General features: G+C 34.0%; 67 protein-coding genes (1 of these 67 running past the window's edge). 57 read left to right on the top strand and 10 right to left on the bottom strand.

All coding sequences use genetic code 11. The annotated features are described in order from the left end of the window. The 9 genes from DBX25_RS15990 to DBX25_RS15950 all read left to right on the top strand — a co-directional run. On the top strand, positions 1-356 hold the 3' portion of the coding sequence (locus DBX25_RS15990) for a hypothetical protein (protein ID WP_108671796.1). Its footprint begins 340 nt before the window's first position; the window shows 356 of its 696 coding nt (coding positions 341-696); the start codon falls outside the window, past its left edge; the stop codon is at positions 354-356. Between the two features lie 11 nt (positions 357-367). Beyond that, entirely contained in the window at positions 368-739 is a 372-nt protein-coding gene (locus DBX25_RS15985; protein ID WP_108671795.1) for a hypothetical protein, read from the top strand. Positions 740-841: 102 nt separating this feature from the next. After that, a complete protein-coding gene (locus tag DBX25_RS15980; RefSeq protein ID WP_108671794.1) occupies positions 842-1,180 on the top strand; it encodes a hypothetical protein in 339 nt (112 codons plus the stop codon). Between the two features lie 71 nt (positions 1,181-1,251). Further along, positions 1,252-1,734: a hypothetical protein gene (locus DBX25_RS21455; RefSeq protein WP_240620360.1), complete on the top strand. Its 483-nt coding sequence runs from the start codon at positions 1,252-1,254 to the stop codon at positions 1,732-1,734. A gap of 25 nt (positions 1,735-1,759) precedes the next feature. Then, positions 1,760-2,143 carry a hypothetical protein gene (locus DBX25_RS15970; RefSeq protein ID WP_108671793.1) on the top strand — a complete coding sequence of 128 codons (384 nt, stop codon included), beginning with the start codon at positions 1,760-1,762 and terminating at the stop codon, positions 2,141-2,143. An 89-nt stretch (positions 2,144-2,232) separates the two neighbouring features. Beyond that, complete coding sequence (locus tag DBX25_RS15965) at positions 2,233-2,871, top strand: hypothetical protein (protein ID WP_108671792.1); 639 nt, start codon at positions 2,233-2,235, stop codon at positions 2,869-2,871. A gap of 45 nt (positions 2,872-2,916) precedes the next feature. Then, positions 2,917-3,348, top strand: coding sequence for a hypothetical protein (locus DBX25_RS15960; RefSeq protein ID WP_108671791.1), 432 nt, complete (start codon positions 2,917-2,919; stop codon positions 3,346-3,348). A gap of 74 nt (positions 3,349-3,422) precedes the next feature. After that, complete coding sequence (locus tag DBX25_RS15955; protein WP_108671826.1) at positions 3,423-3,848, top strand: hypothetical protein; 426 nt, start codon at positions 3,423-3,425, stop codon at positions 3,846-3,848. A gap of 385 nt (positions 3,849-4,233) precedes the next feature. Continuing rightward, the gene (locus DBX25_RS15950) at positions 4,234-4,431 is read left to right on the top strand and encodes a hypothetical protein (protein ID WP_108671790.1); all 198 of its coding nucleotides are present in this window, start codon (positions 4,234-4,236) and stop codon (positions 4,429-4,431) included. A gap of 81 nt (positions 4,432-4,512) precedes the next feature. On the opposite strand, the gene DBX25_RS15945 is transcribed toward DBX25_RS15950, so the two are convergent. Next, on the bottom strand, positions 4,513-5,034 hold the full coding sequence (locus tag DBX25_RS15945; RefSeq protein ID WP_108671789.1) for a hypothetical protein: 522 nt from the start codon (positions 5,032-5,034) through the stop codon (positions 4,513-4,515). A 574-nt stretch (positions 5,035-5,608) separates the two neighbouring features. Between DBX25_RS15945 and DBX25_RS15940 the strand changes: the two genes are divergently transcribed. Further along, positions 5,609-6,061 (top strand): helix-turn-helix domain-containing protein, encoded by a 453-nt coding sequence (locus DBX25_RS15940; RefSeq protein ID WP_157950995.1) that lies wholly within the window; start codon positions 5,609-5,611, stop codon positions 6,059-6,061. A gap of 59 nt (positions 6,062-6,120) precedes the next feature. After that, complete coding sequence (locus DBX25_RS15935; protein WP_108671787.1) at positions 6,121-7,104, top strand: hypothetical protein; 984 nt, start codon at positions 6,121-6,123, stop codon at positions 7,102-7,104. A 75-nt stretch (positions 7,105-7,179) separates the two neighbouring features. Here DBX25_RS15935 and DBX25_RS20705 read toward each other — a convergent pair whose 3' ends face one another. After that, entirely contained in the window at positions 7,180-7,410 is a 231-nt protein-coding gene (locus DBX25_RS20705) for a hypothetical protein (RefSeq protein ID WP_157950994.1), read from the bottom strand. Between the two features lie 755 nt (positions 7,411-8,165). On the opposite strand from DBX25_RS20705, the gene DBX25_RS15925 reads away from it, so the two are divergent. The 3 genes from DBX25_RS15925 (at position 8,166) to DBX25_RS15915 (ending at position 9,580) form a co-directional block, all read left to right on the top strand. Further along, positions 8,166-8,717 carry a hypothetical protein gene (locus tag DBX25_RS15925; RefSeq protein ID WP_108671785.1) on the top strand — a complete coding sequence of 184 codons (552 nt, stop codon included), beginning with the start codon at positions 8,166-8,168 and terminating at the stop codon, positions 8,715-8,717. A gap of 117 nt (positions 8,718-8,834) precedes the next feature. Beyond that, a complete protein-coding gene (locus tag DBX25_RS15920) occupies positions 8,835-9,167 on the top strand; it encodes a hypothetical protein (RefSeq protein WP_108671784.1) in 333 nt (110 codons plus the stop codon). Beyond that, positions 9,164-9,580, top strand: a complete 417-nt coding sequence (locus tag DBX25_RS15915) for a hypothetical protein (RefSeq protein WP_108671783.1) — start codon at positions 9,164-9,166, stop codon at positions 9,578-9,580. Before DBX25_RS15920 ends, DBX25_RS15915 begins: the two co-directional genes overlap by 4 nt. Positions 9,581-9,733: 153 nt before the next feature. On the opposite strand, the gene DBX25_RS15910 is transcribed toward DBX25_RS15915, so the two are convergent. The 3 genes from DBX25_RS15910 to DBX25_RS21720 form a co-directional block, all read right to left on the bottom strand. Beyond that, positions 9,734-10,222, bottom strand: coding sequence for a hypothetical protein (locus DBX25_RS15910; protein WP_108671782.1), 489 nt, complete (start codon positions 10,220-10,222; stop codon positions 9,734-9,736). Between the two features lie 118 nt (positions 10,223-10,340). Next, the gene (locus tag DBX25_RS15905; protein WP_108671781.1) at positions 10,341-11,267 is read right to left on the bottom strand and encodes a hypothetical protein; all 927 of its coding nucleotides are present in this window, start codon (positions 11,265-11,267) and stop codon (positions 10,341-10,343) included. Positions 11,268-11,282: 15 nt separating this feature from the next. Next, entirely contained in the window at positions 11,283-12,107 is an 825-nt protein-coding gene (locus tag DBX25_RS21720) for a hypothetical protein (protein WP_338066687.1), read from the bottom strand. Between the two features lie 168 nt (positions 12,108-12,275). Between DBX25_RS21720 and hsdR the strand changes: the two genes are divergently transcribed. The 8 genes from hsdR to DBX25_RS15860 all read left to right on the top strand — a co-directional run bounded on the left by hsdR (position 12,276) and on the right by DBX25_RS15860 (position 23,568). Continuing rightward, positions 12,276-14,624: an EcoAI/FtnUII family type I restriction enzme subunit R gene (gene hsdR / locus DBX25_RS15895; protein WP_108671780.1), complete on the top strand. Its 2,349-nt coding sequence runs from the start codon at positions 12,276-12,278 to the stop codon at positions 14,622-14,624. A 21-nt stretch (positions 14,625-14,645) separates the two neighbouring features. Beyond that, the gene (locus DBX25_RS15890) at positions 14,646-16,058 is read left to right on the top strand and encodes a type I restriction-modification system subunit M (protein WP_108671779.1); all 1,413 of its coding nucleotides are present in this window, start codon (positions 14,646-14,648) and stop codon (positions 16,056-16,058) included. Between the two features lie 8 nt (positions 16,059-16,066). Continuing rightward, a complete protein-coding gene (locus DBX25_RS15885; protein WP_170110137.1) occupies positions 16,067-17,563 on the top strand; it encodes a restriction endonuclease subunit S in 1,497 nt (498 codons plus the stop codon). Between the two features lie 333 nt (positions 17,564-17,896). After that, positions 17,897-19,777, top strand: a complete 1,881-nt coding sequence (locus tag DBX25_RS15880) for a KAP family P-loop NTPase fold protein (protein ID WP_108671777.1) — start codon at positions 17,897-17,899, stop codon at positions 19,775-19,777. Between the two features lie 6 nt (positions 19,778-19,783). Continuing rightward, positions 19,784-20,497, top strand: coding sequence for a hypothetical protein (locus DBX25_RS15875; RefSeq protein WP_108671776.1), 714 nt, complete (start codon positions 19,784-19,786; stop codon positions 20,495-20,497). Continuing rightward, a complete protein-coding gene (gene qatC / locus DBX25_RS15870; RefSeq protein ID WP_108671775.1) occupies positions 20,490-21,944 on the top strand; it encodes a Qat anti-phage system QueC-like protein QatC in 1,455 nt (484 codons plus the stop codon). The genes DBX25_RS15875 and qatC overlap by 8 nt, the downstream gene beginning before the upstream one ends. Further along, positions 21,928-22,668, top strand: a complete 741-nt coding sequence (locus DBX25_RS15865) for a TatD family hydrolase (RefSeq protein ID WP_108671774.1) — start codon at positions 21,928-21,930, stop codon at positions 22,666-22,668. Before qatC ends, DBX25_RS15865 begins: the two co-directional genes overlap by 17 nt. A 72-nt stretch (positions 22,669-22,740) precedes the next feature. Continuing rightward, positions 22,741-23,568 carry a hypothetical protein gene (locus DBX25_RS15860; protein ID WP_108671773.1) on the top strand — a complete coding sequence of 276 codons (828 nt, stop codon included), beginning with the start codon at positions 22,741-22,743 and terminating at the stop codon, positions 23,566-23,568. Positions 23,569-23,632: 64 nt separating this feature from the next. On the opposite strand, the gene DBX25_RS15855 is transcribed toward DBX25_RS15860, so the two are convergent. Next, a complete protein-coding gene (locus tag DBX25_RS15855; RefSeq protein WP_108671772.1) occupies positions 23,633-23,869 on the bottom strand; it encodes a hypothetical protein in 237 nt (78 codons plus the stop codon). 848 nt (positions 23,870-24,717) lie between these two features. On the opposite strand from DBX25_RS15855, the gene DBX25_RS15850 reads away from it, so the two are divergent. The 11 genes from DBX25_RS15850 to DBX25_RS15815 all read left to right on the top strand — a co-directional run bounded on the left by DBX25_RS15850 (position 24,718) and on the right by DBX25_RS15815 (position 32,451). Beyond that, positions 24,718-26,412, top strand: a complete 1,695-nt coding sequence (locus tag DBX25_RS15850; protein ID WP_108671771.1) for a hypothetical protein — start codon at positions 24,718-24,720, stop codon at positions 26,410-26,412. 1,127 nt (positions 26,413-27,539) lie between these two features. Continuing rightward, positions 27,540-27,677 (top strand): hypothetical protein, encoded by a 138-nt coding sequence (locus DBX25_RS20700; protein WP_157950993.1) that lies wholly within the window; start codon positions 27,540-27,542, stop codon positions 27,675-27,677. Between the two features lie 179 nt (positions 27,678-27,856). Next, positions 27,857-28,258 (top strand): four helix bundle protein, encoded by a 402-nt coding sequence (locus DBX25_RS15845; RefSeq protein ID WP_108671770.1) that lies wholly within the window; start codon positions 27,857-27,859, stop codon positions 28,256-28,258. A 631-nt stretch (positions 28,259-28,889) separates the two neighbouring features. After that, complete coding sequence (locus tag DBX25_RS20695) at positions 28,890-29,027, top strand: hypothetical protein (RefSeq protein ID WP_157950992.1); 138 nt, start codon at positions 28,890-28,892, stop codon at positions 29,025-29,027. 120 nt (positions 29,028-29,147) lie between these two features. Beyond that, entirely contained in the window at positions 29,148-29,879 is a 732-nt protein-coding gene (locus DBX25_RS15840) for a hypothetical protein (RefSeq protein ID WP_108671769.1), read from the top strand. A gap of 93 nt (positions 29,880-29,972) precedes the next feature. Beyond that, complete coding sequence (locus DBX25_RS15835) at positions 29,973-30,473, top strand: hypothetical protein (protein WP_108671768.1); 501 nt, start codon at positions 29,973-29,975, stop codon at positions 30,471-30,473. Positions 30,474-30,552: 79 nt separating this feature from the next. Further along, the gene (locus tag DBX25_RS15830; protein ID WP_108671767.1) at positions 30,553-30,849 is read left to right on the top strand and encodes a hypothetical protein; all 297 of its coding nucleotides are present in this window, start codon (positions 30,553-30,555) and stop codon (positions 30,847-30,849) included. A 361-nt stretch (positions 30,850-31,210) separates the two neighbouring features. Further along, positions 31,211-31,384, top strand: coding sequence for a hypothetical protein (locus DBX25_RS20690; RefSeq protein WP_157950991.1), 174 nt, complete (start codon positions 31,211-31,213; stop codon positions 31,382-31,384). Further along, positions 31,381-31,656, top strand: a complete 276-nt coding sequence (locus DBX25_RS15825; protein WP_108671766.1) for a DUF2442 domain-containing protein — start codon at positions 31,381-31,383, stop codon at positions 31,654-31,656. The genes DBX25_RS20690 and DBX25_RS15825 overlap by 4 nt, the downstream gene beginning before the upstream one ends. 2 nt (positions 31,657-31,658) lie before the next feature. Further along, on the top strand, positions 31,659-32,201 hold the full coding sequence (locus DBX25_RS15820; RefSeq protein ID WP_108671765.1) for a hypothetical protein: 543 nt from the start codon (positions 31,659-31,661) through the stop codon (positions 32,199-32,201). 46 nt (positions 32,202-32,247) lie between these two features. Next, on the top strand, positions 32,248-32,451 hold the full coding sequence (locus tag DBX25_RS15815) for a hypothetical protein (protein ID WP_108671764.1): 204 nt from the start codon (positions 32,248-32,250) through the stop codon (positions 32,449-32,451). Positions 32,452-32,654: 203 nt separating this feature from the next. On the opposite strand, the gene DBX25_RS15810 is transcribed toward DBX25_RS15815, so the two are convergent. After that, positions 32,655-33,503, bottom strand: a complete 849-nt coding sequence (locus DBX25_RS15810) for a nuclease-related domain-containing protein (RefSeq protein WP_108671763.1) — start codon at positions 33,501-33,503, stop codon at positions 32,655-32,657. A gap of 269 nt (positions 33,504-33,772) precedes the next feature. Here DBX25_RS15810 and DBX25_RS15805 point away from each other — a divergent pair, with 269 nt between their 5' ends. From DBX25_RS15805 to DBX25_RS15765, 8 genes are all read left to right on the top strand, one after another. Next, entirely contained in the window at positions 33,773-34,336 is a 564-nt protein-coding gene (locus DBX25_RS15805) for a site-specific integrase (protein WP_108671762.1), read from the top strand. Positions 34,337-34,640: 304 nt separating this feature from the next. Beyond that, positions 34,641-35,432 carry a TnsA endonuclease N-terminal domain-containing protein gene (locus tag DBX25_RS15800; protein WP_108671761.1) on the top strand — a complete coding sequence of 264 codons (792 nt, stop codon included), beginning with the start codon at positions 34,641-34,643 and terminating at the stop codon, positions 35,430-35,432. A 17-nt stretch (positions 35,433-35,449) separates the two neighbouring features. Beyond that, positions 35,450-37,579 carry a Mu transposase C-terminal domain-containing protein gene (locus tag DBX25_RS15795; RefSeq protein WP_108671760.1) on the top strand — a complete coding sequence of 710 codons (2,130 nt, stop codon included), beginning with the start codon at positions 35,450-35,452 and terminating at the stop codon, positions 37,577-37,579. Next, positions 37,566-39,068: an ATP-binding protein gene (locus tag DBX25_RS15790; protein WP_108671759.1), complete on the top strand. Its 1,503-nt coding sequence runs from the start codon at positions 37,566-37,568 to the stop codon at positions 39,066-39,068. Before DBX25_RS15795 ends, DBX25_RS15790 begins: the two co-directional genes overlap by 14 nt. Further along, the gene (locus DBX25_RS15785) at positions 39,062-40,579 is read left to right on the top strand and encodes a TnsD family Tn7-like transposition protein (RefSeq protein ID WP_108671758.1); all 1,518 of its coding nucleotides are present in this window, start codon (positions 39,062-39,064) and stop codon (positions 40,577-40,579) included. Before DBX25_RS15790 ends, DBX25_RS15785 begins: the two co-directional genes overlap by 7 nt. A gap of 24 nt (positions 40,580-40,603) precedes the next feature. Then, positions 40,604-41,089: a hypothetical protein gene (locus tag DBX25_RS15780; protein ID WP_157950990.1), complete on the top strand. Its 486-nt coding sequence runs from the start codon at positions 40,604-40,606 to the stop codon at positions 41,087-41,089. 76 nt (positions 41,090-41,165) lie between these two features. After that, positions 41,166-41,465, top strand: a complete 300-nt coding sequence (locus tag DBX25_RS15775; protein WP_108671756.1) for a hypothetical protein — start codon at positions 41,166-41,168, stop codon at positions 41,463-41,465. Positions 41,466-41,827: 362 nt separating this feature from the next. Then, complete coding sequence (locus tag DBX25_RS15765) at positions 41,828-42,715, top strand: helix-turn-helix transcriptional regulator (protein ID WP_108671754.1); 888 nt, start codon at positions 41,828-41,830, stop codon at positions 42,713-42,715. A 237-nt stretch (positions 42,716-42,952) separates the two neighbouring features. On the opposite strand, the gene DBX25_RS15760 is transcribed toward DBX25_RS15765, so the two are convergent. Continuing rightward, the gene (locus tag DBX25_RS15760; RefSeq protein WP_108671753.1) at positions 42,953-43,711 is read right to left on the bottom strand and encodes an AAA family ATPase; all 759 of its coding nucleotides are present in this window, start codon (positions 43,709-43,711) and stop codon (positions 42,953-42,955) included. 179 nt (positions 43,712-43,890) lie between these two features. On the opposite strand from DBX25_RS15760, the gene DBX25_RS15755 reads away from it, so the two are divergent. From DBX25_RS15755 to DBX25_RS15740, 4 genes are all read left to right on the top strand, one after another. Beyond that, a complete protein-coding gene (locus tag DBX25_RS15755) occupies positions 43,891-44,943 on the top strand; it encodes a DUF1835 domain-containing protein (protein WP_108671752.1) in 1,053 nt (350 codons plus the stop codon). 82 nt (positions 44,944-45,025) lie between these two features. Continuing rightward, complete coding sequence (locus DBX25_RS15750) at positions 45,026-45,502, top strand: DMP19 family protein (protein ID WP_108671751.1); 477 nt, start codon at positions 45,026-45,028, stop codon at positions 45,500-45,502. A gap of 77 nt (positions 45,503-45,579) precedes the next feature. Further along, positions 45,580-45,969 (top strand): DUF5071 domain-containing protein, encoded by a 390-nt coding sequence (locus tag DBX25_RS15745; protein ID WP_108671750.1) that lies wholly within the window; start codon positions 45,580-45,582, stop codon positions 45,967-45,969. Positions 45,970-45,987: 18 nt separating this feature from the next. Continuing rightward, positions 45,988-46,419: a DUF4279 domain-containing protein gene (locus tag DBX25_RS15740; RefSeq protein WP_108671749.1), complete on the top strand. Its 432-nt coding sequence runs from the start codon at positions 45,988-45,990 to the stop codon at positions 46,417-46,419. Between the two features lie 65 nt (positions 46,420-46,484). Here the strand turns inward: DBX25_RS15740 and DBX25_RS15735 are convergent, their stop codons facing one another. Both DBX25_RS15735 and DBX25_RS15730 read right to left on the bottom strand, forming a co-directional pair. Continuing rightward, positions 46,485-46,745: a hypothetical protein gene (locus DBX25_RS15735; protein WP_240620356.1), complete on the bottom strand. Its 261-nt coding sequence runs from the start codon at positions 46,743-46,745 to the stop codon at positions 46,485-46,487. A 157-nt stretch (positions 46,746-46,902) separates the two neighbouring features. Continuing rightward, positions 46,903-47,574 carry a DUF3885 domain-containing protein gene (locus tag DBX25_RS15730; protein ID WP_108671748.1) on the bottom strand — a complete coding sequence of 224 codons (672 nt, stop codon included), beginning with the start codon at positions 47,572-47,574 and terminating at the stop codon, positions 46,903-46,905. A gap of 88 nt (positions 47,575-47,662) precedes the next feature. On the opposite strand from DBX25_RS15730, the gene DBX25_RS15725 reads away from it, so the two are divergent. The 12 genes from DBX25_RS15725 (at position 47,663) to DBX25_RS15670 (ending at position 57,567) form a co-directional block, all read left to right on the top strand. Next, positions 47,663-48,358: a hypothetical protein gene (locus DBX25_RS15725; RefSeq protein WP_108671747.1), complete on the top strand. Its 696-nt coding sequence runs from the start codon at positions 47,663-47,665 to the stop codon at positions 48,356-48,358. A gap of 33 nt (positions 48,359-48,391) precedes the next feature. Beyond that, on the top strand, positions 48,392-48,769 hold the full coding sequence (locus DBX25_RS15720) for a CPCC family cysteine-rich protein (protein ID WP_205685255.1): 378 nt from the start codon (positions 48,392-48,394) through the stop codon (positions 48,767-48,769). Positions 48,770-48,812: 43 nt separating this feature from the next. After that, positions 48,813-49,253 carry a DUF4275 family protein gene (locus DBX25_RS15715; RefSeq protein WP_115509731.1) on the top strand — a complete coding sequence of 147 codons (441 nt, stop codon included), beginning with the start codon at positions 48,813-48,815 and terminating at the stop codon, positions 49,251-49,253. Positions 49,254-49,283: 30 nt separating this feature from the next. After that, positions 49,284-49,526 carry a hypothetical protein gene (locus tag DBX25_RS15710; RefSeq protein ID WP_108671745.1) on the top strand — a complete coding sequence of 81 codons (243 nt, stop codon included), beginning with the start codon at positions 49,284-49,286 and terminating at the stop codon, positions 49,524-49,526. 44 nt (positions 49,527-49,570) lie between these two features. Next, positions 49,571-50,005, top strand: coding sequence for a YhfM domain-containing protein (locus DBX25_RS15705; protein ID WP_108671744.1), 435 nt, complete (start codon positions 49,571-49,573; stop codon positions 50,003-50,005). A gap of 43 nt (positions 50,006-50,048) precedes the next feature. After that, the gene (locus DBX25_RS15700; RefSeq protein WP_016202198.1) at positions 50,049-50,435 is read left to right on the top strand and encodes a YxiJ family protein; all 387 of its coding nucleotides are present in this window, start codon (positions 50,049-50,051) and stop codon (positions 50,433-50,435) included. Positions 50,436-51,118: 683 nt separating this feature from the next. Beyond that, the gene (locus DBX25_RS15695) at positions 51,119-52,444 is read left to right on the top strand and encodes an L-dopachrome tautomerase-related protein (RefSeq protein ID WP_420812960.1); all 1,326 of its coding nucleotides are present in this window, start codon (positions 51,119-51,121) and stop codon (positions 52,442-52,444) included. 407 nt (positions 52,445-52,851) lie between these two features. Continuing rightward, the gene (locus DBX25_RS15690; protein WP_240620354.1) at positions 52,852-53,784 is read left to right on the top strand and encodes a heme-dependent oxidative N-demethylase family protein; all 933 of its coding nucleotides are present in this window, start codon (positions 52,852-52,854) and stop codon (positions 53,782-53,784) included. Beyond that, entirely contained in the window at positions 53,781-54,251 is a 471-nt protein-coding gene (locus tag DBX25_RS15685) for a dimethylamine monooxygenase subunit DmmA family protein (RefSeq protein WP_157950989.1), read from the top strand. Before DBX25_RS15690 ends, DBX25_RS15685 begins: the two co-directional genes overlap by 4 nt. Before the next feature lie 17 nt (positions 54,252-54,268). Continuing rightward, positions 54,269-55,222, top strand: coding sequence for a PDR/VanB family oxidoreductase (locus DBX25_RS15680; protein WP_108671740.1), 954 nt, complete (start codon positions 54,269-54,271; stop codon positions 55,220-55,222). A 111-nt stretch (positions 55,223-55,333) separates the two neighbouring features. Further along, positions 55,334-56,515: a hypothetical protein gene (locus DBX25_RS15675; RefSeq protein ID WP_108671739.1), complete on the top strand. Its 1,182-nt coding sequence runs from the start codon at positions 55,334-55,336 to the stop codon at positions 56,513-56,515. Positions 56,516-56,529: 14 nt separating this feature from the next. Further along, the gene (locus DBX25_RS15670) at positions 56,530-57,567 is read left to right on the top strand and encodes a S66 family peptidase (RefSeq protein ID WP_108671738.1); all 1,038 of its coding nucleotides are present in this window, start codon (positions 56,530-56,532) and stop codon (positions 57,565-57,567) included. Positions 57,568-57,671 lie beyond the last annotated feature (104 nt).

The following is a 57,671-nucleotide window of genomic DNA, read 5'->3' as shown; positions in this document are numbered from 1 at the left end:
AACAACTAAACAAAGCATATAACAATCATTTTTATGAGGAAGGTGAACCTATGCCTATGTGCCATTTTTTTGGACAGCAAATGTGGCATGATAACGCATATCTTATTGCCAATCGTATAGCTTTAATCGAATTAAAAGAGGCAATTGACATTGCCTTAAAACATGGAGAATCAAGATTGGGATTATCTCCTTCTGATGGTGAAGGTTATTATTTATATATTAATTGTGTAGAAGATGATTTTGAGTGGGAAGCGTTGGAAATGCCATATCATGATAAGGAAATTTATGAACCAGATAAATCGGTCGAGATACCTACATCTAAATTGTTTAAAAAATATAAGCGATTTTTTAGTTGAGGTGATTTGCTTTGGAGTCTTTTCCTAATGAACTCGATTTTATATCGTTATTTTGCACTGAACCGACAAAGTTAGACCAAGAATCTCCTTTCTTTTATACTGAATCTACCTTTATATTTGAGAATCATACGGAGTTTTTTACTGTAAAAGTTTCGCCAAGTTACAATGAGTTTGCTTTAGAAGTGAAAAGTAAAATGAATGGGGAACTCATTGCTTACAATTCGTATAAGACTGTAGGGAAAATAGAAATATTGAATGATAAAAAAGATTCAGCTAAGGTACTTCTTATTCTTGATTATGATAGAGACCGTTACATTACTACAGTAGAAATTACGTTCCAACCGAAGTTTTCTTTTATAATAAAAGAACAATATGCTGAATGAGTCTGGACATAGTTATTCAAAGTGTGAAAGCGATACTTCAAAAATAGGAGTGTCGCTTTATTGCTTTTTTAAGTAAAATAAGCAGTTTATAGTTGGTTCTGATTGAAAAAATTTTTGTTTGGAAAGTATAAAAAAGAATCTATTAAAGAGGAACTGAGGAAAATGGATGCTTTAGGTGTTGGATTGTTGTTTCTTATTTTTGGACTAACTTTCTTTTTATTAGTCTTGTTTAAATATACGGAAGAGGAGCATCAGAAGGAATTAAAGAAGTATCAATGGGTGCGAAATGATAAATTTCTTTCCTGGGCAGAATGGGATTTGGTCCTTTTCCATAAAATTGCGAGTAAATCATACATTATAGCGAAAGTGATTATTTTGTTCTTTGCGTTTATACCAATTGCAATTGGCATTTTTGCTTTATGGGCGTTTTTTAGTGAGTAAAAGGGATTTTTTGTTGCAAATGAATGCGGTAAAATAGGCTTCTGAAAAATAAGAAAGTGAATGTGAGAAAAATGGAAATATACAAGATTTCTTGGTATCCAATACTGGTTTTTATGTTTTCTGGAATGGTTATTTTATTTATCCTATTTTGGGATGTGCAAGGCATCCCAGAACATCCATTTGTTTTTATAATTGGATTAATCCTTTCATTTGTAATTTTAGGATATTCTTTTTATCTATGGAGAAAAAGGAAACAAGGTAAGGGATTTTCTTGGGATGATAAGGGAATAGTGATTGACTTAAAAGGAAATAAGGTTTATTGGGAGGAAATCGAAGACATCAAGTTTTACAAAAGTAGTGTTACCAATATGAAGTCTACAGTCATTTATCCACATTATACAAATCACGAAAAAATAAGACTCCGCAATAAGAAATTAATGCCAACACCAGCCCACTCAATTGAGTGGTATCTAATTGAAAAGCCAAAAGAAATGCACAATCATTTAATGAATACTTGGGAAGAAATAAAGCCATTAGGTAAAAACAGAAACTAATCAGAGAATTTTATGGCGGTGAAGAATGAAAAGAAATATTTCAGAATATATCATATATACGTTTTTTGCAGTTGGAACAATTATCGTATTATTTATCGTAAACATTAACATTGATAATACTTTTTCTTTTTATTTTATAATTGCCTATGTCATTTTTCTTCTTTTATCGTTGCTTTATTTCATATTTGCAATCGTTATCAATATCAGGAAATTAAAGTGGTCTGATATAAGAAAAAGAATATATAGATTCATTACTCTATTTATTTTAATAAGTGCTACAACATATAGTTTGAAATATATTTTTCGCCCTTCAGAAATTGATGTTTTTGATTTTGGTACTCCTTTAGGTTTAGCATTTGGCATGAGCTTTTTTGATTTAATATTTTTCAAAGAGAAAAACGAACGTTGAGCTGTTAAATCAGCATTTTTTGGGTATTCGCAGTAGTTTAATAATTCTTCAAAACAAATTTAATACTTCATTGGAAGAAGGTGATTAAAGTGGCTAATGTTTATATATCTACCATAAACAGTAACTGTAACTATAGTCATGATAATAGAGGATATGATGATAGATATGAAATTATAGGTGAACCAAAATATATTTATCATATTGAAGTAAAAAAAATAGAAAAGCTGTTAATTGACTATTTATGTGGGATGAATAAGTTTCCAAATTATTTAATAATTACTACCTATAACGATTATGAGGAATTTGAAACATTGTTAAAAAGGTTATGCCAAGAGTATAAAGTAAATTCATTAGCTGATGTAGTCCTTGCTTCAACAGAAGATGGTGGAATGCTTAAATATAACGTTCCTATATTTAAAGTACAAATAACGGATGTAGTCGCTCTTGAATCCATCATTCGTAACTCTTTCTGGATGGCAGAATCGAATTGTACATATATCCTTTCTTTTTCTGATAATGTAAGTTTTAAAAATGAGATGGGGAAAAACTGGGAAGGTAAAGAGACCGAATACTCTAAGTTTTTGATAGATATGAGTCAAGAAACAATGACGTTAGGGATTACATATGATGCACATGGTTTGTTACTGTTTTCAAATTTAGAAGAACATAGGTCGGTTGATATAATTGCAAATCAACTTCCAAATTATACGATTTTAAAAGGGAATTGAGTGTTTAGGAATAGAAAATACTCTCTTTTTTAAACGGAGGTCAATATGCCAGAACCAAGTATAAGATTAAAGAAGATTTGGGAAGACCTTAACTTTTTTGAAGTAAGTCTTGAAGTTAAAGGAATCTCATGTACTGTAACACTTAATATATATACGTCTAATGATGACTTGGGCGATTTAAGGCAGGGATTGAAGATGTTTCTTAATCTCCAGCAAACTGAGTTCACTTGGATATCGGGCATAGATAATGGTAACACAACTCACTTCTTGTCCCTTAGATTTTTCTTACATAATAAAACGGGAACAGTGGGCATGGAGATAATTGCTGATAATAAAGCAGAAAAACCTTACTGGATGCGGTCAAATTTTTTTATTCTTACTGAACTTGGTCAAATAGATGATTTTGAAGAAAAGATTGAACAGCTAATTCAAGAAGAGATAGATGAATTTGAGAGTGTTATCCCAATAACTTATTAGATAATTGGAGTGATTTAGTTTTTTGTAGGTGTAATCATTGCAAAGGGAATCCTATGCAGAATGGGGAACTGAAAGTGTTAAGTATTAATGAAGCCGAAAGTTATCTAAAAAATAAAATCAGTAAAAATATGACAGATATTATGAAGGTTTGGGAAGTATTCAAAGCATTTGGCAAAGAACAAGTAGAAGGTGAAGATGAAATTGCCTTGCTCTTTCAATGTGGAGTGTATGACTTTACTGGTGAAGAACAATTTTATTTCGACTTAGTTCGGCACTTTACCATTTATGAAGGTGAAGAATATTCGCATATGGAGCAACTTCATTGTGAATTTGTGTTTGAACCAACAGAGGAATTGCATAAATTGGAGACATCGCTAATGTATTTTGATTACGAAGGTGACGTAGAGGATTTTTATTCAGAAGTAGAAAGTCTTGAAGAGTTCAGAATTCCTTTAAGATATAGACCTTTACGATTAGACGTATATCAAAAAAATGTATAGTTGTACGCCATAGTAAATTGAAGATGTTTTCCCTTATCCCTAAAGTCCTAAGAACTGACCTTCTATGTTATCGCAAATCAATAACGGTAAATAGCAAAATAAACTGTAATGGTCAAACATAAATGTACACCAGAGCACGAAAGAGAACTGGACTTATCCTCCAGTTTTCCTCGTGTTTTTTATTTCTAATGGCAGGAAAAACGTACCGTTGGTATGTTTAGTCAGATGTAATCAAACATTTGATTAAAAGCCTGAAAAGCCCGTTAAAAATAGGATTTAAGGAAGGGAAAAGAGAAAGAAAGCAGAAAAATCTACTCCCTAACATCCAAATTCCTGTCAAATAGTTACGGGAAGATTGGTATAATGGTAAAAAGGCGGTGGGAGTATGTTAGATGATAAAAAAATGATTGAAGAAATGATTAAATTTGACGATGCATTCCCAGACGAAGTTTTTGCTGTAGGTCGTAAGCCAGGAGAAGCAAGAGTAAAAGTTAGAGCCTTGTGGAATTACTGTCAGGAAAAAGGCGGAATAGAACCGAAAGATTTAACAGTCGAAGAAATGGAACAATTCTTTGAATACTAAATAAGAGTGGGGTAAGTACAACCCACTCTCAAAATATAGAAGTAGTTCATTCTTAAAATAAAACGATAAGGTCAATTTTTACTAAAATTCAATTTGAACAAAATCATAGTCATTTTCCCCATAATCTTCATCTTTTACATAGTAGTCTTCTGGAACATCCTTAAATGGAATATGAGTAAGCGTTAATTTTGTGTCAATTTCTAATTCTTTATAAAGTTGAGTTAGTTCACTTAGCAGTTTATCAAGTTGTTTGGATTCAATTTCACTAAGTTTTTTTCTGTCGGAATCAGCAACATCTGCATGTACTTGTAACTCAACATCTTTATAACCATCGGTTTCGGAAATAATAACATCTGAATATGGGGCAATATCAATATCCTTTTCTTTTACAAATGGGAAATTCTGATGTATCAAATCAGCTAACATATCAAGTAAAGTGTTAAGATATTCACTAAAGATTTCTGAACGTAATGTGTCATCCAAATCATTACGTTTAATATCGAAAAGTTCCCCATCCCAATTAGCTACAATTTGACTGTATTCTTGGTCCAATTCTTCTTGTATCTCATCTAATAATACTTCATCAATTTTATCAATAAACATAAAATCACCTTTCTTTAATCATATTGTAATGATTTTCTTAATCTACTGTTACAGGAATAAGTATAAAGTAGTAGTTTTTTAACTTCAATAACGCAGAAAAATAGTTTGCTATATGAAATTTTCATTTCTACTTATCTTGCTACAAAGGATTACCAAAAATCATCGAGTTCAATGATTTCAGGAAAATAAGGATTCTTTCCAGTGAATAAGTCAATATTCCACTTCTGCCCCATGTCCATGGCACTAATCTTCCTCAACTTTTGCATTAAGTCTAAATTTCACCCTTCCATCTGCCACTTTATACAAGTGCCACCACCAAAATTTATTTATATCCTCTTTAGAACATTAACCCATACGTTTCAATCATTTTCTAAATTCTATCATCTTCTTTTTACGCCTCAATAAACTTGTTTACCCCTGCTTTATCCCTGTTCTATCATCGAATATTTTTTTAAGCAAAATCTATAATATATCATTCTTAATAAAAACAAGGAATTCTATTAAGAAGAGTTACAACAGGATGTTCTAATCTATGAAAAGGATTAGGCAGATTAAACAGGAGGAAATAGAGCATATGAGCAAAAATGGTGATGACCGTACAGTAAGTAATAACTTTGGAGCTACCCTGAAGTGGTGGCGTGAAAAACGTCAAATGAGTCTGCAGGAACTCTTTGAGAAGACTGGCGTATCGAATGGCTACATCTCTCGTTTAGAGAGAGGAGAACGCAAAGCTCCAAGCGTTCCTATATCCGCTAAACTCGCTGATGCACTTGGAATTCCACTTTCGTTGCTATTGGACATCTCTACGTCTGATACCCCGATTGATGAAGCTCCTTTAGTAGCGGAACTGGTTTTGTATAATGATTGTAAAAGGGATGCCGATAATCTGTTTAGTAAAGACGAGAAGGAATCTTTTATCCAAATTATCGAGTTTATCCTTGAAATGAGTTGGGATGAAGACAACCGAATTAAACAATTATTCGACCTTTCTGAACTGATTGATGACTTTAAAGAGGTAAGTAAATAAATTTGGAAATTAGGGGACTCTTTTAGGGTCTCCTATTTTTAACAGGAGGAAGAAGGATTATGAGCTTTAATGGGTCAGAGAAAGAATTCCTAATGACATTGTTTTTAGGTCAGGAACGAATAATTGAAAAGGAACTTGGTTTGGAATTAGAAAGTGTCCAGTTTGAAAAACATTATCAAGGTCTTAAAATTGATATGTATGCTATAAGCAGTTTAGGGGTAGAAGTATTTGTGGAAAACCTATTGCTTAAGAGTAATAAGACACATCAAGACAAGATATTAAAAATTATTGAGATGATTGAAAGTGGCATTATCGTTTACATTGCTTCTGCTTTCCATGAGGAACACGTAAAAGAGTTACAAAATGCAGTCAGGAAGTCTGGTAAACCGATTACTCTTTACTTTGCAGAGTTAAATCCCGATATAACTGCACCTCTACAAAGATTGAACCATATGCACAAGCTAAAAGTTTACGAAAATCTAAACTTGTTAAATATAGAAAGTCCTATTCGGCTTTTAAGAAAGGAGAGTATTATTCAACCGATTGTTGCTAAAATAGTGGAACAACAGCAACAGGAGAACCTTAGTGACCTGGAAGCAATGAGAAAAAAAGAAAATGAATTTCTGTTAAAGTCACTGAGAAGTCGTATCAAATACTTCTTGCCTTTTCATCGAGAGAAGGCACACATACAGAAATTACGTATTATCAGTTTTGGAGCAGGTCGTAGTGATTGCAATTATTATGTATCGTTGAGTGATAGAAGAAACGTTGCTTTTGTAGAGTTGAGATTTAGCGATTATAATAGAAAAATATACGAATCTATCAAGGGAAAAGAAAGGATTATTCAAAAAAGGTTCGATGGAGCAGTTCGATTCAAAGATAACTGTATTTCAGTGACGATTAAGCCATCAGAAAGTATTGAGGATACCGTTGGAAAATTGGTGGATATTTTTGAGAAAATGATTATCGCTTTCTCGAATTATACTTATTATTTCTATGGGGACAAAAAGGAAATGTGGCAATATCACGAGCAAGGGATATAAAGAAATTTGTTAAGGCATTGGATATCCAGTGCCTTTATTTTTTTTATATGTATGGTCTTGTTTAGCCATATTTATTTACCTATCGTTCATTCTATCAATATAGTCCATATAATATGAGCTACCATCGCTTGATAATTCATCTCCACAAAAACTACATTCAGCATATACTGATGTAGTAGCAATTCCTGCACCACATGTTGGGCAACTGCGAATACCGTTATTCGATTGCTTACTAAATATTAAATGTTGGTGTTTATTATAAATGACGCTTTGTTTCAGTTCATCTGAATAAACGCCTTTTTCCAATTGTCTACTGCCACACTTGGAGCATACCTTAGAAGAATTGCTCACTAAAGTTTTACAATCCGTACACCATTTCATTTAAACCTTCATGCTAATCACCCTTATATTTAAAAAATAATCCTTTACGGTTTATAAAAAATCAAACCCATCCCTAAAGAATCTCCCTATACCTCTAAGTAACCAAAAAATTAATCTGAAAGGCAAGAAAATTAATTCTGGTATCCAGAATAGCACATCAAAAATGAAATCTAAAAATGTATAATCATCATTACTCTTCTTATTTTTTCTCGTCTTACTTTTCTTTCTATTCCACCATTTGTTCATATGGTTCAACCCTCTATTGAATAATAGTCATTGACTTCCTATAACTTTTCTTAATTGAATTTACGTTTAAGGATTTATTTGGTTTCATTTGTTTGCTGGAATAGAACGCTCGAATGGTGTTTGTTACATAAATATATCTCAATAGTTAATAAAGAAGTATGGAAAAATTCTGTAACAATTCTTACTTCGTCACACTTGTTTCGCAATTGTTCGGAGAAGTTACTTGAAAAGTATGAAATTGTTCATACCTTTTCTAATCTTAAGGAGCTTTTTATTATGGAAACTATCAACTTAGTAGTTTGTTGTGTCATTAACTTCAGGAATTTACAATTCAACAAACTCGTCTGTTATTGAACCAAGGTTTTGTGAATATATCCGTTTCAGAAATCTATAATATAGCACCAGAAAATAATTGAAAGAGAGGGGATTCTTAGATGGATATAAAATTAAAGGATAGGAATATTTTGATTGAAGGCTTAATTCTTCCAAAGCCTTTGCAAATTAGCTTAGAAAAAAGAGGAAAGACGGTTGTGAATCATCGGTATGACGAGTATGCAAAGGAAATGCAAGTATTTTGCTCTTCTTGTAATCGTTGGCATTCTGTTTATAAGCTGGAGAACGGAGAATGGGTCGATATTAACCAAACTTATAAGCTCTGCAATAAAGGGAAGCCTAACGAGTATTTTGACACCTACTGTAGCCAATGTTATGAAATTAAGAAAAATAAGATTGGTACAAATGCAGTAGGGAAAGAGGCAGGGGAGAAAGCTATGGCAGTAGGGAATGATAAGGTTAATAAATCAGGTGAAGTGGGGCAGTACGTACCTTGGAGCGAGAAGGCAGGAGGGATTCAGCAAACGATTTTTCTTGAGCCTGGTCTGGATATTTATTTGAAGCTATACGGTGTCTATCACAATAAGAAAAAGAATCAATTAATCAATGAAATTATCGCTGAATTTAAAGCCAAGAACCCTATCAACCTTTAAAACTGTCATTAAAATACTTTTCCAACTTTTGTTTAAAGAACAACAACCTAATCGTTTCTATATCAAATTTCATATCAAAACCCTATCATATTCAAAAGAAGGAAGGGGGAGAGAACGTTGAAACGAAAAGATGGGGAGCTGTACTACAAGGTTCAAGAAGTTGCGTATCTAATTAATCTTTCTCCTGCCACCTTGTTCAACCTTATCAAGATTAACCACCAAATGAAAGAGAACGGTGAAGAGGGGTTCCTACCCAATGTAACAAAGATAAACAATGTCCAGCATTTTAAGCAATCAGAAGTGAAAGAGATTCGGGCTTGTATTGCAAAACTAAAAAGGGGAGATTTAAAGCAATACCGAACACAAGAAACGACCTATCAAAAAATGAAGCAGGAAAACGAGGAATTAAAGAAAAAACTTGCGGAATTAGAAGGAGGAACGAAAAAATGAGAATCATTGATGGACAAAACTTCCTAACAACGGGTGATTTAGGGGCGTATGTAAAACGTAGCCCAGCTACAATTGCTCAATGGTGTAAGTACAGCGATAGACTGGCTGAGAATGGTAAGGAAAGATTAATTCCAGAACCACTTGTAATAAATGGTCAGCGATTATTTACATCAGAACAGGCATTAGTGGTCAAGGAGTTTGCAGAATCTAAAAAATACGGAAAGATGGCTAAATTTAATCGAAAACGACTGGGTAAACGTGGGGAAGATATCGAGATACGGATGAAAGCAAGGGACAAGGAGCAGGAACAAATGCAGGAGGAAAAGAAAGAGAAGGAATTGGAAGTGGCTTTGGCTAAGGTAAACAGAGCTGTGGATTTTAAAGACCGATTTAAAAGATTGAAGAAGAAATGAAGGGATAATTAACTATTAGTTTTTTTCTTCTTCAGTTAAGTGGCACAATAATGAACAAAGGACAGAGGAATACCTCTGCCTTTATATGGGCTAAAAAATTGTAGTGAGTTATACAAATTTATTATAAATCTGTGAGAATCTACTACCTCTAATCTAATTTTTTATTTTACTAATATCCATAAAATGAACGTATCCATCCTTGCCGATATAATTACCCTCTAAAACTTTAACGTAATATAAACGGTAATCCTCTGTTGCCCCATATTCAACTTTTGTGCCTTCTTTTATTGTTATACCATTTTCTCTTGCATGTTGCATTCCTGCCTCATTACCGTTGTCAACTGCAAGACCGTAGAATTCAGCATCATCTTTATTTTGTACAAGTATTGTGTCCCTATCTATGACACCTAAATCAAGATGAGTTTCTGAATCAACAGAAATATTCTCTTTTTCTTTAAAAGAGGTTATCGCTATGTAACTAACAAAGGAGATAATAATTATTGAAACACTTAGTAATAACCGCATTCTCCTTCTCTTTTCTTCAGTTGCTTTCCTTTTATTTCTTTCTCTTACCATTCTTACATGTTCCCTATATTCTTTTCTTTCTTCTTCATTTAGTTCAGAATGTCTTTTGTATGTCAATTTTTTCACCTATCTAAAAATAATATTCATTTCTTTATATCGGGCATAATCTCTATTAATTTATTTTTATTGGAAAAGGATTTTCTAATCCTAATGACCAGCCATAAAAAATCTATAATTATTGTTCGTTTCCCTTTAAATACAATGAAATTCTTTCTTTCACCATCTTTTCGTTTAAATCATCTTTGTAGTCAAAATAAACTATTCCGAGTTTATAGTAATCACATAATTCAGCTTTTTCTTTATCCCTTATTTTTGTATTTTCTAATGCTTTGTCTCCGCCCATAAAAGCAATTGGTCTATAGTGCTGTTCTCCTTGATATTCAATTACAAGGTTCAATTCTTCAATGAAAATATCAGCTTTTAAATGGTCGAGAGGGTACTGGTGGATAACTTTATAATTCGGGTATAGTTTCTTTATGATTTCAAGAAGTTTTACTTCCGTTGTCCACCTTTTACCTATAGCAAAGTAACCCATCCGAATACGGATGACATCTTCACAATACCTTAAGAAATCTGTTATAGATTGGTCATCAAGCCTATTATCATCAAATGAATGGGTAATAAGATATGGAACTATATTAGAGGGCAAAAGTTCTGGTGCATAAATTCTGCCTCGTGAACCAACTCCATATCCAAAAGCTATACCATTTATATAATGCCCATAGATAGATTGGAACTTTGTTCCGTTTAACGTTTTTCCGAATCCGTATTTTGGGCATACTTTATTGCAAACGTGGCATAAATTATTTTTGAATTGGAGTGTATTAATAAACGCCTCTCCCAAATAAAAACGCAATGATTTAGGAATATCCCCAAACTGATTAAATTCTTCGTTCAAAAGGTATATTTCTAATCCTTTTTGTTGGCATTTGCAATAACATACAGGTGAGTTTTCATTTTCTTGAAAGCCAAAAAACGAACCAAATCTCGAAGGATAATGAACAAAAGGATATGGTAACTCCTCTTCATAAGTAATGCATCCATCTAATTCTAAAGTCGGCACAACTTCTTTCGGTACAATCTTTGAACGGTTGTTATTCACTCCTCATTTCCTCTCCTATCTATTAGGCACAAAATCAATTCCAGCCTTTTCATAGCGATAAAAAGGATTTATTTCATCCCAATCGTCATCCATTTTAATTGATGGCAATCGGTCGTCTTCCTCTTTTGTAACTGTGCAAACAAAGTAATACTTACTTAAAAGGTCATAGATAAATGCCTCTGTTAGTTCTCCAGCTAAAGTAACTTCCGAAATCTGCTTTATATAAAGATTTTTTGGTATCATATGTTCATAAATCAGATTCTTTGAAACCTTTCCTTCTTCAATTGCTATTTTAGCGTTGGGAGTAATGAAGTCTGACATGCTATGTTTTCCACTGAATAGCCCAATTTGTCTAAAATAACTTTCCGTAAGAAAATAAAGGTCATCTCCAATCCCTTTTGAACTAAGATGATATTTTCGTAAAAAATCATCAGTGATTTCTTTTTTTAGCATTAATACGTTAAACAAGTTCTTGCTTAGATGATGAATGTATTCTTCTCTGTTAATGGCAGAGGAAGAAGTCCCTTTATTTAGAACAGGAACGTTAATTTTAGCTTTAACCATTGGAACAGTAGTGTAATTGTTGAATGATGAATCCTCTCGTTTTTGATATTGATAAACTCCTCTTTTCATAACCCAATTACCACTCCGTTTAATTGCATACCATATTGCTTTATTAATGGCTGTAGGGATATACGTATCGAATTCTTTATGATGAAAGGTAGATTGTTTGAACTTTTCTACTAAATCAGCATTTGTAAAAACAGTTCCACGAGCCACACTTTTTTCAAAATGTAAAATGAATTTTAATGTCTCTTCGTTTAGTGAATATTTCTCCATTTGTATTCAATCCAGTCTTTTTATGTTAAATATACCATCTGTCATATAATGCTGTATATTTGCTTGGTTTTCATCGCCTTTAGTCAAAATAACTCAGCAGTCCTTGCCTGGATTTGGTAAAATAAAGGTATAAATAGGCAGGATGTCAATAGGTAAGGGGGAGGAAAAGTGAAAAAGAAGTTAAGCGAACGGGATATTTGTACAAAATTTATTACCCCTGCTATTCAACAAGCAGGATGGGATTTACATAAACAAATTCGAGAAGAAGTAACCTTTACTGCTGGGAGAATTATTGTTAAAGGAAAAGTACATTCCCGAAAGAAATCTAAAAGGGCTGACTACATTATTTATTATAAGCCCAATATTCCAATAGCAATAATTGAAGCTAAAGATGGGGAGCATTCAGTTGGAAACGGGATGCAACAGGGCTTAGAATACGCAGAAATGCTTGATATTCCGTTTGTGTTTAGCTCTAATGGTCAAGCCTTTCTGATGCATGACCGCACTGGACAATCGGAAAAAATAGAGCAAGAGATTTCGTTAGATATGTTTCCAACACCAGAAGAGCTTTGGAGCAGATATAAGAATTGGAAAGGCATTGTTTCGGAGGAGCAAGAAAAAATTGTAACACAGGATTATTTTACGGATGCCAGTGGGAAAACGCCAAGATATTATCAGCGTATTGCGGTGAATCGTGCAGTGGAAGCTATTGCACAGGGAAAAGACCGTATTCTACTTGTATTAGCGACAGGAACAGGGAAAACCATGATTGCGTTTCAATTAATTTGGCGATTATGGAAGTCAAAAACCAAGAAACGAATTCTTTTCCTTGCAGACCGAAACATTTTAGTTGACCAAACTATGAGCAATGATTTTAAACATTTTGGCGACAAAATGACTAAGATAAAGAACAGAACAGTTGATAAATCCTATGAAATTTTCCTTGCTTTATATCAAGGGGTATCAGGTGCAGAGGATTGGAAAAATATTTATAAAGAGTTCTCTCAGGACTTCTTTGACCTGATAATAATAGACGAGTGCCATCGTGGGAGTGCGAAAGAGGACTCAGCTTGGAGAGAAATCCTTGAGTATTTTTCTTCTGCTACACAAGTTGGTTTAACTGCCACTCCAAAGGAAACTAAAGATGTCAATAATATTGATTATTTTGGTGAGCCACTGTACACATATAGCTTAAAACAGGGGATAAGCGATGGATTTCTTGCTCCCTATCGAGTGATTCGTTACATCTTAGATAAAGATACTGGATGGAGACCAACAAAAGGGCAAACGGATAAATTTGGGGAAGTTATTGAAGACCGTATCTATAATGTAAAAGATTTTGACCGTAACTTAATTTTAGAACAAAGAACTTTAGCAGTTGCTAAAAAAGTAACAGAGTATATGAAACGAACAGACCGTTATCAAAAAACAATTATTTTCTGTACCAATATTAATCACGCTGAACGTATGAGACAGGCAATTGCCAATGAAAATAGTGATTTAGTAGCAAAAAATCATAAATACGTTATGAGAATTACAGGGGATAATGATGAAGGGAAAGCAGAACTTGATAACTTTATTCATCCTGGAAGTACCTATCCAGTTATTGCGGTGACTTCAAAGCTAATGACAACTGGTGTCGATGCTCAAACGTGTAAATTAATTGTTCTGGATTCTAATATCAATTCCATGACAGAATTCAAACAAATCATTGGGCGTGGAACTCGTGTGAATGAAGAGCATAATAAATATTCCTTTACTATTATGGACTTCCGAAATGTAACCAATCTTTTTGCAGACCCAGATTTTGACGGAGACCCTGTTCAAATTTATGAACCGAAAGAGGGAGAGCCACCAACGCCACCAGATGAAGGGGAAGATAAAGAAGATATCCCAACTGGCATAGATGGTGGTTCAGGTTATGATGAAGACGGTGATACGGAACTATCGAAAGCAAAGACGTATTATGTTCATAATGTAAAGGTGCAAGTCATTAATGAACGTGTGCAATATTATGCTGAAAATGGACAATTGATAACTGAATCACTAAAGGATTATACAAAGAACACAGTACAGAAGGAATATTCCTCCTTAGATGTATTTTTGCAAAAGTGGAATTCTGCTGAAAGAAAAGATGCTATTATAGAAAAGTTGATTGAGCAAGGGATACTATTGGATGAACTGCAAGAAGAAGTGGGCAGGGAATATGACCCTTTCGATTTAATCTGTCATGTAGCGTTTGATAGAAAGCCATTAACACGCAAGGAACGAGCTATGAATGTAAAAAAGCAGGACTACTTTGCCAAGTACGGTGATAAAGCCAGAACAGTTCTGGAAGCATTACTGGATAAGTACTCTGACGAAGGAATCGAAAACATTGAGAGTATGGAAGTGCTAAAGCTCAATCCATTTGACGAATTTGGCTCTGTGTTAGAAATTATGAAGAGCTTTGGCGGGAAGAAACAGTATTTAATAGCCTTACAGGAGCTTCAACAGCAACTTTATACAACAGCGTAGAGGAAGCAGAGGAGGAACAAAATGTCCATTGCAAATATAATCAAATCTATTCAGGATATTATGCGACAAGATGTTGGAGTAGATGGTGATGCCCAACGTATCGCCCAAATAGTATGGATGATTTTTCTAAAGATATTTGATGATAAAGAAATAGAATTAGAAATTATGGAAGACGATTATCAGTCACCACTTCCAGAAGCCTACCGTTGGAGAAATTGGGCTTCTGATGATGAAGGAATGACAGGTGATGATTTATTAAACTTCGTAAATAACGAGCTTTTTCCTGCTTTAAAAGACCTTCCAGACGTTGAGGAAAACACAAGAGGGTTTATTGTAAAAGAAGTGTTTTCCGATAGTTATAACTACATGAAATCGGGAACATTAATGCGTCAGGTGATTAACAAGATAAATGAAATGGACTTCAATAGCTCCGATGACCGCCATCTATTTAATGATTTTTATGAAACTTTCCTAAAGGATTTACAAAGTGCAGGAAATAGTGGCGAGTATTATACACCGAGAGCAGTCACTCAATTAATGGTCGATATGATAAATCCGCAGTTAGGTGAAACCGTATTAGACCCTGCCTGTGGAACAGGGGGCTTCTTAACCAGCACATTAGAGCACTTAAAAAAACAAGCAAAAACTGTAGAAGACCGAAAAATAATTCAAAAATCCGTTTTAGGAATTGAAAAGAAGCCATTACCACACTTATTAGCAGTAACGAATCTGATTTTACACGATGTAGAAGTGCCTAAAATTCATCGGGATAACTCACTGGCAAGACCATTAAGGGATTATAGTTCCAAGGATAAAGTGTCAGCAGTGCTATCAAATCCTCCCTTTGGTGGAGTGGAAGAAGATGGAATTCAAGCGAATTTTCCATTAAGTTACCGTACTAAGGAAACTGCTGATTTATTTTTGGTCCTCATATTAGAAAGATTAAAAGAAAATGGGAGAGCGGCCGTAGTTCTTCCTGATGGATTCTTATTTGGTGAAGGGGTTAAAACACGTATCAAGGAAAAGTTGTTAGAAGAGTGCAATCTCCATACGATTGTGCGACTTCCTAATGGGGTGTTTGCTCCTTATACATCAATTTCAACTAACCTATTGTTTTTTGAAAAAGGAGAGCCAACCAAAGAAGTATGGTACTTTGAGCATCCATATCCAGATGGTCAAAAATCTTATTCAAAAACTAAACCCATCCGAATTGAAGAGTTTGATTTAGAAAAACAATGGTGGGAAAACCGAGAAGAGAATGAGTATGCCTGGAAGGTTACAATTGAAGATATAAAAGCAAAGGGATATAACCTTGACAGTAAGAATCCAAATCAGGTGAATGATACGTTAGAGATGGATTCGGAGACTATATTAGAAAAGATGATTGAAAATCAAAAGGCTATTCTTGAAATGATGGAGTTGCTGAGAAAATGATAGACCAAATGATTCAGTATATTCCACTTACATTTATTTCTTCGTTGGATGACCTTAAGGTTCAAATTAAAAACACAATAATAATGAAACATGTATTGCAGAAATATCAGGATGTTAGGACATTAGGAGAACTATTAGATAGTACACAATATGGTTACACAGCATCTGCCTCTGAAAATGGGACACATAAATTTTTAAGGATTACAGATATTCAAGGTGGAAAAGTAGATTGGAATACTGTTCCGTATTGTGACTGTGAACGTGAAGAAAAGTACCTGGTTAAAAGAGGAGATATTCTTATTGCCCGAACAGGGGGAACGACAGGGAAAAGTTTTATCATTAATGAAGAAGCCCCTTCAAATGCTGTTTTTGCAAGTTACCTTATTAAACTAAGAACAAATGAAAATACGTTGTTGCCTGAGTACCTAAACCTATTTTTAAACAGTTATCTATACTGGTCACAAATTGCGGAAATGAAGTCGGGTTCTGCACAACCAAATGTAAATGCAAATAAATTAAAAACATTAAAGATACCTATTTGTAACATTGAAATTCAGAAGGCACTCATTGATTTTTTTGTCTATGAAAAACAACAAAGGATTAATATAGAGCCGATTGAAAAAGATGCAACCGATACGTTAGAAAAAGTCGGAAATATATATAAGGTTAAGGAATTATTAGGTAATCAACTAATTCATTGTGAAAATTATAAAATAGCACTATTGAGAGAGGTAATTAAAGGTCAATTAGTTGAACAAGACCCAAATGATGAACCCGCTTCAGAGCTGTTAAAAAAATTGCAATTTGAAAAAGAAAGACAAATACGTGAAAAGATTATCAAAAAGGAAAAAAAGTTTTATCCAATTTCAGAAATACCATATGAACTGCCAAAGGGATGGGAATGGGTAAGAATCAATCAGATTGGTGAGTTGTCACGAGGTAAATCTAAACATAGACCAAGAAATGATGAAATGCTTTATAAAGATGGCATCTATCCCTTTGTTCAAACAGGTGATGTTGCAAGAAGCAATGGCCTTATCAATACGTATAGTAATATGTATAATGATGAAGGATTGCAACAAAGTAGGTTATGGCCTAAAGGTACGTTATGTATTACAATTGCGGCCAATATTGCTGATACTGGTATTTTAAATTTTGATGCCTGTTTTCCTGATAGTGTGGTCGGATTTATACCATTTAAACCAATCCAATCTGGAGAGTATCTCCAGTACTTTTTCATGGTTGCTAAGGGTGATTTAATTGAATATGCTCCATCAACCGCACAAAAAAATATTAATCTTGAGATACTAAATAACTTGATTATACCTTTACCACCTTTAAATGAAATGTTAAGAATTGTAAGTAGGGTTAAGAGTCTTATGGAAATGTGTGAGAACTTAAAGGGTGACATCGAAAGAAATATAAAGAATTGTGAACTACTTTTGCAAAGAAAATTACAAGAAGTCTTTCAACTTGATGAACATAAAGATGGGACTTCAGTCTAACAAATAAAAGAGCCGATGAGGCTCTTTTATTGTATTTTTAGCTGTTTGTAATAAAAATTTTTGTAATAGACCTACTAATCGCTGTCCAACAGTATTTAATCAATTCAATCCAATTCCTATCTCTCCTGCATATTCAATGTTTTCATTGGCAAGTCCAACGCAAATAACCTTACTTGTATCCCTTTTTCCACCTTAAATATTGTTTGGAAAGCAAATATATTTAGTATAAAATTATAGGAACAAACGTTTTGTATCTGTAATACGCATTTAGCCATTTTAAGAAAATATGGTGTAAAATACTAAATAGTCAATAACTAATAGGGGGAAAGGATTATGTGGGCTGATGACGCTTCAAAGATAGACATGTTAGCTTATGAACCTTATGCTAACTTGATTTGTGAAATTGCTACCAGTGAACGTATGAATCCTTTAACAATCGGATTGTTCGGCAACTGGGGAAGTGGCAAATCTACTTTGCTTCATCTGATTGAACAAAATACCATGAATCAGACTGAAAAAAAGATTGCAGTTGTTACTGTAAATGCCTGGATGTTTGAGGGGTATGATGATGCAAAAACAGCCTTAATGGAGGCAATTTTGCAAAGTCTTCAAGAAAACCAAACATTTTTCAAGGAATCAAAAGATAAGATTAAAAACCTAATTAAACGAGTTGATTGGATAAGAGTTGGTAGTACAGCTTTAAAAAAGGGCATTCCTTTATCTTTGAGTTTATTAGCGGGAAATCCTTTTCCTATGCTCCTCGGAGGTTTCAAACCCGAAAATTTTGATTCAGAAAAAGAGATAGGTCAGCATTTGGAAAATGCATCTCAAATAAAAAAGGATTACATTAACCCTTCACAACAGGAAAATATCATTGAAAATGTGCGAAAATTCAGAGAGGACTTCGTAAACATAATTCGTACATCCAATATAGACAATTTAATCATTATGATAGATGACTTAGATAGGTGTAATCCCGATAGAATAATAGAAACACTTGAAGCAATTAAGCTGTTTCTTGCTGTAGAAAAGACCACTTTTGTAATTGCAATGGATGAAAACATCATCACTTATTCAATCAAAAGGAAATATCCTCAATTGGATGATGTAGATATAGATGTCTCAAATGATTACATCGAAAAAATAGTTCAGCTTCCTATCAGAATAGCTGAGTTAGCTGAGACCGATATAAAAAATTATATGCTTCTTTTGATAAGCGAAATGTACTTAAGTGAAGATGTATTAAACCGATTAATCAATAAGCTAAGGGATAAGGGTATTTTTGTTAAAGGGGAAATTATAAGCGGGAAAGAGATAGTAGAAATAATCAATGGTGTAACAAGTGCGAATGGAAACAAGTATAAACAGGGCTACAGCCAATCGGATTTTGAAGAACAAATTCAAATATTCAATAGTATTGGAAGTGTAATTGCGGCCACTCTTAAAGGTAATCCACGTCAAACAAAACGATTTTTAAATACATTCTATATGAGAAAACGTCTTGCTGAGATACAAAGGATAGAACTGAATTTATCAGTTTTAGCAAAGTTAATGGTTCTTGAATATACCGATAGGGATTTATTTAGAGAATTGTATCAGTGGCAGTTTGAAAATGATGGAATTCCAAAACCGTTATCAGATATTGAAAATCAGGTATTAAATGAAAGTTTAAATGATGAAGAAAAGCCCCAGACAAGTCAAGAATTAAAAAATAATGCTTGGTTTGGAGACAAAATGAAAAGATGGATTGGTGTTGAACCAACTAATCTATCTGAAGTGGATTTGTCGCAATATTTCTATTTAGCAAGAGATTCCGTTTCAGACAAGAAACTGTTTTCTATAAACTTGAATCAAGAAGAACGGAAGTTTATTAATCAAATCTGTAACGCTACTACTGCTGAAATTGTAAGAAAGAAAAAAATTGAAGAACTAAAAGTAATGGATGAAGTAACTCGAAGCGAAATCGTTAAAGGAGTCATCTCAAAATATAATCAGGACCAAAATTATCATTTATGGGTGCTAATTGAACTATATAAAATGTTCCCTCAATATCAGTCAAAAATCTATGAGGAACTCAAAAAGATTAAGAAAGGCTTAATTACTCCGACTGAAATATTCTTATTCAAACAATTGGACAGTGAAACGTATGAAAAATTAAAAGAGTATTATGTGGAAGAGAAGAAATCGTCTAAAAAGCTATGGGAAATAGGGTGATAAGGAATGGGAACGTCAAAAGGTTATTTACCTCCCACGGGATATTTATGGCCAGAAGCTAAAAGAGATGTAACAGGTATGATTAAAAACGGATTTAGCCCTTCTTCAATAGGTAAAGCAGTGTCAAGTTTTTCAAAGGCAATGAGAGGAGGGGGCAATTCCCACTCTGGGTCTATTGCAAGGGTAGGGTCGAAAGCAGTAAATTTTATTGAAGCTGTAAAGAATTACGGATTTATAGGTGCTTTAGAGAAAGTTGGATTGGCACATTTACGTGGCAAGTCTTCAGAAGGGCTTCGTGCAGGTCTCTTAGAATATTTTGATGATAGTGAAAACGACTTTTACGGTAGTGTTGCTCAACAGAGTATGAGTGAACTTATGCGTGAACTTTTAAAAAGTGCAGAAGATGAAGAGGATTATAATAATATAATTGGTTCAATTGATACTGGTGAATTTATTAGGGAGTTCATCGTAAAATTTATTCAAAACTGTTTTTTTGCTAATTTCGCAGAAAAAATTCTTACGATGTTTGACAAATTGGATAAATATGATAGTGCAGAAAAAAGTGTAAAGACATATATTCGGACATCCTTAGAGTCTGAGTTTACAATAAAGGACATTCAAAAAGTTGACTGGAACGCACAGCAAGGCAATCAAATTATTACCGACAAATGTAACAAAGCATTTGAAATATTATCCGTTTGGAGTGAGACCCTTGTTTAATATATGGATTAACAAGCAAGATGATGATTTAGCAAATAGCGGAAACAGTGCTGAAAATCTTTTAGTGTTTAATCTTTTTGATAAAAACAATAAATCAAATGTAAAGACTGATGCGGAACAACTATGGAGAAGGTTTGGATGTCAATCTTTATCGGACATTAGTGAGGACTTGTTGATAATAGCCATAAGTGTTTTTTGTGCAGATAAAAGAATGCCTCGAAAAAAGTCAACTGATAATTGGACAAGACGTATTAAACTTCACTTGCCTGTTCTTGAAGTAGAAAAATGGGCTATAGTAAAAGATGAACTGGAAAGAACTCTTGGATTTTTAAGTGGCGATAACTGGACATTTGAATTCAGAAAATCAACAAGTAAGCTTAGAGCTAATAAAAAAAATACTAAGTTCAAACTTATCGACAAGGAAAAATTTGATTCTGTAAGTTTGTTTTCGGGAGGTTTAGACTCGTTTTGCGGAGCTATAACCTTATCTGAAAATCAACAAAGCACTTGTTTTGTTGGTTTCAGGGAATACAATCTTTTGACAAGTAGACAGTATGAGCTTTTTAATGAGATTGATAAGGCATACCCTACGTTAAATAAAGAGCTAATTTTGTTTAATGCCAATCCTTTAGCCCCAATTCAATGGAATGGGGAAAAAGCCAGATTGGGTGCTGAAAGTTCAAGTAGAAGCAGGTCATTTTTATTTTTAGCTGGAGCAGTTGCAATTGCATCGATATTAGGGGAAGGAACGCCTGTGTATATACCAGAGAACGGATTTATTGGTATAAATGTTCCTCTAACTGATAGCAGAAATGGAAGTTGCAGTACAAGAACAACCCACCCTATCTTTTTGAAATCACTAAATCAAATCCTAAAAATAGTTGGCTTAGAACATACAATCTCGAATTTTTATTGGGACAAGTCAAAAGGGGAGATTTTAGCTGAGCATAATGAGAAACTTGTTTTCCAGGATAACGCACATAGAACTCTTTCGTGTTCCCATCCTTGTTTATCAAGATACGACAGAAAATATGACAAAAGTATTGAAATTCCTTGTAATTGTGGATATTGCTACCCTTGCCTTATTAGGAGAGCTTCATTCTTAGCGATTGGTAAGGATAATACTGTTTATAATTCAGTATATAAATTAAATAGTGATTTTCTAATTCAATATAGCAATTTGCAAGGTAGAGCAAGTGATTTAAAAGCTGTACTCTTTAGTTTAAGAAGATATTTCAAACATAGAGATGATAGGGAATATATCAGAACACTTTTAATTCGGCAATGTCCATTATCTCTTGATGAAATTAATGCCTATGAGCGGTTATATCACCAATCTATGAATGAATTATTAGAAATGATTAGATATGAAGATGCCCAAAATGAAGGCGGTTTAATGGAATATTTGGGTTTAAAGGATTTAATTGAAGATGTCAAACTTAGTTGATTTTCATATTCATATAGATTATTACAAGAATTATAGGGAAATGTATGATTATTTTATTCAGAACAAAACGTATGCTTTGTTTGTTACAAATATGCCTGAAATATTTGAGAGATGTAAGAAGGAGTTTCCTGAAAACAAGTATGTGAAGATAGGTTTAGGTTACAACCCACAATTATCAAACACGCATCAATTCAACATGAAGCTGTTTGATAAATGGCTTCCGCATACTAAATATATTGGTGAGGTTGGTTTGGATTATTCTAAAGAATTTATTGAAACTAAAGTGGAACAGCGAAGGGTCTTTCAGTATATTTGTAAACGAGCTGGAGAAACAAATAAGATAATGTCGATACATTCGAGAATGGCTGAGAAAGAAACCTTAGAAATTTTAGTTGAAAACGAGGTTAGATTTGTGGTGTTTCACTGGTATTCTGGCAATAAAACACATTTAAAAGAAATAATCGAAAATGGCTACTATCTATCCGTAAATTATTCAATGCTTACATCTGTAAAGGGTTTAAATATAATAAGAGCAATTCCTTTGGATAGGTTGCTTATTGAAACCGATGCTCCTTTTGGAAAATCTGATATAAAAGGAAAGTCATACAACTTACCTGTAATTTATAAGGAATTTGAAGAAAAGCTCCAGATTAAAAACTTTAGTTCCATTATATTTAATAACTTGAAAAGGCTGTTAATTGAGCAACAGCAGTATGTCAAATAGCAAGTTATATCCCTATCATTAATGGATTAAGTAATAATTCCAAACGAGGATATTTGAAAGTGGTGAATAGTAATGGATGATGCATTTGAGCATATACGTAAATGGCAGAAGATGATGAATCAATTAAACCGACACCAAGAAATGATTAGCAAAATGGCGAGAGCCAGTGAATTGGCAAATAAGATGGCAAAAAGTAGTGTAGTATCAAGTTATATGGAACATGCAAGTGCTGTTGGAAAGGTTAGTACACTGGCAAGTGAAGTAGCAAAGAGCGGTATATTAGCGAATGAAGTTGTTAAAAGCGGTTTAATAGCAAGTGAATTATCTAAAAGTAGTCTAATAAACAGTTTTTATAAAGAGCCACTGTGGACAAAAGTAGGCATGATTAACATTCCACGTCATGACTTTTCTCAAATGGCAAGTGCTGTGGCAAGTTTGAGTAAACAAGGTTTAGCTTTTTCAAGTGCATACCAATTTGCTCCCTTTTTTAATCAAATATCTTCTGCAATCAATAGTTCCTTTGTGGAAAATCTAAGTGAATATATTCATGATACAGAGGATGACGTAGAAGAAATAGAGGAACTGTATGAAGAAGATATTCAAGTAGAAATTAAACGGCCACACTTTTTCGACCTGGCTCTTAAAATCAATATTATTCTCGATATAACAGATGCAGAAGTTCAGGAAGGTAAATTGAATGAAGAAGAAGTGAGCACTTGGAAAAAGGTCTTAACCCCAGTTCTTACGATTCTTGGTCAACTTTTTCTTGCTTGGGCAATGAGCGACACCTCTTTGCATGAAACAAATGTCTATAAGAGTGTTCAGAGTATTATTCATTACGTTGAAACAATGGATATAGATTTTGACTACGAAGAACAGCCTGATTCGGAAGCTCAATAATCAAAAGTAATAGTATTGGGGCTTTAATTGTCTATTTTAAATTGAGAATGAGACGGATGAAGCCCTAAGCCTCTCCTTGAACCAGTTTATACACCTGCAACGGAGGAAGCATAATCACTCCACCTTTTTTCGTTTTGAAGTCTATAAAATCGACCATGACCTCTTTATCTCCCTCCGAATAAAATACGTCTTCTTTGATTTCCATGAGTTTTTTTACCTTTTTCTTCCTGGCATTATAGGAAGCCATCATTTCCAATTCGATTATCATTCCAGCCTTCAGGTCCTTTGCTTTTACGAGCATCAGTAGTTCCCCCTCCTAAGCCTTTTGCTGACCTCCTTAACAAAACTTATTGTACCAAGTCCTACTCACCGATACTACGTTTTCAATGTTTGATACCGTCTAACTAAGAAGTGGGATAATTAAAAAGGGTTTAAAATGCAACGCTATTTGAGAAAAAGAAGGGGGGAAGGCAAGAATAAAAATTATGGATTTTTTCTGCTTTAAAACGTCTCAGTCCCTTGTGGCTGTAAGGAGGGATAGGCTTTGCAACTTTCGGAAAACATAAACCTATATAGTCCTCAATAAAATCTAAAATTGATTTGAACATTGCAGGGAAAAGTTATTACGAAATGTCAAAAGACTCTTTCAAAAACCTCGACTATTTTAAAAATCTAAAGTGTAATTGCAAAAAAAATAACTTTTATCAACAGCCAAGCTGTAAAGGGAAAAATTAAATCTATCATTCTTATAAAACAAGGGGTGGAAAAAGTCATTCATCTTACAAAACGTCAAAAGCCTTTTGGGAATACAACATCTATTGAAGTTGTCGTCACTACAATGTAAAGGATAACTTTTACATTTGAATCGCCAGTATGCGATTAAATTAGTACAAATCTAAGTTCACTGAAAACCAAGAACAGTTTAACGAAATATCTATCTATACGAAAAAACCAGTTGAAGCCGAAAATTGCTAAATACCCAAAATTTCAATTTAAAGTTAAACATCTCATAAAGAAGTAATGAAATAGCTGTTACTTGTAAAATATTAGGTAAGACGTTGTTCGACACAAATGCTATATTTTCAATTGACTTTCCGAATTATACTTTTTTCAACAAGCAACATTAGTCAACGAAGGAGGAAGTATAAATTGGAAAATGTAGTAGCAACAAATATATTTGACGATTTAAAAAATCAAATTTTCGATAGAAACAAATGGAATAGCAAAGTGTTTTCAGTTTATGGGTACGAGGCTGGAGCTGGAAAGAGCAGGAGAACACAACAGTATTTAGCGGAAACAGAAGACAGAGCGTTATACGTGCAAAGATTTTCAAAGGATGGGGAACTGGATGCTACTGCAGAGCGTATTAATTCACTGGCTGGGAATGAAATTGCAGTGGCATTTACAGGTGAAGATACGAAAAAGAAAAGGGCAAGAAAAAGAGCAATCGAGGCAAGGACTCTTTGCATTACCCATAAAATGTATTCTAATATCTGCAGAGGAGACCATCAGGATTTAATAGCAGATAGAAGGATTTTAGTAATAGACGAATACCCAGATTTGTTGGAACAGATTTCTGTAACAAACAAAGAGATAGGGCAGTTATGGACTGAAATATTCCAATATGGTTTTGCTGAAACAGATGACCTTGCCAGTCTATTAAGAGAAATGGCGAATAAATACTCGAATGATTCAGAGGTTCTAAAAAATAGGGAAATTGTATTCGTAAGTTTCCAATCAGACAAATATGACAAATACAAAGAGGTCATCGAGCAATTGCTAAAAAAGGTTGGGCAGACAAAGAGGAATGAGCAAAAGGAATTGTTGTTCAAGTTCCATCAGATTTTGAATAACGGTTGTTATTTCTATGAAGGGGCATTTCACACTTTTGATTCGACACCTAAATTTGCAATGTTAGATTGTAACATCATTTTGGATGCCAATTGGTTCGATTATCGATATTCCCTTTCGACCAAATTCAACGTTATCAAACAGTCAAAAATATTCGATTATTCACAGGCAGAATTTTATCATTACGATTTAAATACCAGCAAGAAGGCGTTAAAGAACTATATAAATCTTACAGAAAAGTCATTAGAACGAATAGATTTGAAGGATAGTAGTGGGGTACTGTTCATTACGGAACAAGGGCAAATGGAACAAGTTGAGAAAGGAATCGAGACCTATTTCAATGACACCTTGAATGGGATACAAGAAACATTGGGAGTCCCCATATCTACAGATTACTTCGGCAATTTAATTGGAAAAAATAATTACCGCAATTTTAATACAGTTATTGTACAGAAAACCCCGAATTTTAACTATGGGACATATGCCCTCACCAACTTTTTCTATAAGTATCATGAAAACCTTCCAACTGATAATATTTCTATTTTCCAGGATGAAGATGTTGAAAAAATTAGATTATCAACGATTTCAGGGGAGATATATCAAGCAATCAGACGAATTGCTCGTGATAATCCTGCTGATGCCAAGATTCATTTATTTAATAGTAATCAAGAAGTGATAGATATGGTGCTGGAGCAATTGCCAAACATCCAATATCATAAATGCCAAATTGATATAAATAGAATAGGGAAAGTTAAGGGAGCAAAAGAGGAAAGGAAAAAGGAGCCAACTCAGTTTGATGAAAAGGTGGAAGAGGTTAAAGGCATTCTTACAAACCTTCAGCAATCAGGTAAATCCTATATCAGAAAGAAAGAAGTTCGGATTCAAGTAGGAATAAAGGATGGTGCGAATTTTTCAAAAGTATTGGATGTGTTACGGCCATTTCTACAAATCAATCAAATTAAAAGCGAGGGGCAAAAGCTCATTTTCAGCTAATATCGAAATTTTAAAGGGTGTCTTTATGGACATCCTTTCTCTGTTAAATGAGAAATAATTGTATTGCATGTTCGTTTGGTTACAGGGGCAGGTAAAAGTGTCATCGGTAACAGTTGAACTGCAGTCGTCTCTAAAAAATGATAACAATACCTGCTATAGATATTTCAAATCCAACTGTAATAGTAAAGCAATCCTTTATTAGTAAATCACTGGTTGGTTTAAAATGAAAACCCCGACTTTTACATAAGCCAAATGGATAAAGAAAAAACAACATCTAAACGAAAAGTCAGTGGTGCTATTATCCATTTGCTTTGTTTTATACAGTTCCTTTTTATAAGCATATGGTATTGATGTTACAGCAATATATTGAATGTTAATAGGTATTTTATTTGTGCTATGGCATTTTGACAGACAGGTTTGATTCTTTTGGTAACAAAAGAGCCTTTTTCAATAGAACAATGATTTTTTTATAGATGTAGTTGCCAATATATTTGTTAAGTCCCAGTGGCGTTTACAATGTACTATAGCTTTGGGATATCAGCCTTTTATTATATTTGTTTTTTCTATGAAGGTATTTGACATTGCGTCAGATGGTTTGGATTTGATGCAGTTCTATTGCAACAAAAGGGCTTTTGCGACATTTCAATAGATAAGCGAAGGCTGTATGTAAAAGTTTTCTGTTTTATTGAAGACCTTAGATTTTTTGGAAGAATAGAATCTTATTTGTGTGCTATTGGCACATTGTAAAGTGATTCTACAGGATGTTGTTTCATTCATTATGTGGAAGTGCTCAAAAAGTTGTATGAAAATCAATCACTCCATTATACAAGAATAAAAATAATACAACTTTTCGATAAATATTTTGACTTAATTCAACACAATTTCTTTCTCATACGAACGTGCAGAACAACATTTCAACGAATTAGTCTAATAAAATTAGTGGGTGTAAAAATTACAACAGAATAGTATTTGAAACATATTTTTATAGAGTTGAAGTGATAGGAAGGAAAGTTGTCATGCGAGGTTGAAGGTACTCGAACACTATTCGACCACTTTTCAAATTCAGACGACTGTTAAATTGCTACTATTAGGTTATAAGGAAATAACCAATGAAAGGAGCTGATAAAATGTCCATAGGACATATTAAAACAGACATCGACCAATTGGAAAGAACGCTGTTCATTCATTTACTTCAACCACTGGCGATAGAAGAGTTGGAGCAAATGCAGGAGAAAGTAAAAGAGTTAAAAGAAGCATTTTTATAAACTTGCTTTGAAGGCATTAGCGTTGAGGAACTGGAAGAAATGCGATTTAAGTTAGCGGAAATTAGTTGCAACATAATTATCGCTTTAAAAGAACGGTTGCATCTGAATATAGTAGACGATATTAGAAATCTCGAAAACTTATATAAAACAGCTTAATGAAAAGAAGGGGGAAGAAATAGGTGAAAAAAGATATGAACGGACAGAACCTTTTTGCAAGAGATTTTAAACAATTAGAGGTTTGGAAAAAGGCGGTGTCATTAACAGAAAAAGTTTATAAATTAGCGAAAGGATTTCCGAAACATGAACAGTACGGTCTAAGGTCGCAAATCGAGCGTAGCTCCAGTTCGATTTCATGCAATTTGGCGGAAGGACAAGGATATGCAGGTATCTTTCCTAATCAAGAAATCCACTTCTACGCAATTGCGAACGGTTCTGCATACGAGGTAAGAGCACAGATAGAGCTAATTTATCGGGTCGGCTATGTGAATTTAGAAACCTATGAGGAGTTAGAGAATGAAGTTTGCCAGATTATCAAAATGCTTATTTCTTTAATTAAGAAGGTGAAAAGGGAGATTGCTTAAGTGCTATAAAATATGCTTCCCATGCCATCGCTAATTCACTTCAACTATCTATAGTAAATTGGATTATTAATATTTTTTTAGAAAAAGTATTGACGAATAACTATAATCTATGTATAGTATGTCCATAGGCAATGGAAATAGAGTTGTTGCCTAAAAAAGATTTTTTGAAACTAATTCATACATTTTTAAAAATGTATTATTATCTGATTTCGGTAAGAGGCCGAATCTATCTATTGTAACTTCATATAGGTTTTGAATATATCCTAAAGGATTTTTCTTTAAGGTTATTTATTCCTATGTGTTATTTACAATAAATAGATTCGGTCTTTTTGTCGTTCCTTGAAAAATTGATAATGGAAACTCTTTTATTGTATTGACCGCTATTGGTCAGGATTCAACAAGGAACAGGTCTTTATTCAATAACAACGTATAGAAACTACGGGAATTTTAAAATTGGAGGAATAAAAAATGGGATATCAAGAATCATTTATTAAATTCAAAGATGAAAAAACTTTGGTACAAGAATGAGAAGATATGAGAAATATGAAAAGGATAGCGACCTTGTTCGCATTGTATGCGTAGATAGGGTTAAGAAACAAGTTTTCCCCTTTAATGAAGGTGATTGGTAGCAGTGGTTGGAGGAGATAGAGGTCAACAAAGAGATAAGAAAAGATTACAAAAAGAATTAGGCATTAGAAATATTGTGGATATAGTATTTTTTGTTGATAATCCGATTTATTGGGAAATGGCGGAGGATAAGGGCGTTTGATTTACAGATTTTTTGAAGGAGCACTTTATACAACTGTCAAAGGGTGAATATGAAGAATTCTTAAAATAATCTATGGGATTCAATAATAAAGAATTTTACTAATATGAGGAGGAAATAATTATGCAAAACCAAGTAATCACAAGAGGAAATGATTTTCAAACTTATTCAATTGGTGGGGGATTAGAATTCGATGAAAAACAGATTTCGTTTTTCATCGGTAATCAATACGAAGCGGCCAAGTTAGAATTACAAGGTCTTTTTACTACTAATGAGGTTTGGATTATTGTAGATAGTCTTAATGGAATGCCATATTCTTCAGAACAGTCGGCAAAATTCATTGTAAATGAGTTTGTTGAAGACTATATCCAACATGGTATTGCCGAAGGATTATTAGATTTTAAAGATAGCTTGTTACTAAATAAGTTGCAAAGATTAACGGAATTTCAGGCATTTAGCATTTTAAAAATGGTCTCTGAATTCCTTGAGACGGATTTGGATGAAGAATTAGACCAAGACAGTGAGGAACTATTAAACGGAATCTTCCAGATATCTGATAGTGAAATGATTATTGATGATGAAGAAGAGTGTTGCGATAGTGAGTTGGATAATTTTGAACTTAGCTGGGAATTAGGGTTTCAAAAACTCCGTCATATTGGTACGATATTCGCACTTAAATTCGGAATATTCATTGCTGTTAGATTTGATGAAGGAGAATTCACTTTATACGAAGACTGTGAGAATTGTGGAGAACTTCACTTCTTAGAATCGTATTCAATCCATGAATTAATAGAATTAGATGTGATGGAAGAAGCCAAGTATTTGATTGAAGAAAATTTTACAGATGAAGATTAATAGCAAGAACAAAGAGTTTGGGATTAACTATCCCCGTCTTATAACTGAAACTTTAGTCATAAGTCGAAATGAATTTTAAGGAGGAATAAATTTATGCAAAATGTAGTAATTGAACACGAATTTACAGTTGATTTTCTTGATTTTGAACCTGAGTGGAAGGGATTTAATCAATTTCCTATGGAAACAGAGCTTGATGATTATTCTTTCAAAGCTAAACAGATGGTGTATATGCTGAATGAAGTTTATCAAGGAACAAAAAGAGAACTAAAAGGATTTTTCAATTTGAATGAGGCAATGCTTATAGTCAATGCGTTTAATGGATATTTATATTCTTCTGAATTACTCAATAAAACAGTGTTAGTTGCTAATGTAGAAGACGATATTCAAATTAATTTGGCTGATGCATTATTTGGTGTTGATGCCGATAAGCTATTGAAGAAATTGACTCAACTAACAGAGTTCCAGGCTTTTACGGTAATAAGAATGGCTTATGAATATTTGTATTCACGAGAAAGAAAAGCGATTGATACGGAAAATCAGAACGAAAAGCTATTAAGTGCAATTTTTAATGTTGAAGAAGATGGGGACCTTTAATGGTCTCCAATGATTGAACTTCAATTAGAAAAAAAGATTGATAAAATATTAAATTTAGATTGAAAAGGAGAATTTTCATATGAATAAAGTAAATAAGAAGGAAAACAACATGGGACTTGGGCAAATGAGACAACGATTAGCGTTAGAAAGAATAAATCATCTTTCAGCATTATTATGTTACAAATATGGTTTAGATACTGTAGTCTGCCAACATGTAAATAAAAAAGACTTTGCTATTTTTGTTATCTGTGAGTGTTGCGGTGAAATGGAGCATTTTGTTACGTATTCTTTGGAACAGCTTATAAAAATTAATGTACAAAGTGAAGTTATGAATCTAATAGAGAACTCTAATAAGGTAAAATTAGCTGTAGAATAAATCACTTGCAAAATAAAGTAACTAAATGGTTTTGTTTATAAATTTTCTGTTGAACATTTGTAGTGATATTAAAGACATTGAAAGTTATAATTTTATTGCAAATCCTTTGAACCAGCTATAATCTATAGTTAATAAGAGTTCTACATGTTATAAATTTCCAAACCCTTATAGGCATCTTGTTTTATAGGTATTTTCCACTTTTAAAAAAAAGAGGGAAAATATCATATAAACAAGATGCCTATTGTTTTTGCCTATAAACAAGAAGGAACAGCATTAAGAGGGTGCTGTATGCTATGTATTTGTATTAGGGAAGCAAAGTTATTGTGTACACCAATAAGCCAATAATAAGGGAGAGAAGCTAATGGCATTCGAGAGAAATAAAAAGAGCAGTAATCCGAATTTTGGGAGAAAGATGTCTGTTGCTGATATGGGACATCCAATTCAAAAGGAAAACAAAATAGCCCTGGATTTATTAGATGAAATGGATAAAACGAAGTTTGGTTTTTTTAGAATTAAAGGAGAGAAGAGGATTTGAGAATAACCTCGTTATTTGCAACAACCACATTTAAACTGCTACTTGAATTTGACAGTAGTGAGTATCGGCTCTTGGATATCAAGCAATTCCTTCAAAGTGATTTAGGGAAACTTAGAGAAATTAGAGAGGACATTAATGTATTCTGCTCAATAGAAATAGATAAGGACTCTGGGACAGTATTGTTTTGTAATGGCGTAGATTTTGATACGGAAATATTATATACGTCCTCAGTCAGCCTTGAACATATTTTTGGAAATAAAGGAGGAAGATGATAATGGGAAAATATCTTCAGATGGGAATTTGTTATAGAGTGGAAGTTGATAAAAATAGATTGGACAAGTTAGGAGTTACTCTTGAAAAATTGGCGATTGAGTTAAATAAACATTTTGACTTATCTCTTTATGATTTAAACGAGACACAAGAAGAAATCATTTTTGAAATTAAAGAATCTGTAGTATTAGAAGAATTGCAGGAATCTCTGCGATATCAATATTCGATGTATCCCCAAGAACAGCCATATACTGATTGCTTTGAATCAACTGTAGAAACAATCGGAGGATTATCGTCATTTCAGGAAATAATACAACTTGCAGAAGAGGGAAATTTCCCTTGCTTTCAATCCAATGTTATTACCGATGAAATTAAGATTTTGGCTTGGAATTGGTTGGAGATTGAAATATCTATGTTCGTATTCTTTGTTGAAGGAAAGATATTTATGGAAGGATATGATTCCTTCTTGAGATATATTGAAAATAATGTAAGAGAATCGAGCGGAAAATGGGGAATTGCTGGAGCATTTAAATGTTTCATAAATTAATGTTCTGATTAATAATAGAAGAAACTCGAAAAAAGGGTGAATATAAATGGAAAAGCGATGGGCAGTTGAGTGTTGGGGAAATCTCGGTATTACAGAAGTATTTTACACAAGGAGAGAGGCAGAAGCCTACTTTCTTAGCATTAGGAAGAAACTGGATAGTAGTAAATATATCATTACCAGAGATTCTATTGTAGATGTAAAAGATAGTAGTAATGCTGTTTATTTAACTAACCTCGATGAACTTGAGTGAATAGTAGACCAATCATCTAACATGTTTACTACTACGGAAAAAGATTTTGTTGTGCTCAAGACGAACGGGAGTGGCAATGATGGTGACAAGTGCTTCAGAATTCCAGTGATAATTGAGATATGAAATGAAACGGAATTTTCGGAAAGGAAAAAGCTATTTAAATCCAACACTTATTTAAGGAAGATGTAACCCATCTTCCTTTTTTACAAGTCTTTTTGGTGTTCATAACAATAAATTTTTCCTTGGAATTTCTTATTAGATAAACAGAATGATTTAACTTTATCAGACACAGCTTTCTGACATACTGCACACTTGTTTTCATCAGTTGTCTTATCAAAATTGTTCTTCTTTAATTGTATGCTTTCAATATGTTGTTTTCTAATTGATTCGTCTAAAATATTGGAATTATAGAGAGAGTTGTATATCAGTTCAATATCATCTTTCATTAAAATAGGATTTTTGTATTGTAATTTAAGCACAGCGACTTTTCTATTAATAAATTCAGTCAATTCCACATCATAAATTACTAATTGATTAGAATGTATCTTTCGTAATTCTTCTTCAATTTTAAAAGTACATCTCTTTGTAAAGGAAACCATGGAAACAAAGTATTGATGGTAGTTCCCATCGATAAAATTTTTAAGTGCTTGAATGTGACCATAATTCTGCAATAATGGATTCAAAATTTTGAACTTACCATTAATCAACCAGGTTTTTCTATCTTTTCCTCCATAAATAGTTCCCTGATAATTCTTTGTCTCGATTACAAATAATCCATACGGAGTAATGATAACGTGGTCAATTTGAGAGAATCCTGTTGATGATTTAGGATTTCTAATTAGCAAGTCACTTAAATACAAATACTCTTTGGGAAGTTGGGATAGCTGGATGTCGATTTTGTATTCTCCCAGTTCACCTTTTCTAACTGCAGTCCGTTCATTCTTTATTTTTGTTGCCTCATTGTTTGTCCTTGTTACAGTGCTTGAAATTTTTTCCTTATCATTACTTGTGTTGTTGTTCTTTTTATTTTTAAATAGAAAATCTAAAAACATGATTTGCCTCATTCCTATTGGAAATAAACTTCTATATTTTTATATCGGCATAAACAGAGCCATTTGTACAACCTTTATAAGAAACGTTATGCAAATTTTAAAATTCAATATTATTGGATTAAGAACGAATATTACTCCATGACATTATGTAAAGTCATGAATGTTGATATATTAAGGTTTCTTCATTTTACCAAATTTCTCTTGAGTTTAAATATGACATAATATATACTACAGATGCATTAAGTAATATTAATATAGAGGTGACTCGTATGAACGTAGTTAGCCCGATTAGAGATAAAAAACAATTAGAACTCATGAAAATGTATCTAAGAGAGAAAAGCAAAAGGGACTATTTAATGTTTATGGTTGGCATTTCAAGTGCTCTTCGTATCTCAGATATTTTGAAATTGAAAGTCGAAGATATTTGGGATGGGAAAAAGCCAAAAGAGTTTATTAAGCTCCATGAAGAAAAAACAGGAAAGTATAAGAGATTTCCCATTACAGAAAATTTGCAAAAGGCAATAAAGGAATATATAAAAGAATATAATCCAGAACAAGAAGCCTTTTTGTTTTTTAGTCGAAAAGGAGACAGGCCAATTACCAGACAACAGGCTTCCTTAATCCTTTCAAAAGCAGGAGACTTCATTGGGATTAAAGAACCTATATCAACCCATTCGTGTCGTAAAACCTGGGGGTACTGGGCTTACAAAAGTGGAGTATCACTTGCCCTTATAATGGAAGCATTAAATCATTCGAGCATTGCAAATACAAAAAAATACCTGGGAATCACTCAAGAAGATTTAGATGATGTTTATATGAATCTCAATCTGTAAAGTCAGATACATATAAAATAGAAGAAACTCGTTAAATATGGTGAGGGTATCATGATAATCTTGGTAGTTATATTGTCCTGCTATTTACGAATTATGATGCTATTTATTGAATAACATGATTAGCATTGATAAAATAGAGTCGTAGTAATCTTAAAATAATATTTTGGATTTAAAAAAGATAAAATAACCATATAGGGAAAGAAGCATTTTGTATTTAGGTGTTTAATTGGTAAAAAAAACCGATTAGATTGCCGATAATACGAAATGCTTCTTTTTTTGCCTATAGTAGTTTTTTAGGGGGAATATGATGGAAGCGTTCAATCAATCAAAAAGAATAAAAAAATTATTAAAAGAAGGAAGGGGGCAAGGGGCTGGAAAAGATTATAAACCTTGGACTACAATCTCGGATTTCTCCAGTAGGGGAAGAGCCTCAAGGGCTTTCGGCATTAAGACAAAGCGAATCCATCATTTGCAATCGGATAATCAATTGCGTTTTTTTCTCATATGCGAGTGGAACAGTAATGTGCTGGATATACGTGAATCATATCCACTGCTCGATGTCATGGAAGTCATTGATAATAAGGAAAATCTCCGTTTCGATAAATTTTGTGATAAGGAAACTGGTGAACAATTAGTCATCTGTACAAATTTTCTTTTAACAGTCAAAGAGCCAGATGGTAATGAGAAATTGATTGCAAGAACTGTTAAGAATACTTCCGAATTAAATAAGAAGATTACTTTAGAAAAACTTGAAATAGAACGGAGATATTGGATGCAAAAGGGTGTTGAGTGGAAGCTAATTACTGAAAAACAGTTGCCAAGACAGGTTTGCAAAAATATCGAGTGGATTAGAGAAACTCTATTGGAAGGCGGAGTGGCAGATAAAGAATCAATGACCCATGTTCTGCTTACTTATCTATTAAATAATATGGAAACTCCTATAAAGGAGTTGCTGAAAGAGTTTGATAAATCAGAAGGGGTTGCCGATGGAATGGGACTATACCTCTTTCGTTACTTGATTGCAAAAAAAGACATAAAAGTGAATATGACAGAAAAGATTAATCTTTCTCAAAAAGCAAGAGATATTCTTTTGTAGGGACAGGAGGGAGTATTGTGAAACTGGCAGAAAATATGCTGTTTAAATACGGAAGTGGAAAAGTAATTAGGGTTCTTTATATTAATCCGTTTACTTCTATTATATACGTCATTGATATGGACAGTAACAGATGGTCTTATCCGATACCAAAAGATGACTTTCTTACAGCTTACCAAAATAAAGAAATGATTGAAGAAAATGATGATATTTATTGCCGAGCTGTTCCAGAGGAAGAATTGAATGAACTTGAGAAGCAAAAAAGAGACCAGGCTTGGGAGATAGTAACTTTTTTCAAAAGTAAGTTATCCGATGATGAACACATGTTTATTAGTAAGTATCGTCAAAAAGCGATGAAGGAGACTATGGTTGTTTTCAGTATTAGTTACAACGGATTGAAGAATATCCTAATAAAGTATTTTAAGGGCAGTCAAACCAAATGCAGTTTGTTACCAAGCTACTTCAGAAGCGGAGCAAGGGGGAAGGAACGAAAAGCAGGAAATAAAAAGCGTGGTCGTCCTCGGAAAAATGGAGAAAATGCAGGAGTCAATATTGATGAAAATATTAAGAAGGTCTTTAAAATTGGATTGAACCGATATTACTATAATACTCGGAAAAACAGCCTGAAAACTACTTATGAGCTAATTTTGAAAGACTTTTTTGTAAAAGAAGTAATTGATGAAAATGGAGTTAAGATACCTGTTCTAAATAATGTGAAGGATTTACCAACCTATGAACAGTTCCTTTACTGGTTTAGAAAGTCACTAAATGATGGTAAACGAGAAATTATTAAAAGAGAAGGAACACGAGTGTACCAACAAAATTATAGAGCAATTATCGGGAGTTCAACACAAGATGCTGAATTAGGGCCAGGAACACTTTTCCAAATTGATTCTACAATTTTCGACTGTCACCTCGTATCATCATTTAATAGAGACATAATTGTGTCACGCCCAATTCTCTTTTTAATTATGGATGTGTATTCACGCCTTATCGTTGGGTTCAATATAACTTTTGAATCACTTAACTCATATTCTGGAGCAATGGTAGCTCTTGCAAATAGCATGACATCCAAAAAAGAACTTTGCAAAAAGTATGGCATCGAAATTGAAGATAATGAGTTTCCATTCTGTGTCCCCAATAGGATTCTTTCGGACAGGGGAGAGCTTGTTAATGGATACATCAACGGTTCTATCCAAAACTTAGGGATTATTATACAGCAGACTCCAGCCTATCACGCAGATTATAAAGGCATCATTGAACAGGCGTTCAACCAAACTAATATCAAGATATTACCCTTTGTTGATGGTGCTGTTATTGGAGGGAATAGTAAAAGGGAGCGTGGTGAAGGATTGGATTATAGGTTGAAATCATCGATGACGATTGAAGATTTCACTAAGGTTATTATCAAAAGTATTTTGTTTCATAATAACCACCATGTACTATCAGATTATATTTTAGAAGAATCAATGATTGAGAATAATGTTGAAAAAATTCCTATCAGATTATGGGAGCATGGACTTAAATACAAAAAAGGTCAGTTGAGAATATTGCCAGAAGAGGTTATTAAAACAAGTCTACTTCCCTCACAGTCGGGACTAATAACTCCAAAAGGGTTGTCTTTCAAGAAAATGCTCTACGCTTCAAAGTACGCTTTGGAAAACAATTGGTTTCAAATGGCAAGAATTAAAGGGAACTGGAAAGTAAAGGTTTGTTACAATCCTACAGATTTGACTGATGTTCTTGTGTTTGACGAGTATGGAGATGGACCGTTTAAATTTAGTCTTTTAGAGCATTTATCCATGTATTCAGGTAAAGGTGAATCCGAGATTGAGCAGATAAAAAATTTTGAGAGAGAACTTGAAAGAACGGGAAAGGAAAGGGAACTGCAAGAAAAAATGAAACTTTTCACGGAGATAGAAGACATCGTAAAAGAGGCAAGAGAAAAAACGGAGGCAGAAAAAGACTATAGCAAAAGCAATTCCCAAAGGCTTAAAGGAATTAAGGAAAATCAAAAAAATGAGCGATTGCTACATCGTGAAAAGGCAAAAAAGGAAAGAGAAATGGAAGTAATCCTTGATGAATCTATAGAGGAAGAAGACGAGTTTGCTATGTTCAGAGATTGGGAGGAGAGTAATGATGATGAATAAAATTTATTTGGATAATGGAATGGAGGCTGTTGAGGCTTCTTATAATGAATTTCCACTTGAAGAATATAACAATAATCCGTTCATTCAAACACTTCCACCACTGATGGATAAGCAAACGATTATTAAGAAATTAATGTTGCCCATACCTTTCAAGGAAGAAGAAAGAAATTTGGATAGTTCATATAGACTACATATGGTTTATAGGCTTTATAAATTGTTCCAGACGCTACCAATTCATATTGACATCTGGAATATGGTATTTTCATTGATTTATCAGGGGTATGTGGCTCGAAATCCTTTTGATGCCGATTATAGGAGATATGTAAATCAAACAGGTAAACAAATTATTAACCGTACCTTTGATATCAATACGAGAACGAATTTTAGAACTACAGCAAGTTGTGCCACATTAATAGGTTACAGTGGTATGGGTAAGTCTTCCAGTACCAACCGTATTCTTAGCCAGATACCACAGGTAATTGTTCATAACCGATATAATGGTCAGCATTTTAATCAGATTCAGTTAACTCATTTAACTTTACAAACTCCACATAACTCCAGCTTGAAGTCTTTAACCTTGCAATTTTTTATGAAAGTGGATGAATTACTTGGAACTAATACATTCCAGAAGCATGTATCTCGTAACCTATCAACTGATGCTATGCTACCTTTAATGGGGCAAGTTGCTCAGAATTTGGGAATTGGGTTGTTATGCCTCGATGAAATTCAGCATATCCAACCAAGAGGATTACAGCAAATGATGAATTACTTTGTTACATTAATGAATTCTTTTGGTGTTCCTATTCTTTTCATCGGTACTCCAGCTTCTTACGCAATATTCCAGCAGGAGTTTCGCATATCAAGACGAGTATCGGGCAACGGCCAAATTTTGTGGAATAATATGGGCGATAATAAGGAGTTTCGCTTCTTTTTGGAATCAATATGGAAATATCAGTGGAATCGTAAAGTTATTCCTTTAACAGAGGAGATGGTAAAGGTGTTCTATGAAGAGACACAAGGGATTTCCGATTTAATTTTAAAATTATTTATTAACGTGCAAAAAGAATGTATCACCAATGGTAAAGAAGAGTTCACAGTAGGTATGATTAAGAAGGTGGCAAAAGAGCAATTTAAATTAATGAAACCCATGATTGAAGCAATAAAATCTAAAAATCCTTATAAAATTGCACAATTTGAGGATTTAAGAAGACTTGAACTTACCGATACTTCTGTATTAAGAAAAGAGATATCAACGTCAACAATAGAGAAAGTCAGTAAGGTTCAACAAGACACAAAAGAGATTCCGAAAGCAACCATAGCCTCAATAGAACCAAAAGTAAAACAAGTTTTAGATTATACAGAAGATGATATAAGGGGATTGTGGAAAGTAGCGAGTAAAAGTGAGAAAAGTATTTATCAACTATTAGTGGATAATGAATATGTGGATGACATGAGTTTCTGGCAAGAAGAAGGTAGTATAAAATGTTGAATTTCATGCCCGTATTGTTTCAAGATGAATTATTAGTTTCAATTTTTTCCCGTTATAAAAATATGTGTGGGATGATAAGCAAACAGGCATTTGAAAAGGATTTATTTAATGGGTTAGAGGGAAGAAAGTCAGTTTGGTTGCCACAAAATCTAAGTGCATTTGTAACTAATCTTCCTCCAAATTCAAAGATAACGGTTGAGGAACTGATACAGAATCATACAATGTATCCATATTACACTGCTTTTATATCAAATGAAAAATCTAATTCAATATTTAATTGTATGACGAGAAAAAGCGGAAAAGCAATCGAAAGTATGGTTGGATTAGGTGGGAGCAAAGTAAAGCCGAGCAATGTATTGAGATACTGTCCCTTATGTTTTCAAATTGATATGGAACGATATGGTGAAAGTTGTTGGCGTAGACTTCCACAAATTCCAGGTGCTATATATTGTCCAATCCATGAAGTTCTTTATAAAGATAGCAATGTTTTAATAACAGAAAGTAGAAATGCCTATATATGTGCGGATGAAGATGTATGTAATTCTGAATTGGCGGAAGATGTGTACACAACTGATTTCAAAGAACTTAATTTAAGGTACATGGAAAATGCCTCTTATTTGTTATTTCATAATCAGAACAGGCTTGATTTGTCCTTTATTATCCAGTTTTATATTGATAGGTTGAGAGAGAAACAAATAGCTTCAAATATTGGTAGTCTCTACATAGATAGGTTGTTAGAGGCTTTTATGCAATACTATCCTTCAGATTATTTAGAGCTTATGCAAAGTGAAGTGAATTTGGAACAGAAAGCCAATTGGTTAAGGTTATTTGTCAGAAGCAATAACAAAAATAGAAGTCCACTGCGACACCTTCTTTTCCTGCAGTTTCTAAACGTTGATGTTCAAACACTATTTAATACTGATAATGTGATTGGTAAGCGTTCCATAACAATAAATCGTAGCCCTTTATTTTCTATTGAAGAAAGGCGTAAATCGTGGTTGAAGCTCATTGAAGAGAATCCAGGTGCGAACAGGAGTCAATTAAAGGAAATTAGCAAGGGGCTTCACACTTGGATTTGTGCTCACGATTGGAACTGGTATGACGAAGTAACTCCTAAAGTTACAAAAAGAAAGAGCAGGATTGGAATGGTGGATTGGGAGAAAAGAGATGAAGAATATCTACAACTGGCTCGACAAGCGGTGCAAACGATTCTAAAGGCAGAGGGCAAACCAATAAGAATTACTCCAAGGAGTATCAGATATGCAGTTGGTATTAAGCGAAGTTTCCATCACCCAAAACTCGTTAAAACTGGACAATATCTAAAGGAAGTAACCGAAGATATACAGAGTTATCGGATTAGAAAGATAAAATGGGCGATAAATGAAATGATAAAGAATGGACAAAGGTTGACTGTATATAAAATTCAATTATATGCAGGATTTGGAGAGGGAAATAAGGAAATAAAAAGGGAGATAGAAAGATTATTAGAAAAGGAAGGAAGATTATTATAACCTTATTTTGGGGAAAATGATATAATGAAGTCTACAAGAATAGAATCTCCAAGCGGTTCACCGAGAAGACCACCTTACTGGACAAGGGTGGTCTTTCTTACTTTATATAATAACTGTTTGAGAGGGGAAGAAAAACGGTTGAAGAAATGGAGTATCAGTGTTGTAATTTTTATTGCGATTTCATCTTGGACTTTATTTTACTCCAAAATATACTATCCTTCTTTGCCAATAGATTCGGTATCTAAACGAGAGGTTGTTCAAAAAGCGAATAAATCAGATGAAAGTATTGTATATCTGACAAAAGAAAATGGCTACGAATGGTACATATCAAAAATGAATCAAGGAGAAGTATATGAGCAATTAAAACAGATGATGGAAGAGAAGGGTTGGAAATATAAACAACAAATGGGTGCTGGATTCATTTTTCAAAAGCAAAGTAAAGAATTAATTGTTGAAAGCGAAATGTGGACAGGAAGATATGTGATATTTCAAATCCCAATCAGTGAATAAATTAAAAACTTAGAAACATTCTGTTAGATTTAAACGTATATAAACAAAAGGGAAAATAAACAGGAGTGGTTTAAAGATGGGTGAGAATTACCTTTCGCAAGAAGAAGTTGATAGGCTTTTAGAAACGAAATGTGAGCAGGTGTATAGAGAGCCGACACAAGAAGAGATGGAACAAATTTTACATAACTTGAACACTTTACGTTCTGTGCATATGGAAGCACAACGAACAGAAATCGTGGAGGAGTTAAACAGGCTCATTAGCCATATGGATGAGATGGATATTCGAGTGGAAGATAAAGGAGAAAAGAAACATGTGAGTATTAGTGGGAGAACGGATAATGAATATCATAACTCATTTTTCCTTACATTGTTTTGAGTTTTTACATATATGAATGAAAGTTATGGAGGGATATTTGTGTTCAAAATAACACCTAAATGTTCAATTTGCGAAAAAGAAATTAAAGGAAATGAGGTGGTTTTTGTAAAGATGCGGTATCCAGAAAGAAAAGGAATGACGGAAATAAAAGCATATCTACAAAATGAAGGGGAACTAATTTGCGAAGATTGCATTAATAAAAGGGATGACAAATAGCAAAAATTCAACCAATGCCGAACAGAATGAGGGAAAGTGAACCCTCTTTTTTTGCGTGAAAAATTGAAGAAATGGATAAACAAAGCAATATATGTCAAAAAAATTAGTTTTCTCTTTGTTATCTTATTTGTAAGGAGGTTCATGTAATGAGCTATAGTTCTATCATACAGAAAACGATTGAGTATATAGAGGTGAACTTACATGAAGAGCTATCTTTAGAAAGTGTTGCTCAGTTTGCTGGATTTTCAAAATATCATTTTTTTCGTGTTTTTCAAAAAGAGGTTGGTATAACTGCATCTGAATATATCCGTTATAGAAGAATTGCTAACTCAGCTAACATGTTACTTTATACGGATGAAAAGATAATAGATATCGCTCTCTATTATCGCTTTGAAACGCAAGAATCATTTACTCGTTCATTTAAGAAATATTACAATTTACCGCCAGGACAATACCGTAAAATGATAGGCAAATTAACTTTACAAAGGGAGGAAATCGTGTTGAAAAATGAACAGCTATTAAAAGGATGGAAGTTAAGTGGGAGTCATCCGTTTAATTATCAGATGGGAATTGATAGAGAAAACGCTCATAAAGGGAGGGCATCTGGATTCCTAAAATCTGTTACTGCCCAATCTCAAGGTGAGTTTGCAACAATGATGCAGGAATTTAAAGCCGAGAAGTATCTTGGCAAACGATTAAAGCTCTCTGGATTTTTAAAATCTAAAGGGGTTGATGGATTTTGTGGATTTTGGATGCGAGTCGATGATGCACTACATGATGTATTGCAATTCGATAATATGGGTGACCGCCCAATTACAGGGAATAATGAATGGAATCATTATCATATTGTTTTAGATGTACCTGAAAACAGTGCAGTCATTGCTTTTGGTGTTTTACTTTCGGGGAAAGGGCAGGTATGGATTGATGAACTTAAATTTGAGGAAGTAGATAAACAAACACCAACGACCAACATTGATTTTTCTGCCGACCTTTTAGACGAACCTACCAACTTATCTTTTGAAGAATGGGAGTAGATAATATGATGAATTTTCTAATGGCTTTAATGAAAAGTTTTTTACATCTTGGCGGTATTAATATGGCACTTATTCTTTGTTTGGTAGCTGGAATACTTTATGTAGTTAATAGAGAGAAGAAAGGAAGACATAATTTTTAGACGTTATTTATAAATTACAGCCTGTATGTGCTTGGAAATTGTTAAAAATACAGGCTGAGTGTAATTCAGTTGCGATTCATTCACTGATAAGATTATCCTACTTATTAAGTAAATGATGCAATAATCTTTCTTTATCGTCAAAAAACTGCTTCATGATATGATAATGGTTCGTTTCTTCAAGAGTGGTTTCTTTAGCCCCTTCCTCTGTAAGTTCGATAATCTTAGCATTTGGATACGACATGATGATGGGAGAGTGGGTAGCAATAATAAATTGCGAATTTTGACGGACTAATTCATGAATGTGGGCTAACATGGATAGTTGTCTAAGAGGGGATAGGGCGGCCTCTGGTTCATCTAATAGATAAATGCCATTTCCCCCAAAACGATTGATAAATGTTGCCCAAAAGGATTCCCCATGCGACTGCTCATGAAGCGACACTCCCCCAAAGGAATCAATCACTCGTGGTCCTGGAGCAGGTTCACTGTCTAATGCTTCGATGTTGGAAGCCACATTATAAAAAGTCTCTGCCCGTAGAAAAAATCCATCTCTTGGTTTTTGGAATCCCCTTATTAATTTTATATACTTTTCCAATGGAGAATGAGAATCATAGGTTGAAAAGTTAAAATTGAAAGTACCACCCTCGGGATTAAATCCAGTATTAATCGCAATGGCTTCTAATAACGTTGATTTGCCCATCCCATTTTCGCCAACAAAATAAGTGACATTTGGATGAAAGGATAGTTCATCCAAAGTCTTTATGCTTGGTAAACGAAAGGGGTAGTTCTCAAATGAAGCTATGCTGTCACGTTCCAGTCTTAAACCCCTTAAATATTGATGTTCATTTGAATTTTCCACAAGAAATACCTCCGTATTTATGTTTTTGTTTCCTTTTTAAAGCAGTTCATAAATGGCTTTCTTAATACCAAATAATAACATAGAATGGATTTAGACTTATTTAAAAATTCATTTTCTGTGGTAAATTGCTGATAATCATAGTATTTGAGTTTATAGGTGAATATAGGGAGAGTGGCATAGTGGAAATAGAAAAGTTGAAAAAATCCATTGAAGAACTGCCTGAAGGCGAAGCAAAGTCACTACTATTTCATATTTTATTCCGATTGAATCTTGTAAAAGAAACGGATTATTCAGAGACGAATTTTATAAATGACGTGGAAAGCATATACGAAACGGTGTTCAAATTATCAAAGGAACGGTCGGAAGCGAAGGAGGAAGAGACTTTTCAAAAGGTACATATTCTCTTTGGGCTTTCTGGTGCAGGGTCACTAAAATATGCTTTAAAGAAAATGGGCCTATCTAAGAGGGAAAAGGTTATTTCCTTTTGGGATATATTCTCGATTGGTCCTATTGAACGACTACATGAAAGTGATGGGCAAGAAGCAAGATTTCAATGGATGAAAAATGTGATGAATGACGAAGATGACGATTTTCAAGATTATCAACAGGGGTTTTATAACACTGTCAATCAAATAAATTCTGTTCCTGACAATGTGCCAATTACGCTATGGGTAGCTGATAACACTCATGAACAGACAGGACTACGATATGTTCTATATTTATTGCGGAATAAAACGAATGAAATCAAGGTGATTAATGCAACAAAGGCATATGCTGAACATTTTAATCGACCAGATATTCAATATACTATTCTACAAACAGGAGAAATGTCCCCAGAGCAATTGCAAGTTATCTACGAGAAAGACCAATCAAAATCATTATCAGAGTACGAGAGAAAGGAACTTGAGGAAGAATGGATGGCTCTTGCCGATTCCAAGGAAACCTTGCGTATCTGGAGAAATGAAGAGATAAAGAGCGTTAGAGAAGCCTTTTACGACCAATATATGATAAATATGGCGAAAAAACTTCAGATTGACCGAGAAAGAGTACAAGAACCTGAACCTTTTATGAAATCTGCAAGACTAATAGGAGAAGTGATAGGGCATTTAGACCAATATATGGGGGATGCATTCTTTGAGTATCGGCTAAGAAAGCTGATAGAAAAGGGTGTTTTTGAGATGGAAGGTAATTTGAAGGCTATGAGATATTACAGTGTGAGATTGAAACGCTAATGGTTGGCTGAAGAATATAATTTATTTTTGGAGATTCTATCCAAAAAGGTATTTAAATGAAGGTAGAAAGGTGACTCTAAGCATGAATAAGAAGACAAGAATAAAAAGAGGAGACTTATTAAATCGAGATGATATATGGAACATTGTTAGTGATGTGCTGATTGAATTTGGCTACTCATCAGAAAATAAAATAGCATATGAAGCATTTATTGTTCTTCAATACTATTCGGAAATGGAAAGTGGAGGTCATGAAAGTTTATTAAGGTGGAATTCAGACCATATAGAGGAAGTAGGAATCACTCGATATTTGGAAGAACTAATCGATGTTCTTGAAAAAATAGATGCTCATGAGTATGCCGAGATTGAAAAAACATATGGCGAGGAAATGTGGAGATTGTACATTGCTTTGGAAAATAATGAAATAGATGAAAATAAGTTTTATAGCGTTATCGAAAAAGCGAACGGAGAATATTATAACCTCAATGAAAAATTGAGAGAATTAATCGAAACCTACTTTGTAATGATACACACCGATTTAATTAAAGTTGTTGATGATTAATTCTTTTATTGAAGCAGTGAAAAAAGTTTGTACATAAACTAAATTTATAAATTACATTATGAACTTAAAGGTGCAAAATGAAAAATTACACTGAATATCTACCAAGAGATAAGCATGACTCCGAAAGAGTAAACCAATTAAAGAACCTAAGTAGAAAAGAACTCGTTCCTTTGTTACCAGGTCTTATGGAATGGATTCAGGACATGAACTGGCCGATAGCAGAGGAAGTTTCAGAACTACTATTGACTTGTCCAGATGAAATTGTACCACTGATTAAAGAGGTTTTAGCCACTAATGATGACGTTTGGAAGTATTGGTGTTTAATAATTTTGGTGAAAAGATTGCCAGAGGATTTAAGAATGCAATTTAAAAGGGATTTAATAAGACTTGCTGAAAGTCCGACAGCAGGAGAAAAGTTAGAAGAACTTGATGAAATTGCACTGGAGATTGTACAGATGTTTGAATGAATATTAGGGAGCTTATAAATGGAGAAAACGAATGTAAAGGTTTATTTTTCAGCGAAGGCAGATGAATTTTCTATTGAACATTTTACAAATGTATTAGGAATCAAGCCGACAAGGACATATAAAAAAGGTGAAGCTATTAAAAGACCACCTAATCCTAATGTGATTTCGAGAGGAACGCATTATCGGCAATATACAAGTTGGGAGTTAGGTACAGATTACGAGCAGTCTTATGATATTAGTGAACAATTAGATTTCGTTTTGAATCAATTGGAGGGGAAGGAAGAAGAGTTAAATCAGTTAAGGGAAAATGATGAGTTAGCTTATAGATTTACCATAGTTATTCAGATAGAAAATAATGAAAAACCAGCTATGTATTTAGATAGGAGATTTATTCATTTTGCCGATTCCATAGGGGCAGATGTGGATTTTGACCTTTATGTTTATAGCTGATGGAGACGTAAGACTACAAAATAATGAAAGAGCAGGGAAGAACTATCACCCTGCTCATTAAACGATTAAAATTCCCCTTCGCTAAAGTAATCATATAATTGACTGTTTAAGCGTTCCAATTGAATGTTTTGTGAATGAGGAAATCCATCTTTTTTCGTCTTTTGGGAACACATCCAACACGAGCAATGCACTTTTCCCTTTGCAAAATATCCAGTAAAACGAGATTGCCATCCAGTTTGTTCTGCAATCTTTGTTTTACGTTGAATCACTCTGTTTCGATGGTGACGATAATAGGCACGACTACGACTTTTTTGATACGATTTCATTTGCCATCACACTCCTTGGGAAATGGCTTAGCCTGTAAAAGTCCCCCAAAGAAAAATTAGACCCCTACAGGCAGAGCCTGATGGCAAGAAATGTGGTGAGAAGGTCCAAGGTAATCACCTCTTGTAGATGTTTTCCTTTAATTATACAGCAAATAGATTATTTGAATATCTTATCAATCTGTTCTCGGTCATAGTCTAAAATCCAATCATTTAGTTCTTCATAAAGTGAATGTAAATCTTCTTTTTTTGAGGCGATAACGTCACAGCCTCGGTCATCATATAGGTGGTAAATCATTTTCTTTGTAACATTTATAAAATAAATGTCAATACCAGGGCGGTAGAATCCTTTTAGAATTTGGGATGGATGTGGAAAATCCTCATAACTAATAGCAGTTAAGAGCGGTTTATAACGAATGTTGCTCTTTTCACAGGACAGAGCAAATCGGTGCGTGACCATTTCTTCGTAATCTTCACCGTCTTCATCTTCTAAGAAAACACTTGGTAACACCCTATGTTGCAGTTTTCGCCTTAATTCCTTGTCTTTTATATATTTTTGATAGACCTTTGTTGGTCTCTTTTGTAAAAAGGTATCGTTCTTCTCACAATGAATGTCAGTGACCAGTAACATTTCATCGGTATCATGAAAAACTTTATTGAATATGCCATTAATTCTTTCTTCGATTTGCTGAAGATTGTCCTTATCTTCATGTTGTATCCAGGGCATAGAAATTTCAAAACGGATACCGTATTCCCATGAATAAAATAGGGGCGGTCTTAGAGTAAGGTTGTCAAAATGCTCTTTCATAAATCGGGATAAAAAGTTTATCATATTGTTCCTCCAAATAATATTTGGTTAATAATTGCGTACTTTGTAAAAATAGGATTTGAGGTAATATTGGTTCAGGAGGTGTCTATAAATGTCAGATGTAAAATTGTTCACAGCTATTTATATTCCAGAAACACCGTTTATAAATGGGGGATTAAAGCCTAAAAGTACAAAGAAAAATAATTTTGATTTGCTGGAAAGCGAAAAAATAGCGGATACTCTTTATCATTTTATTTATAAAAAGGAAGAAATACAAATACACAGCTATTATTATATTGGGGATTTAGAAGATGCCTTGGAAAGATATTTATTTGTGGAGAACAATCATTTATATGATGACTTTGTTTCACAGTTTTGGGGTGGTGGACAAAGGTATTGGGAAAGTGGTATGGACACCTATTTAGATATTTATAGCCCCGAAACCGTACTTGAACAGCTAAATCAAGCATATAAGAATCGTTTTTATGAAGAGGATGAACCGACCCCTTTGTGCCATATATTTGGACAACAGATGTGGCATAGTAATGCCTATCTTATTGCCAATCGAACAGCTTTAATCGAACTTAAAGAAGCAATTGATGTTGCATTAAAGCATAAAGAAGTAAGGTTAGGGTTATCCCCTTCAGATGGTGAGGGTTACGATTTATTTATTAAATGTGTTGAGGATGATTTTGAATGGGAAGAGTTAGAAATGCCATATCACGATAGAGATTGTTATGTACCTGATGAAACGGTAGGGATTCCACCACAAAAGGCATTTAAGCAGTATAAACGTCATTTGCGTTAAAAAAGGTTAATCTGAATAAAGGGAGAGATTAGATTGAAGCGTGAAAAGTGTCCTTGTTGTGGCTTTCCAACAATCGAAGAACGTAGAATATTTGACATATGCGAACTTTGTCATTGGGAAGACGATGGACAAGACGACCCAAATGCGGATGAAGTGTGGGGAGGACCAAATGGTGATTATTCCCTTACAGAAGCAAGAAGGAATTTTAAAGAACACCTCATTATGTATCAAGATAGGAGAAATACAGAAAAACAAGCCGATAAAGAGGTTAAAGTAAAAAAATCTTTAATAAGTATGTTTGTTGAATTAGACAAGTGCAAACCTGATTCGTCAGAATATGAGGCACTTTGGAGGATAATAAAGTCATACGAAAAAATTTTAATGGAGATTTCTTATGAAACATACGGTTAGCAAGTTGATTATATAAAAAGTGGGTGTCATGTTGGAAAATATGTTGGATTTAGTATCTTTACTAAGAATGAAAAAAGTAAGCGTGATAGAAATACCTAAGTGGGGGACATATCTGCGAAAGCAATGGGAAGATAACTTTGTCAATCATCTTAGTGATACAGAAAAGAAATCTATTTATCTTTATGATGAAGATGGTTGTTGTGGCTACCTATGGCATGTATTTAGTTATGAAAGAAGGAAGTATTTAAAGGAGGAACAAGCTGATATAGCATTTAACGAACAATCAAAACAATCTTGCTATGTTTTTTATCAGCATACGGATGATGCTTTTATACTTGAAAATGCGTCATCTTTAACAGCCGAGGAATTTATAAATGAAGAAGATGTTTACGTAGTAGATAAAGAGTTTAATTGGACTTATGTAAAAACTCATGAAACAGGCTGGTGCGGTCCATATTTCAGTCGAAAAGACAAAACAAACTAAGCTATATGGATTGATTAGCAGTCAATCGTGATGACATTGATAGTTAAAATTGACGGATATTATCACCAAGTTCTAATTAAAGGGAAAAGGTGTTCAAAACAGGAACTTATGAAAAAGTACATAAATTCCAAAACTCTTACTTCAGATATTTTAGACCTTCCAGCTATATTTTGCCGAATTAACTGCTTTGACCAACTTGCCTATGAAGAAGATTCAGAGGTTGATTTTGTGATTGATACCGATACCGATAGAATATATAAACCGTCTTATTAAGTGGGCAACTCTGCTCACTTTGATGATAGAGGAGAGGAAATAGCTTGAAGGTTATATTTTCGATATTAACAATTTTATGTGTTGCAATCGCTTTAATAGGTTGCCAATTACAACAAGGAGAAACAATGGTTCTTTTAGATGAAAAAATATCAGAAATTAAAATTTCAGAGTCGAATGAAACAGGAGAAATGAATGAGGAGATTATTCTATCAATTAAAGATGATGAATCATTAGATGTTTTTGAAAAGGCGATTACGACTGCTGTCAAACAACCAGGGGAGGTTAAGATATCTGAACCTGATTACGATGTAATGGTGGAATACGAGGCGGAAGAAGGGGGACTGCCTACACATGGAATTCATTTATGGTTAGGAAAGGAAAATGAGAAGAGTACGTTTATGTATATTACCGATGATTCTATTTATCTTACATCCCCACAAATGACAAAGGAGTTAAGAAGGTTGATACTATCGAAATGATTAACGTAACAGGAAATAATGTGGAAGGTGCGGAGAAAAGGAAATGGATTTGAATGATATTGAAAGACAACTGGTACTGATAAATGAGAAATTGCAGAAACCGTTCCCCTATAGAGATACAGATAAAATCCAAGAAGATTACAGTAATGCTTTTTCCAAGTTATCTGATGATGATAACTGGTTGACAGCGGATTTTAATACTTATTGCATGAACATCGCTGGGTCTTTAAGTTATGTTTTAATAGGGAAATCAAATAAAATTCCAAAAGGTCAAATAGAAATGTTGAGGTTTTCATTCTTTGAGTTCTTTAAACAATATAGATTTTTTGAAGATAACATAACTCAATATGATGGATTTTACCAAGAATATATGGATTTTGAAAAGGCAAGAAAATTGCTGTTGCAATATTTATCTACATATATGAAATGAGTTGTGGGATTAAAATGCTTTATACTCCCTAATCCCTTTAATCCTATTCCCTGCAATAACTATGTAACCCCATAATAAACTCTTGTGGGACATAATAAACCCCTGTCAAAATCAAAACAAAGTTCTGATATGCCTGTGGAAAACGTGTGGATAAAGGCAGGAAGAAAAGAAAGAATAAGAAGGGTGGGAACAAGAACCCCATCCTTTTTGCCTGAATAAAAAAGAGAAGAAAAAGCCTGATAAGCCCTTTCCTATCAATGCTCGAATAAAAGTGTGAGGGGTTCTTACGAACCCCAAAAGGCTAAAAAAGAGTGAGAAAAAGCAGGAGAAAAAGGCAGGAAGAAAAGCAAGAAATCGCAGAACATTATTATCATAAATAATAAAGTTGTGGCAGAAGAAAGTGAGAAGAAAATTGAGAAAATGCCTGATTCGTGGAGAACTCTATTTTAACTGTTTGAAAATTCTTAAAATATGAACGTAGGAATGACAAGGGTTTGTGGAAAATGGGTGTAGCAGGACATTATTATTACTGAACAGCAATAAGTAGGTAAATTATTTTCAATAAGGGGTCCTGTTACTATCCAGTAATGGGGCTTTTTATTTTAAAAATCAAGATACCCGCCCAAGCCAATTTTTTTTGAAACACATATAGGTAATTATCATGTTTTCACCTGGAGGCCTATATGATGAAGGAGCCGGATCGATCTATTCAATTTTATCCCCAACCTTATATTTATCCACAGCAACAACCCCATCCTAATTTTTATGAATCTTATTTTTATCCCCAACCTCCTCCTTATCAACAGTTCTATCAACAAAGTCAAGATAAGAAGCGAGATCCGGATTTTAATCACGAGAAAAGTAGTAAAGGATCATACGAAATACTATTTCACTGGAATCGTTTAAATTGGAACTTTCAGGACTCTGTTATGAAGAAACAATTCGAAGCAAATCAATACTGGAAAAAAGCGATGCCAGGCAATTTGAAAGTAGATCAAAAAGGGAATTATTATATTTCAGTTCCTCGATGGGCGAAGGGGATACCTTCCACATTAAACCGAATCGTGTTGGTAAATGGAAAACCATTATTAGAGCCCTTTCCGAGTTGGGATTGGAATAAAGTAGGGAATGTAAAAGTTCTTCAATCAGTCTTAGGGTATGAAATTGATGAGTTAAACCGAATGTGGATTCTCGATCAAGGAAAGGTTGCCTATGCTCCTTCTTTAGATGGTTCACAAAAGTTGGTGCTAATCGATTTAAATACAAACATGATGATTGACTCCATAAAAATCCCAGATGAGATTGCATCCTACAGAACATCCTTTTTAAATGACTTGGTTGTGGATAATAAGAATGGTTTCGTTTATATAACCGATTCAGGGAATGGTTGGCCAGATCATCCGGTTGTTGGAGGAATCATTGTTTACAATATGAAAACTAAAACTTTTAGGAGAGTTTTAGATAGACATTTTAGTACACAGGATTTCCCTGGGTTTATTTTTGAAATTGACAACAAACCAGTCTTTAAGAATAAACCTATTAAAATTGGTTGTGACGGTATCGCATTGTCATCCGACCGTAACACTCTGTACTATACGCCTATTACGGGACGTAATTTATATAGTGTAGATACCTCCTATTTAAGAGATTACAATCATTCACTTGCAGAAATCGAAGGAGCGGTTCAAGCGATAGGAAGCAAAGGGACAACAACAGACGGTATGCATGCTGATAACAAAGGAAATGTTTTTTATACGATGTTAGAAGGAAAAGGTGTGGGAATATATAACCCACATAAAAATAACTTTAAGAAATTTGTTTCGGAAGATCGGATGCTATGGGTAGATGGAGTAGCATTTGACCAAAAAGGTTCGATCATCTTCAATAACAATCGACTCCATCAAATGTTTGGTAATGAGGAGGATATCGATTGGGACTATCCATACAATCTGATTATCTGGAAAGCTTTTGTTGGTGAAGACATCAAGTCATATTTATATGCAGAATAAATCCGAGGGGTTAAGAGGTTTGTCTTTATGAAGGCTTCTTAAGTCCTTTTTTCAATGGTGGTAGAGCGGAACTATGCTCATGGTAATTATCATGATTTAATATGAAACTTTACCTATGGAATTACTATCGTTCTGCTTCGTTCACCACGCCTTTAATGTGTTTGAATTTGCAAACACTAAGCCACATATCCTTGATAGAGTAGAGAGCGAGAACACTGGATATTTTCGCTAAAAAACAGTAAGAAATGTTCATCAGGCACATATAATCTATTAAATGCCAAAATAGCTCCTCAAAAATTTAATCAATCGTTTGATTAAATAATTTCTTCTTTCACTGTATTCTTAATTTCATTAAAATGAATATAAACAATTTTCAGAAAATAGGTGTGATGAGGAGGATTAAAGATTTGAATTCATTTCCTTATCCCTTTAAGGGTGATGTATATCGGTATTCCAATAATTCAACGCTATTAAAAGTGCCTAAAAGTATTGATATTACGGATACCTACGTGGACGAAATAAAACTTAAACGGGACCTGCTAACCAAATATCCGAAACGTTGCTTCCAATCTCAGTCTCATTCGATAAAAGGACAATGGGAGATTCTAGAGCTAATAATAGATCATCTTACAACCTATTATCCAACTGAGTTTTTGATAGATAAGTATGGTGACGATTGGGTTTTCCGCAATAAAATCCTAGACGAAAAACATCATTTTACATTTGGCGATGTAGACACTCTTCCATGTGAGCCATTGGATTTTATCGGAAGGCATGTACAAGAAGATTTACTATTCATGATGCAACGAGATGGTGATTTATTTTTGGATGCAGGTCAGTTATGTTTTCCTGCCAATTGGTCGCTTGCGTTTAATCTAGGGATGAATTTTAAAGAAATTCATCATCCAATCCCGGGATTTAAAGAAGAATCTTTAGACAATCGAATAAACAATTTCCTTCTAAGATTAGAAGCGGGAAACCCTTGGGGGAGAAAAAATTGGTCATTAATGGCGGGAAGTCGACTCGATACGTCACTAGAAACGTTTGATCAATGGGGCCAGGACCGAAAGAAAGTAACAAAAGAAAACGCAGGAGACGTTGTCCATTTACGTGTAGAAGATCAGAAATTATTCCGTCTGCCTGGATCAAATGGAATCTTATTTACCATCCATACTCATTTAATATCTTTAGATGAATTTACAACCAAACGAGAGTGGCTCGTACAATTTTATCAGATTCTCCAAGAACTACCTGAATATATAACGGATTATAAAGGACTTTCCTTATTTAAAAAACAGGTGTTAGATTACTTAAAGGAAAGACATCAGGAAATTAGGTGAAAAAAGTGAGAGATTTCCTTCAAGAACCAACTTTCATTCCTGGAAAACGAAAATATTTATTTATTGGAGATCGAAGGGGAATGGAGATTTTTAAAAAAATAATTGGAATAGTGCAAGAAACAAAGCTTGCTTATGAAATGAGATTACTAGAAGAGTCTGAGAACATATCCGATTGGTTGAGTCAGCAAAAAATGGGGAGCTTTCTCTATGTTGCTGCTCCATTTGAGACACTTAAAACGATTGGTCATTTGGTACAAACTATTGGATTTACCGATGAAGAAGCGCAGTACATAGCCCATGGGGTTGAAAAGAGAAATGTGTTTTGTTGCCGGTGTCATGGTATTACGGAGATTGAAATACAAGTTCAACCAGAAATTATATGTCTTCATTGTGATTTACTAATGTCGATTTCAGATCATTATTCTCCTATACTAGATGCCTATTTAGGGTATGTAGCTAAACTTTAAACAAAGGTGGAAAACCGATGTATAAAGAAGAAACCATTCCAGTTAAAGTTCATTCAGTTTTCAAAGAGAATCAATTTGTAAAACGATTTACACTTGTTCCGGTTAATCGTACCAACCTCCCTTCTTTTTCTGGTGGAGCACACATTACGACTTATATGAATAGGCTTCAAAGGTCATATTCTTTAACGAGTCATCCGAAGCAGACGAGTAGCTACCAAATTGCGATTCGTTTAAGCGACGATTCAAAAGGTGGTTCAATCTATTGGCATAACCATGTGAAAGCAGGAGACACGTTAGCGATTAGCTATCCAAAAAATCATTTCCCACTCAGCTTTCAAGCAAAGCACCATGTGTTTTATGCAGCGGGTATTGGAATTACCCCCTATTTATCCATGATGTCTGAATTGAAAGAAAGAGGAGGCTCTTTTGAACTTCACTATGCTTCTAAAACTAGAGAACTTTGTGCCTTCTACCATTTTTTAAATAAAGAATATCCAGGTCAATGTTATTATTATTTTTCACAAGAAGAAGCTTCCAAACGATTAACAGTGACCTCCCTTCTTCAACATCCAATCGGAACCCATGTGTATTTTTGTGGACCAGAATCCTTTATCACTAAATTTTCTGAATCAGCAAGGAATATAGGATATCCATGCTCAAGTATTCATGTGGAGCGTTTTAGTCCTGTAAGGCCGTTACATCCTAAACCCTTTCAAGTGCAACTATACAATGGAACGATAGTAGAGGTTGATCAAGATAAGACATTGTTGGAAGCGCTTATTGAAGCTGGGATTAATGCACCTTACTCCTGTCGTGTAGGGTGCTGTGGAACTTGTGAACTAAAGGTGGTTGAAGGAGAAATTGATCACTATGATTCTTTTTATGATGAAGAGGAACGAAACTGTCAAAATAGGATCTTAACATGTGTTTCAAGGGCTAAATCTAATAGGTTGGTAGTTGATATAAAGTAGTCTTAAGGCAGTCATTTGACTGTCTTTATTTTTTTTGTGGTCTAACATATATTAGTATTATAGTAATAAAATACATATATGGTAAAAAATTCAATTTAAAGGATGCCGTTTATGAAAAAATTAATATTTTTACTAGTTGTTTCTACTTTTCTAGCATTAAGTGGTTGCTCTTCTTCTGAAACTACATCCACCAAGAAAAATCAAGAAATGAAAGAGGAGAAAGTGTCGAAAGAAGATAGCCTTAAGGTTTATTTTGAACCTATGATTAAAGCGGTGGAAGAGAATGATATCAATCGATTTCTTGAATTCCAAAACGAGAACAATCCATTATTTTATAAAGAACAAGTGCGTTGGATGGAGGAAGCTATAAATAGAAAAAAAGTAGGCTGGAAGATATCAGTTGAGGTTGGAGAAATAAAACTGAAATCAAATAATCTAGGGAGCTTGGAGATGAAGGTTTCTTTGCAGTACCAAGACTATAAAGTATTTGATAATTTCGTAACCTATTCCATTATTCAATCAAATGAAAAGTGGAAAATCAATGATTTATTCTTCAAGGAAATGTCTGAAGGTCCCCTCCATGTCTACTATTTAGATGGTATGGATGAGAATCAAGTTTCTCAAATATTAAAGGAAGCTTCTGATGTTATCCAATTATATAAAGAACAGTTTGGATGGAATCCGCAGGATGTTCACGTTAAGCTGTATGATCGGATGGAGCACATTTCAGCTACTATACCTACGAGCATTCTAAATGGATGGAACGAGACGGGAGAATCTCTGAAAATCCTCATTGATACAACGAATAGTGACTCTTCAGTCCTTCAACTTCTTGCCCATGAACTGAGTCATAAAATGCTATCTGATTTTTCTAATGATAATGTATCGTTATTCCTTCAGGAAGGATTAGCGAAGGTATTGGAGAATTCTATTCAAAGAGAGTCAGATGGGAAACTGAGCATTAACCCTGGCTACTCCCTAGAAACTGAGAATCATTATTTATTGAATATTAAAGAGTTTATCCCTATTAATGAGATAAATTACTTAGATTATAAGGATGTTCATGAACTCTATGGCTATGGCTTCTTAGTTACAAAATACTTAGTAGAAACATACGGATTTGAATCATTCATGAAATATGCCAAAAATCTAATGGAGTATGATTATATTGATTTAAGGACCGAACACAAGCTTGAAACTATTGCGGAACGATCAACTAAGTCCTTGGAGAAAGTATATGGGCCGATCGATCAGTTATCTAAAGAGTACAAAGCTTTTTATGAGCAAAAATAGATAGGGGGCTCACCATGCAATTAAGGAAACCGAGTGCGTTAAAGAAAGGTGATAAAGTAGCGACAGTCAGCCTCTCATGGGGGGGAGCAGGAGACGAGGATCTCCTGTGGAGATATCAAATGGGAAAAAAGAGATTAGAGGAACAATTCGGTCTACAGGTTGTAGAAATGCCTCATACTCTTTGTGGATCGAAATTCATCTATGAATATCCTGAAAAAAGGGCAGAGGATTTAATGAATGCATTTGCTGATCCTTCGATAAAAGGGATTTTTGCTTGTATTGGTGGTTACGAAAGTGTAAGGATGTTACCCTATATAGATTATGGTGCGATCCGAAATAACCCGAAAATATTTATAGGATATTCTGACACAACAGTATCACATATGATATGCAGAAAGGCTGGGGTAGCCAGCTTTTATGGACCATCCATCCTGGCTGAATTTGCTGAAAATGTAGAGATATTTGATTATACATCTCATTGGGTAGATAAAGTCCTTTTTAATACTGAAGCAATTGGTGAAGTTCCACCTTCCCCTATTTGGACGAGTGAGTTTATTCCATGGGAAGAAAAAAATAAAGGACGAAAAAGGAAAACGGAAGAGAATAATGGCTATGAAGTGTTACAGGGAGAAGGGGTCCATCGCGGAGAGTTGATTGGAGGCTGTATCGAAGTACTAGAAATGCTAAAAGGCACAGAAGTTTGGCCTCCCCACAATGAATGGGAAGGAAAGTTACTATTCTTCGAAACCTCTGAGGACAAACCTACTCCTGAATATTTAGGGTATTGGCTAAGGAATTATGGATCTCAAGGAATCTTGCAACGAGTGAATGGATTATTATTTGGCAAGCCGTACGATAATCAATACTATGATGAATACAAAGAAATGATCGTAAGAGTCGTTCGAGATGAATTGAAGCTTACTAATCTTCCAATCTTCTATAATATGAGCTTCGGACATACGTCCCCTATGATGATTATGCCTTATGGAGTAATGGCGGAATTGGATTGTGAAGGGAAGACGTTTAGGATTTTAGAGTCAGGAGTCGTATAAGATAAAAGGCAACCAGCACACTGAACTGCCCCCTGTAAAGTAGACATTGAAAATAATAAAAATGATTTAAGCGGCTTTAGCTCTATATTCCATAGGGCTAAGGC

Origin of the sequence: Peribacillus acanthi (assembly GCF_003073175.1) — a bacterium.
Classification (GTDB): Bacteria; Bacillota; Bacilli; order Bacillales; family DSM-1321; genus Bacillus_BN; species Bacillus_BN acanthi.
Note: the sequence above shows the minus strand (reverse complement) of the source record. Positions and strands in the feature narration are given on the sequence as shown.

Excerpts from the sequence above, each read along its gene's own strand:
- DBX25_RS21455 (WP_240620360.1), top strand. The coding sequence starts at position 1,252 with ATGGAAATATACAAGATTTCTTGGTATCCAATACTGGTTTTTATGTTT.
- DBX25_RS15970 (WP_108671793.1), top strand. The coding sequence starts at position 1,760 with ATGAAAAGAAATATTTCAGAATATATCATATATACGTTTTTTGCAGTT.
- DBX25_RS15960 (WP_108671791.1), top strand. The coding sequence starts at position 2,917 with ATGCCAGAACCAAGTATAAGATTAAAGAAGATTTGGGAAGACCTTAAC.
- DBX25_RS15950 (WP_108671790.1), top strand. The coding sequence starts at position 4,234 with ATGTTAGATGATAAAAAAATGATTGAAGAAATGATTAAATTTGACGAT.
- DBX25_RS15945 (WP_108671789.1), bottom strand. The coding sequence starts at position 5,034 with ATGTTTATTGATAAAATTGATGAAGTATTATTAGATGAGATACAAGAA.
- DBX25_RS15940 (WP_157950995.1), top strand. The coding sequence starts at position 5,609 with ATGAGCAAAAATGGTGATGACCGTACAGTAAGTAATAACTTTGGAGCT.
- DBX25_RS15935 (WP_108671787.1), top strand. The coding sequence starts at position 6,121 with ATGAGCTTTAATGGGTCAGAGAAAGAATTCCTAATGACATTGTTTTTA.
- DBX25_RS15925 (WP_108671785.1), top strand. The coding sequence starts at position 8,166 with ATGGATATAAAATTAAAGGATAGGAATATTTTGATTGAAGGCTTAATT.
- DBX25_RS15915 (WP_108671783.1), top strand. The coding sequence starts at position 9,164 with ATGAGAATCATTGATGGACAAAACTTCCTAACAACGGGTGATTTAGGG.
- DBX25_RS21720 (WP_338066687.1), bottom strand. The coding sequence starts at position 12,107 with ATGGAGAAATATTCACTAAACGAAGAGACATTAAAATTCATTTTACAT.
- DBX25_RS15890 (WP_108671779.1), top strand. The coding sequence starts at position 14,646 with ATGTCCATTGCAAATATAATCAAATCTATTCAGGATATTATGCGACAA.
- DBX25_RS15885 (WP_170110137.1), top strand. The coding sequence starts at position 16,067 with ATGATTCAGTATATTCCACTTACATTTATTTCTTCGTTGGATGACCTT.
- DBX25_RS15880 (WP_108671777.1), top strand. The coding sequence starts at position 17,897 with ATGTGGGCTGATGACGCTTCAAAGATAGACATGTTAGCTTATGAACCT.
- DBX25_RS15875 (WP_108671776.1), top strand. The coding sequence starts at position 19,784 with ATGGGAACGTCAAAAGGTTATTTACCTCCCACGGGATATTTATGGCCA.
- DBX25_RS15865 (WP_108671774.1), top strand. The coding sequence starts at position 21,928 with ATGTCAAACTTAGTTGATTTTCATATTCATATAGATTATTACAAGAAT.
- DBX25_RS15860 (WP_108671773.1), top strand. The coding sequence starts at position 22,741 with ATGGATGATGCATTTGAGCATATACGTAAATGGCAGAAGATGATGAAT.
- DBX25_RS15855 (WP_108671772.1), bottom strand. The coding sequence starts at position 23,869 with ATGCTCGTAAAAGCAAAGGACCTGAAGGCTGGAATGATAATCGAATTG.
- DBX25_RS20700 (WP_157950993.1), top strand. The coding sequence starts at position 27,540 with ATGTCCATAGGACATATTAAAACAGACATCGACCAATTGGAAAGAACG.
- DBX25_RS15840 (WP_108671769.1), top strand. The coding sequence starts at position 29,148 with ATGCAAAACCAAGTAATCACAAGAGGAAATGATTTTCAAACTTATTCA.
- DBX25_RS15835 (WP_108671768.1), top strand. The coding sequence starts at position 29,973 with ATGCAAAATGTAGTAATTGAACACGAATTTACAGTTGATTTTCTTGAT.
- DBX25_RS15830 (WP_108671767.1), top strand. The coding sequence starts at position 30,553 with ATGAATAAAGTAAATAAGAAGGAAAACAACATGGGACTTGGGCAAATG.
- DBX25_RS20690 (WP_157950991.1), top strand. The coding sequence starts at position 31,211 with ATGGCATTCGAGAGAAATAAAAAGAGCAGTAATCCGAATTTTGGGAGA.
- DBX25_RS15820 (WP_108671765.1), top strand. The coding sequence starts at position 31,659 with ATGGGAAAATATCTTCAGATGGGAATTTGTTATAGAGTGGAAGTTGAT.
- DBX25_RS15815 (WP_108671764.1), top strand. The coding sequence starts at position 32,248 with ATGGAAAAGCGATGGGCAGTTGAGTGTTGGGGAAATCTCGGTATTACA.
- DBX25_RS15810 (WP_108671763.1), bottom strand. The coding sequence starts at position 33,503 with ATGTTTTTAGATTTTCTATTTAAAAATAAAAAGAACAACAACACAAGT.
- DBX25_RS15805 (WP_108671762.1), top strand. The coding sequence starts at position 33,773 with ATGAACGTAGTTAGCCCGATTAGAGATAAAAAACAATTAGAACTCATG.
- DBX25_RS15800 (WP_108671761.1), top strand. The coding sequence starts at position 34,641 with ATGATGGAAGCGTTCAATCAATCAAAAAGAATAAAAAAATTATTAAAA.
- DBX25_RS15790 (WP_108671759.1), top strand. The coding sequence starts at position 37,566 with ATGATGATGAATAAAATTTATTTGGATAATGGAATGGAGGCTGTTGAG.
- DBX25_RS15785 (WP_108671758.1), top strand. The coding sequence starts at position 39,062 with ATGTTGAATTTCATGCCCGTATTGTTTCAAGATGAATTATTAGTTTCA.
- DBX25_RS15780 (WP_157950990.1), top strand. The coding sequence starts at position 40,604 with ATGAAGTCTACAAGAATAGAATCTCCAAGCGGTTCACCGAGAAGACCA.
- DBX25_RS15775 (WP_108671756.1), top strand. The coding sequence starts at position 41,166 with ATGGGTGAGAATTACCTTTCGCAAGAAGAAGTTGATAGGCTTTTAGAA.
- DBX25_RS15765 (WP_108671754.1), top strand. The coding sequence starts at position 41,828 with ATGAGCTATAGTTCTATCATACAGAAAACGATTGAGTATATAGAGGTG.
- DBX25_RS15750 (WP_108671751.1), top strand. The coding sequence starts at position 45,026 with ATGAATAAGAAGACAAGAATAAAAAGAGGAGACTTATTAAATCGAGAT.
- DBX25_RS15745 (WP_108671750.1), top strand. The coding sequence starts at position 45,580 with ATGAAAAATTACACTGAATATCTACCAAGAGATAAGCATGACTCCGAA.
- DBX25_RS15740 (WP_108671749.1), top strand. The coding sequence starts at position 45,988 with ATGGAGAAAACGAATGTAAAGGTTTATTTTTCAGCGAAGGCAGATGAA.
- DBX25_RS15735 (WP_240620356.1), bottom strand. The coding sequence starts at position 46,745 with ATGAAATCGTATCAAAAAAGTCGTAGTCGTGCCTATTATCGTCACCAT.
- DBX25_RS15730 (WP_108671748.1), bottom strand. The coding sequence starts at position 47,574 with ATGATAAACTTTTTATCCCGATTTATGAAAGAGCATTTTGACAACCTT.
- DBX25_RS15725 (WP_108671747.1), top strand. The coding sequence starts at position 47,663 with ATGTCAGATGTAAAATTGTTCACAGCTATTTATATTCCAGAAACACCG.
- DBX25_RS15710 (WP_108671745.1), top strand. The coding sequence starts at position 49,284 with ATGACATTGATAGTTAAAATTGACGGATATTATCACCAAGTTCTAATT.
- DBX25_RS15700 (WP_016202198.1), top strand. The coding sequence starts at position 50,049 with ATGGATTTGAATGATATTGAAAGACAACTGGTACTGATAAATGAGAAA.
- DBX25_RS15695 (WP_420812960.1), top strand. The coding sequence starts at position 51,119 with ATGATGAAGGAGCCGGATCGATCTATTCAATTTTATCCCCAACCTTAT.
- DBX25_RS15680 (WP_108671740.1), top strand. The coding sequence starts at position 54,269 with ATGTATAAAGAAGAAACCATTCCAGTTAAAGTTCATTCAGTTTTCAAA.
- DBX25_RS15675 (WP_108671739.1), top strand. The coding sequence starts at position 55,334 with ATGAAAAAATTAATATTTTTACTAGTTGTTTCTACTTTTCTAGCATTA.
- DBX25_RS15670 (WP_108671738.1), top strand. The coding sequence starts at position 56,530 with ATGCAATTAAGGAAACCGAGTGCGTTAAAGAAAGGTGATAAAGTAGCG.